The sequence below is a fragment of the Halorubrum sp. Atlit-26R genome (assembly GCF_003666015.1).
GTDB lineage: Archaea > Halobacteriota > Halobacteria > Halobacteriales > Haloferacaceae > Halorubrum.
In genome coordinates this window covers 1-55,543 of sequence record NZ_QPLT01000016.1, presented here as the reverse complement: position 1 = coordinate 55,543, position 55,543 = coordinate 1, and the positions used below count along the sequence as shown (strand labels likewise).

Annotated in this window: 52 protein-coding genes, 1 tRNA gene and 2 pseudogenes (1 of these 55 cut by a window edge); 31 read left to right on the top strand and 24 right to left on the bottom strand. The window is 69.7% G+C overall.

Annotation, left to right across the window (positions count from 1 at the left end; all coding sequences use genetic code 11):
• Positions 1–678 carry the 5' portion of a winged helix-turn-helix domain-containing protein gene (locus DVK07_RS15650; RefSeq protein ID WP_121597944.1) on the bottom strand. Its footprint begins 198 nt before the window's first position, so the window shows 678 of its 876 coding nt (coding positions 1–678); its start codon is at positions 676–678; its stop codon lies beyond the left edge, outside the window.
• 233 nt (positions 679–911) lie between these two features.
• Here DVK07_RS15650 and DVK07_RS15645 point away from each other — a divergent pair, with 233 nt between their 5' ends.
• From DVK07_RS15645 to DVK07_RS15625, 5 genes are all read left to right on the top strand, one after another.
• On the top strand, positions 912–1,784 hold the full coding sequence (locus DVK07_RS15645) for an ABC transporter permease (RefSeq protein WP_121597920.1): 873 nt from the start codon (positions 912–914) through the stop codon (positions 1,782–1,784).
• On the top strand, positions 1,781–2,662 hold the full coding sequence (locus DVK07_RS15640) for an ABC transporter ATP-binding protein (RefSeq protein ID WP_121597919.1): 882 nt from the start codon (positions 1,781–1,783) through the stop codon (positions 2,660–2,662). Before DVK07_RS15645 ends, DVK07_RS15640 begins: the two co-directional genes overlap by 4 nt.
• 515 nt (positions 2,663–3,177) lie before the next feature.
• Positions 3,178–5,883, top strand: a complete 2,706-nt coding sequence (locus DVK07_RS15635; RefSeq protein ID WP_121597943.1) for a hypothetical protein — start codon at positions 3,178–3,180, stop codon at positions 5,881–5,883.
• Between the two features lie 91 nt (positions 5,884–5,974).
• Positions 5,975–6,814 carry an SDR family NAD(P)-dependent oxidoreductase gene (locus tag DVK07_RS15630; protein ID WP_121597918.1) on the top strand — a complete coding sequence of 280 codons (840 nt, stop codon included), beginning with the start codon at positions 5,975–5,977 and terminating at the stop codon, positions 6,812–6,814.
• 104 nt (positions 6,815–6,918) lie between these two features.
• Entirely contained in the window at positions 6,919–7,638 is a 720-nt protein-coding gene (locus DVK07_RS15625; RefSeq protein WP_121597917.1) for an SDR family NAD(P)-dependent oxidoreductase, read from the top strand.
• Between the two features lie 111 nt (positions 7,639–7,749).
• Here the strand turns inward: DVK07_RS15625 and DVK07_RS15620 are convergent, their stop codons facing one another.
• Positions 7,750–8,106 (bottom strand): DsrE family protein, encoded by a 357-nt coding sequence (locus DVK07_RS15620; RefSeq protein WP_121597916.1) that lies wholly within the window; start codon positions 8,104–8,106, stop codon positions 7,750–7,752.
• Between the two features lie 116 nt (positions 8,107–8,222).
• A complete protein-coding gene (locus tag DVK07_RS15615) occupies positions 8,223–8,963 on the bottom strand; it encodes a molybdopterin-binding protein (RefSeq protein ID WP_121597915.1) in 741 nt (246 codons plus the stop codon).
• 91 nt (positions 8,964–9,054) lie between these two features.
• On the opposite strand from DVK07_RS15615, the gene DVK07_RS15610 reads away from it, so the two are divergent.
• Positions 9,055–11,484: a penicillin acylase family protein gene (locus DVK07_RS15610; RefSeq protein WP_121597942.1), complete on the top strand. Its 2,430-nt coding sequence runs from the start codon at positions 9,055–9,057 to the stop codon at positions 11,482–11,484.
• Positions 11,481–11,819 (top strand): hypothetical protein, encoded by a 339-nt coding sequence (locus tag DVK07_RS15605; protein WP_121597914.1) that lies wholly within the window; start codon positions 11,481–11,483, stop codon positions 11,817–11,819. The genes DVK07_RS15610 and DVK07_RS15605 overlap by 4 nt, the downstream gene beginning before the upstream one ends.
• A 3-nt stretch (positions 11,820–11,822) precedes the next feature.
• Here DVK07_RS15605 and DVK07_RS15600 read toward each other — a convergent pair whose 3' ends face one another.
• On the bottom strand, positions 11,823–12,188 hold the full coding sequence (locus tag DVK07_RS15600) for a cupin domain-containing protein (RefSeq protein WP_121597913.1): 366 nt from the start codon (positions 12,186–12,188) through the stop codon (positions 11,823–11,825).
• A gap of 182 nt (positions 12,189–12,370) precedes the next feature.
• On the opposite strand from DVK07_RS15600, the gene DVK07_RS15595 reads away from it, so the two are divergent.
• The 5 genes from DVK07_RS15595 to DVK07_RS15575 all read left to right on the top strand — a co-directional run bounded on the left by DVK07_RS15595 (position 12,371) and on the right by DVK07_RS15575 (position 17,082).
• Positions 12,371–13,237 (top strand): hypothetical protein, encoded by an 867-nt coding sequence (locus DVK07_RS15595; protein ID WP_121597912.1) that lies wholly within the window; start codon positions 12,371–12,373, stop codon positions 13,235–13,237.
• Between the two features lie 641 nt (positions 13,238–13,878).
• Entirely contained in the window at positions 13,879–14,931 is a 1,053-nt protein-coding gene (locus DVK07_RS15590) for a ring-cleaving dioxygenase (protein ID WP_121597911.1), read from the top strand.
• Positions 14,932–15,001: 70 nt separating this feature from the next.
• The gene (locus tag DVK07_RS15585) at positions 15,002–15,859 is read left to right on the top strand and encodes a TatD family hydrolase (RefSeq protein ID WP_121597910.1); all 858 of its coding nucleotides are present in this window, start codon (positions 15,002–15,004) and stop codon (positions 15,857–15,859) included.
• An 84-nt stretch (positions 15,860–15,943) separates the two neighbouring features.
• Positions 15,944–16,525 carry a DUF2150 family protein gene (locus DVK07_RS15580; protein WP_121597909.1) on the top strand — a complete coding sequence of 194 codons (582 nt, stop codon included), beginning with the start codon at positions 15,944–15,946 and terminating at the stop codon, positions 16,523–16,525.
• Positions 16,526–16,599: 74 nt separating this feature from the next.
• Entirely contained in the window at positions 16,600–17,082 is a 483-nt protein-coding gene (locus DVK07_RS15575; protein ID WP_121597908.1) for a DUF456 domain-containing protein, read from the top strand.
• Positions 17,083–17,115: 33 nt separating this feature from the next.
• Here the strand turns inward: DVK07_RS15575 and DVK07_RS15570 are convergent, their stop codons facing one another.
• The 5 genes from DVK07_RS15570 to DVK07_RS15550 all read right to left on the bottom strand — a co-directional run bounded on the left by DVK07_RS15570 (position 17,116) and on the right by DVK07_RS15550 (position 20,835).
• On the bottom strand, positions 17,116–17,943 hold the full coding sequence (locus tag DVK07_RS15570; RefSeq protein WP_121597907.1) for a DUF63 family protein: 828 nt from the start codon (positions 17,941–17,943) through the stop codon (positions 17,116–17,118).
• Positions 17,943–18,392 (bottom strand): universal stress protein, encoded by a 450-nt coding sequence (locus DVK07_RS15565; RefSeq protein ID WP_121597906.1) that lies wholly within the window; start codon positions 18,390–18,392, stop codon positions 17,943–17,945. Before DVK07_RS15565 ends, DVK07_RS15570 begins: the two co-directional genes overlap by 1 nt.
• Positions 18,393–18,656: 264 nt before the next feature.
• Positions 18,657–19,376 (bottom strand): GNAT family N-acetyltransferase, encoded by a 720-nt coding sequence (locus DVK07_RS15560; RefSeq protein ID WP_121597905.1) that lies wholly within the window; start codon positions 19,374–19,376, stop codon positions 18,657–18,659.
• Between the two features lie 97 nt (positions 19,377–19,473).
• Complete coding sequence (locus DVK07_RS15555) at positions 19,474–20,394, bottom strand: DNA adenine methylase (protein WP_121597904.1); 921 nt, start codon at positions 20,392–20,394, stop codon at positions 19,474–19,476.
• A 141-nt stretch (positions 20,395–20,535) separates the two neighbouring features.
• Positions 20,536–20,835 (bottom strand): hypothetical protein, encoded by a 300-nt coding sequence (locus tag DVK07_RS15550; RefSeq protein WP_121597903.1) that lies wholly within the window; start codon positions 20,833–20,835, stop codon positions 20,536–20,538.
• 337 nt (positions 20,836–21,172) lie between these two features.
• Here DVK07_RS15550 and DVK07_RS15545 point away from each other — a divergent pair, with 337 nt between their 5' ends.
• Complete coding sequence (locus DVK07_RS15545) at positions 21,173–21,460, top strand: hypothetical protein (RefSeq protein WP_017344441.1); 288 nt, start codon at positions 21,173–21,175, stop codon at positions 21,458–21,460.
• 122 nt (positions 21,461–21,582) lie between these two features.
• Here the strand turns inward: DVK07_RS15545 and DVK07_RS15540 are convergent, their stop codons facing one another.
• Together DVK07_RS15540 and DVK07_RS15535 are read right to left on the bottom strand one after the other, a co-directional pair.
• Complete coding sequence (locus DVK07_RS15540) at positions 21,583–22,644, bottom strand: NAD(P)/FAD-dependent oxidoreductase (protein WP_121597902.1); 1,062 nt, start codon at positions 22,642–22,644, stop codon at positions 21,583–21,585.
• Positions 22,645–22,708: 64 nt separating this feature from the next.
• Positions 22,709–23,218, bottom strand: coding sequence for a universal stress protein (locus tag DVK07_RS15535; RefSeq protein ID WP_121597901.1), 510 nt, complete (start codon positions 23,216–23,218; stop codon positions 22,709–22,711).
• Positions 23,219–23,729: 511 nt separating this feature from the next.
• Here DVK07_RS15535 and DVK07_RS15530 point away from each other — a divergent pair.
• From DVK07_RS15530 to DVK07_RS15520, 3 genes are all read left to right on the top strand, one after another.
• Complete coding sequence (locus tag DVK07_RS15530) at positions 23,730–25,433, top strand: L-lactate permease (RefSeq protein WP_233565456.1); 1,704 nt, start codon at positions 23,730–23,732, stop codon at positions 25,431–25,433.
• Between the two features lies 1 nt (position 25,434).
• On the top strand, positions 25,435–25,617 hold the full coding sequence (locus tag DVK07_RS15525) for a hypothetical protein (protein WP_121597900.1): 183 nt from the start codon (positions 25,435–25,437) through the stop codon (positions 25,615–25,617).
• A 185-nt stretch (positions 25,618–25,802) separates the two neighbouring features.
• Positions 25,803–27,176 (top strand): OFA family MFS transporter, encoded by a 1,374-nt coding sequence (locus DVK07_RS15520; RefSeq protein ID WP_121597899.1) that lies wholly within the window; start codon positions 25,803–25,805, stop codon positions 27,174–27,176.
• Positions 27,177–27,302: 126 nt separating this feature from the next.
• Here the strand turns inward: DVK07_RS15520 and DVK07_RS15515 are convergent, their stop codons facing one another.
• Positions 27,303–27,911, bottom strand: a complete 609-nt coding sequence (locus DVK07_RS15515) for a class I SAM-dependent methyltransferase (RefSeq protein WP_121597898.1) — start codon at positions 27,909–27,911, stop codon at positions 27,303–27,305.
• A gap of 84 nt (positions 27,912–27,995) precedes the next feature.
• Here DVK07_RS15515 and DVK07_RS15510 point away from each other — a divergent pair, with 84 nt between their 5' ends.
• A complete protein-coding gene (locus DVK07_RS15510; RefSeq protein WP_121597897.1) occupies positions 27,996–28,760 on the top strand; it encodes a pirin family protein in 765 nt (254 codons plus the stop codon).
• A gap of 481 nt (positions 28,761–29,241) precedes the next feature.
• Complete coding sequence (locus DVK07_RS15505; RefSeq protein WP_121597896.1) at positions 29,242–29,766, top strand: hypothetical protein; 525 nt, start codon at positions 29,242–29,244, stop codon at positions 29,764–29,766.
• A 9-nt stretch (positions 29,767–29,775) separates the two neighbouring features.
• Here the strand turns inward: DVK07_RS15505 and DVK07_RS15500 are convergent, their stop codons facing one another.
• Positions 29,776–30,819 carry a succinylglutamate desuccinylase/aspartoacylase family protein gene (locus tag DVK07_RS15500; RefSeq protein ID WP_121597895.1) on the bottom strand — a complete coding sequence of 348 codons (1,044 nt, stop codon included), beginning with the start codon at positions 30,817–30,819 and terminating at the stop codon, positions 29,776–29,778.
• A gap of 110 nt (positions 30,820–30,929) precedes the next feature.
• Between DVK07_RS15500 and DVK07_RS15495 the strand changes: the two genes are divergently transcribed.
• Positions 30,930–32,288 (top strand): RimK/LysX family protein, encoded by a 1,359-nt coding sequence (locus DVK07_RS15495; RefSeq protein WP_199719549.1) that lies wholly within the window; start codon positions 30,930–30,932, stop codon positions 32,286–32,288.
• A 970-nt stretch (positions 32,289–33,258) separates the two neighbouring features.
• Here the strand turns inward: DVK07_RS15495 and DVK07_RS15490 are convergent.
• Complete coding sequence (locus tag DVK07_RS15490) at positions 33,259–33,855, bottom strand: DNA-3-methyladenine glycosylase (RefSeq protein WP_121597894.1); 597 nt, start codon at positions 33,853–33,855, stop codon at positions 33,259–33,261.
• 168 nt (positions 33,856–34,023) lie between these two features.
• On the opposite strand from DVK07_RS15490, the gene DVK07_RS15485 reads away from it, so the two are divergent.
• Positions 34,024–36,018: a 3-hydroxyacyl-CoA dehydrogenase/enoyl-CoA hydratase family protein gene (locus DVK07_RS15485; RefSeq protein WP_121597893.1), complete on the top strand. Its 1,995-nt coding sequence runs from the start codon at positions 34,024–34,026 to the stop codon at positions 36,016–36,018.
• A gap of 484 nt (positions 36,019–36,502) precedes the next feature.
• Here the strand turns inward: DVK07_RS15485 and asd are convergent, their stop codons facing one another.
• A complete protein-coding gene (asd, locus tag DVK07_RS15475; protein WP_121597891.1) occupies positions 36,503–37,549 on the bottom strand; it encodes an aspartate-semialdehyde dehydrogenase in 1,047 nt (348 codons plus the stop codon).
• Between the two features lie 165 nt (positions 37,550–37,714).
• Between asd and DVK07_RS15470 the strand changes: the two genes are divergently transcribed.
• Together DVK07_RS15470 and DVK07_RS15465 are read left to right on the top strand one after the other, a co-directional pair.
• Positions 37,715–39,397, top strand: a complete 1,683-nt coding sequence (locus tag DVK07_RS15470) for a Na+/H+ antiporter NhaC family protein (protein ID WP_121597890.1) — start codon at positions 37,715–37,717, stop codon at positions 39,395–39,397.
• Positions 39,398–39,736: 339 nt separating this feature from the next.
• Positions 39,737–40,627 carry a mechanosensitive ion channel family protein gene (locus DVK07_RS15465; protein WP_121597889.1) on the top strand — a complete coding sequence of 297 codons (891 nt, stop codon included), beginning with the start codon at positions 39,737–39,739 and terminating at the stop codon, positions 40,625–40,627.
• A 61-nt stretch (positions 40,628–40,688) separates the two neighbouring features.
• Here DVK07_RS15465 and DVK07_RS15460 read toward each other — a convergent pair whose 3' ends face one another.
• Positions 40,689–41,774: a hypothetical protein gene (locus DVK07_RS15460; RefSeq protein WP_121597888.1), complete on the bottom strand. Its 1,086-nt coding sequence runs from the start codon at positions 41,772–41,774 to the stop codon at positions 40,689–40,691.
• Complete coding sequence (locus DVK07_RS15455) at positions 41,771–42,436, bottom strand: hypothetical protein (protein ID WP_121597887.1); 666 nt, start codon at positions 42,434–42,436, stop codon at positions 41,771–41,773. Before DVK07_RS15455 ends, DVK07_RS15460 begins: the two co-directional genes overlap by 4 nt.
• A 102-nt stretch (positions 42,437–42,538) precedes the next feature.
• Here DVK07_RS15455 and DVK07_RS15450 point away from each other — a divergent pair, with 102 nt between their 5' ends.
• The gene (locus DVK07_RS15450) at positions 42,539–43,273 is read left to right on the top strand and encodes an MBL fold metallo-hydrolase (protein WP_121597886.1); all 735 of its coding nucleotides are present in this window, start codon (positions 42,539–42,541) and stop codon (positions 43,271–43,273) included.
• A 245-nt stretch (positions 43,274–43,518) separates the two neighbouring features.
• On the opposite strand, the gene DVK07_RS15445 is transcribed toward DVK07_RS15450, so the two are convergent.
• Positions 43,519–43,591: transfer RNA gene (locus DVK07_RS15445), tRNA-His, on the bottom strand.
• Positions 43,592–43,751: 160 nt separating this feature from the next.
• On the opposite strand from DVK07_RS15445, the gene DVK07_RS15440 reads away from it, so the two are divergent.
• Positions 43,752–44,207, top strand: a complete 456-nt coding sequence (locus DVK07_RS15440) for a DUF5814 domain-containing protein (protein ID WP_004595233.1) — start codon at positions 43,752–43,754, stop codon at positions 44,205–44,207.
• 60 nt (positions 44,208–44,267) lie between these two features.
• Here the strand turns inward: DVK07_RS15440 and DVK07_RS15435 are convergent, their stop codons facing one another.
• Entirely contained in the window at positions 44,268–45,770 is a 1,503-nt protein-coding gene (locus tag DVK07_RS15435; protein WP_121597885.1) for an MATE family efflux transporter, read from the bottom strand.
• 217 nt (positions 45,771–45,987) lie between these two features.
• On the opposite strand from DVK07_RS15435, the gene DVK07_RS15430 reads away from it, so the two are divergent.
• The 5 genes from DVK07_RS15430 (at position 45,988) to DVK07_RS15410 (ending at position 50,311) form a co-directional block, all read left to right on the top strand.
• Positions 45,988–46,884 (top strand): COX15/CtaA family protein, encoded by an 897-nt coding sequence (locus tag DVK07_RS15430; protein ID WP_303646392.1) that lies wholly within the window; start codon positions 45,988–45,990, stop codon positions 46,882–46,884.
• A gap of 122 nt (positions 46,885–47,006) precedes the next feature.
• Positions 47,007–47,810 (top strand): basic amino acid ABC transporter substrate-binding protein, encoded by an 804-nt coding sequence (locus DVK07_RS15425; RefSeq protein WP_121597883.1) that lies wholly within the window; start codon positions 47,007–47,009, stop codon positions 47,808–47,810.
• A 1-nt stretch (position 47,811) separates the two neighbouring features.
• A complete protein-coding gene (locus DVK07_RS15420) occupies positions 47,812–48,642 on the top strand; it encodes an amino acid ABC transporter permease (protein ID WP_121597882.1) in 831 nt (276 codons plus the stop codon).
• The gene (locus DVK07_RS15415; protein WP_121597881.1) at positions 48,639–49,385 is read left to right on the top strand and encodes an amino acid ABC transporter ATP-binding protein; all 747 of its coding nucleotides are present in this window, start codon (positions 48,639–48,641) and stop codon (positions 49,383–49,385) included. Before DVK07_RS15420 ends, DVK07_RS15415 begins: the two co-directional genes overlap by 4 nt.
• Complete coding sequence (locus DVK07_RS15410) at positions 49,385–50,311, top strand: amino acid ABC transporter permease (RefSeq protein ID WP_121597880.1); 927 nt, start codon at positions 49,385–49,387, stop codon at positions 50,309–50,311. Before DVK07_RS15415 ends, DVK07_RS15410 begins: the two co-directional genes overlap by 1 nt.
• Positions 50,312–50,314: 3 nt before the next feature.
• Here DVK07_RS15410 and DVK07_RS15405 read toward each other — a convergent pair whose 3' ends face one another.
• Positions 50,315–51,394, bottom strand: a complete 1,080-nt coding sequence (locus tag DVK07_RS15405; RefSeq protein ID WP_121597879.1) for a zinc-binding dehydrogenase — start codon at positions 51,392–51,394, stop codon at positions 50,315–50,317.
• Positions 51,395–51,538: 144 nt separating this feature from the next.
• On the opposite strand from DVK07_RS15405, the gene DVK07_RS15400 reads away from it, so the two are divergent.
• Complete coding sequence (locus tag DVK07_RS15400) at positions 51,539–52,675, top strand: PAS domain-containing sensor histidine kinase (protein WP_121597878.1); 1,137 nt, start codon at positions 51,539–51,541, stop codon at positions 52,673–52,675.
• A gap of 142 nt (positions 52,676–52,817) precedes the next feature.
• On the opposite strand, the gene DVK07_RS15395 is transcribed toward DVK07_RS15400, so the two are convergent.
• The 3 genes from DVK07_RS15395 to DVK07_RS15385 are packed head-to-tail and all read right to left on the bottom strand — an operon-like array spanning position 52,818 to position 54,995.
• The gene (locus DVK07_RS15395; protein WP_121597877.1) at positions 52,818–54,347 is read right to left on the bottom strand and encodes a replication factor C large subunit; all 1,530 of its coding nucleotides are present in this window, start codon (positions 54,345–54,347) and stop codon (positions 52,818–52,820) included.
• A gap of 42 nt (positions 54,348–54,389) precedes the next feature.
• On the bottom strand, positions 54,390–54,764 hold the full coding sequence (locus tag DVK07_RS15390) for a PIN domain-containing protein (protein ID WP_121597876.1): 375 nt from the start codon (positions 54,762–54,764) through the stop codon (positions 54,390–54,392).
• Positions 54,765–54,995 (bottom strand): AbrB/MazE/SpoVT family DNA-binding domain-containing protein, encoded by a 231-nt coding sequence (locus tag DVK07_RS15385; RefSeq protein ID WP_121597875.1) that lies wholly within the window; start codon positions 54,993–54,995, stop codon positions 54,765–54,767.
• Between the two features lie 265 nt (positions 54,996–55,260).
• Between DVK07_RS15385 and DVK07_RS15380 the strand changes: the two are divergent.
• A pseudogene (locus DVK07_RS15380) lies at positions 55,261–55,380 on the top strand (archaellin/type IV pilin N-terminal domain-containing protein); the annotation flags it as partial.
• 8 nt (positions 55,381–55,388) lie between these two features.
• Here the strand turns inward: DVK07_RS15380 and DVK07_RS15375 are convergent.
• Positions 55,389–55,543, bottom strand: a pseudogene (locus DVK07_RS15375) (IS6 family transposase); the annotation flags it as partial.

Genomic DNA, 55,543 nt, shown 5'->3' with positions numbered 1-55,543 from the left:
CGGATGACCGAGGACCGTCTGGGCAATCGGGATGGGATACGAGACCCAACAGGTATCACACTTCGCCGTCGCGTACGCGACATCGTCGAGGAGGTACGAGTCCGGGACGGAGTCACGCGGGAACGAGAAACCGGCAGCGCCCCAACAGTGTGGACAGACGTCGTTGCGGAAGAGTCGCACGTCGCAGGCGTGTTTCCGAAACGAGAGGTCGATGACGTCTTCCAGCGTTCGGTCCGCTAACGCTCGTGGCGGGGTCGGGTACGCGATAGCGGCTCCGTGTGACGGACAGCCGACGTATAACTGGTGATGGCGGTACGATGCGACGAGCGCCTCCTCGCAGGAGGGACACTCGTAGTCGGTCTGTTGTTGGTCAACTGCGACCGTGTCACCGTCGTACGTTCCGGCACGGATCGTTGAGACGATCTCTAACGCAGCTACTCGCGGTCGATACGTCCCGTCCACCTTGCGAACGAAGTCGTCTTGGAGCTCGTCGAGGTGGTAACTGAACCGGCTTGTGTCATCGACGCCGACCCGTTCACGCAGTTCTGAAAAAGAGGGCCACTCGGCCGACCACGCGTCGCCGTACTGATCCGCGAGCGCGAAGAGGATACGAATCCGCGTTTTGTCGGTCAACGCCGCGTATGTGCTATCGTTCGCACCCGATCCTGTATCCGCCATGCTCGTGGTCCGAGTCGCTCTATTGTACGCATTCCGTTTAAACATATCAGATGTCGAACTTAAAAGCCATCCAGATTACACTTACAACCAACGCGGAATAGGCTGAACTGTGCCAATTCAGCGTCCCCGTTTACCGCCCCTATCCACGAGTGGCAGAGCGTATACGGTGTACGATTCCCCCTCCACAGCCGGAGGCGGGCTGTTACGGAGAACCGTATTCGAGGTGGTTGCGAATGGGCGATAGCGACGCGACAGCCACCCGTCTCGAAACAAGTTCAAGCGCGGTGGAGGTGGAAGACCGATCATCGGTCAAACAGCAGGGCCGTGTCTGGGTGGCTCAGGCATCGGGTTTCGCGTATCGCACGCTCCGAGACGTCTCTCGGAGTTGGTCAGTCCTGGCGGTTGCCGTCGGACTGCCACCGATCATGTACCTCCTCGTGACCGCGACGCGGTCCTTCGACCCGACCACGAAAGGACTGTTCGCGGTCGGTATTGCTGTCTTGGGCGCGATGATCGCGTCTCTCACCGTGTTCGGGAGCCAACTCGCCGTCGACTTGGAGGCCGACCGGTTCATCGCCTACCGGTCGATGGCGGTCCGTCCCTCGGCAGATTTCGCTGGACGAGTCGCGGCCGGTCTGGTCGTGGCAGCGCTGGCGCTCGGATTCGGTCTCGGTGTGGGCGTTCTCGACGGCGCGCCGGTCGGCGTCGCAGGCGTTCTTCCGGTCGCCGTCTCGTTCGCTGCGTTCCTCGGATTGAGCGTCGTGTTCATGGCCGTCGCTGTTCCCGTCGTCGTCGCGGCCAACAACGAACAGTACGCGCAGTTCGTGTTATCCCTAATCGCGGTGTTCGGATTTATGCTTACTGGGTATAACGGGATGCTCACGTCGGTCGCGGTTCTCGACGAATCGGTGGTCGGGCTTCTCCCGAACGTACTCGCGACGCGCACGATGGCGGCGCAGCTCGTCACGAGCGAAAACATCGCAAGCGTCGGCTTCGCCGCGGAACGCGGCCGTCTCGTACCACTATCTCTCTACAGTGTCGGGGCGGCAGTGTTTGGTGTGCTCCTCACGCGGTGGCAACTGTACGATCGGGGGCTCCGGCGATGAACGGGCCTGTCCTCGCCGCCGAAGGCCTCGGAAAGTCGTTCGGCGGGGACGTCGTGTTCGATGGGCTCGACCTGACCGTCGGGCCGGGTGAAGTCGTCGTCCTACTGGGACCGAACGGAACGGGAAAATCTGTGCTCGCCTCCTGTCTCGCCGGTGGGCTGTCCCCCTCTGAGGGGACCGTCGAAGTCCCGGGAGGCGTCCCAGCCACTACCCCCGGCGCGACGAGTTTCCTGCTACAGGATGCGCTGTGTCTCGACAGGCTGACCGGCCGAGAGAACGTCTCCTTTTACGACCGACTCAACCCGTCGTTCACCGACCGGTGGCGGACGCTGGTCGAAGCGTTCGGCATCGACGACCAACTCGACGACCGAGTGAGCCAGTACTCGGGCGGGATGCGTCGGAAACTCGAACTCGCGGTCTCCCTGAGCGTCGAGGCACCGTTGTACGTCCTCGATGAGCCCACGGCCGCCCTCGACCTCACGATGGTGCGCGAAGTGCATCACCAGCTGTCGAAGCTCCGCGACCGCGGAAAAGCGGTTCTCATGACGACGCACCTTCCGATGGACGCTGACGTGGCGGACCGGATCGCGTTCATGACCGACGCCGGTATCGTCGCGACGGGGACACCGGCGGAGATCAAGTCCTCAGTCCCGTCCGTCGTTGAAGCCTCGCTCGGGAACGCCGACGCCATCGCTGACGACGTGATCGACGAGCGGTTGTTCAGGGGTGACGGCGTCGTCCGGGGTCTCCTCACCTCGACGGCCGACCCGTCGGCGGTGGCCGACGGGGTGAGCGGTGTCCGCGTGACTGACCCGACGCACGCTGACGTGTTTAATTACTATACCCACCTCGACGGGCAAGCCGGGAACACCTCGTAACCGAGAGACGACAGTAGACCCGCGGCGGACAATCCGGTCGCATACTGAGTGAAGAGCCCTACCGACGAACATCGAAGGCGTCGCTCGTAGTACGGGCGGACGGTGAACGGCGATATTCTCTCCTCACAAAGTATAAAAATCCGGTACAAGCGCTACCGTCCCCGTCGCCGCTCGGGACGTCTCGACGCGACCCACGATCGGTACGTCGATAGCGGAGCCGACGGCCGACGAGGGCACAACAAGGACACCGGGCACCCGGAGACTACAACGACGATTTGTATTATCGACCGTTTTTACATGCGGGGTCGAGATCGATTTGTATGGTCCGACCCTCCCGTCGGCGCTTCCTCGGAGGAAGCGCTCTGACGCTCGCAGCGCTGACAGGTGTTCTCGCCCCCGAAACCGACGCGACTGTCACAGGCCGACCGAGAGACCTCGACGTCGATGTTTCGGCCCCGTTCGCCGACGCGTTCCTCCCGCTGCCGACGGGCGACGCCCTGTCAACGGCGTACGCGATGGTGATTGCGGACCGCGTCGACGCCGACGCGGAAGCGGATCTGAGCTACCGCGCCCGTTCCACGGCCGAGCGGCTCGACGTCGACGCCGAGGAGTTGGCTGCGACCGTCGCAGTCACTCCCTCCGAACGCGGGGTCCGGCTGGTGACGGCGGCCGGCGGTTTCGACCGCTCCGACCGCGGCGAGACGATCGCGGTCGGCGAGGGCGGCGATGAGTCGAACGACGACGTCCCCGCGGAAGCCGAGACGACGGACGATCTCCCTGCGGGCTGGCGGCTCGCCGACGACGGTGAGACCGCGCTCGTCACCGGCGACGGCGTGGCGGCCGCCGCGACCGGCGGTGGGTACTCGCCGAGCCCTCGCAGTGGTGCTGAGCCGTCGGAAGACGACCTGAGGGACCGGCGGATCGAAGCCGCTCGCGTTGCCGGCCACGCCGCCGCCGACGAGGCCGACCGTTTCGCGGAATCGCCGCTGAGCGAGGCCGCCCTCCCCGAGCTCGGTGGATTCGAAACGGTGCTTTTGGTTCCGGACGCCGCCGGCGGTCCGTTTCCGCTGTCGGTCCCCGACGAGGTGGACGCGTTCGCCGCCGGCTTCGAGACCGACCCGAACGACCTCCGAGACATCGACGGCACGGCGGAGAACGCGTACGTGGTCCGTCCGGCCGGGGCTCCCGACGAACTCGACGACGGGACCGTCAGGCGACTCGTGCGTACGGTCGACCCCGCAGACCCCGTCGAAATGGACATCACGCGTTCCGACGGCGTCGCGCTCGTCGACGCCGTCGTCGAGGCCCCGCCGGAACTCGACCGCGAGGCGTCGCCGGACGCCCGAGTCAGGTCGGAGTTCGACCGCGCCGCCGGAACCGTGACGTTCGAACACGTCGACGGCGAGGCCGTGCCGGCCGACGAGCTGGAGGTGTGGCACGACGGCGAGGAGGTGAGCGACACGGTCCTCGACGGGAAGGAGTTCGCCGCGGGCGACGAGATCACCGTCGAGACCGGACTGATCGCGACCGTCACGCTGCGGTGGTTCGACCCGGACGCGAACGTCTACGACACGTACGCCAGCGAACGGGTCGACCGCGAGGCGTTCGCCGTCGACTACGACATGAGCGACGAGACGTTGGAACTCGCCTACGAGGCCGAGCGTCCCGCCGACGCGAGCGGCCTTCGGCTGGTCCACCGCGGCGAGGAAGGGGTCCAAACAGCCGGCGAGGAGTTCACCGACGGAACGCTCACCCCCGGCGACGCGGTCACCGTCGAGGACGTGTCGATCGGCGACAGCGTACAGCTGGAGTTCGACGTCGAGCAACCGTCGGGCGGCGACGCGCTCATCTACTACCGCGCCAGCCCCCCGCGCGTTTGGGTCCACTCGCACGGCGAGGACGGGACCACGGTCAGGTACGACGGAGAGGAGCCCCGACCCGCTGAGGCGTTCGTGACTCTGCTCGACGGAGAGCCGACCGACGCGCAGTTCGCAGACGAGCACGACACCCTCTCGGGCGACGAGGAACTGGTTCTCGGCGAGCTCCCGCTGGGGAAGACCCTCACCGTCGAGTGGCGGGAGCCGGACGAGCCGGTCGTCATCGCCGACCACGAGGTCGTTCCGAACACGCGCGCGTCGATCGAGTACGACCCGGACGCCGGCGAGATCACGGTCCAGCACCGGAGCGGCCGGACGCTTCCCGCGTCGGAGTTGGAGCTCCAGGTCGGTCGCAGCCCGGCCGACGTCCAGCCCGGGGACGAGCTCGACGAGTTCGGTCCGGACGACTCCTTTGCCGCTCCGGTGCCGCCGCTGTCGCGGGTCCGACTCGTGTGGACCGGCGGCGACCGCGAACACCACCTCGGCGGCACGACCACGGCACGCGACGCGGTCGCGGCGACCTACGACGCCGACTCCGAGGCCATGACGGTCGAGTACGTCGGCGAACAGCCCGCCGACCCCGAGCGGCTGCGCGTGTCGGTGAACGGCGCTGGCGAACTGGGCGGGCGAGAGCGCGACCAGGAGTCGGCGTTCGCGGCCGAGTACGACGAACTCACGTCCGGAGACGCCGTCACGGTCGACGACGTCGGGCTCGACGACACCGTCGTCGTCAGCGTCCACACCGAGTTCGAGAACGGGTCGGCGACCAGTTCCGTCGGCCACTTCTCGGCGGCGCCCCGCCGCGGGTTCGTCGTTGACGACGGAGGCGGGGACGACGAGGGGTCGGGGGTCACGCTCCGCTACGTCGGCGAGGTTCGCCGCGACGCCGACGCCTTCCGAGTGCTGATCGACGGCGAGCCCGCGACGGATCAGCCCGCCGACGAGACGGACCGGCTGACCGGCGGCGAGACGCTGTCGCTCGGCGATCTCTCCGCCGGCACGACGGTCGCCGTCGAGTGGACCGCCGGCGACGAGACCCGAACCGTGACGGAACACGTTATCCCCCCGCAGGCGACGTTCGAGGTCGCGTACGAACCGGCCGACGACGGCGAGGGGGGCGTCGTGACGTTCTCTCACGTCGGCGGTGACGCGCTCGATGCCGACCGCCTCGACGTGGTCGTGGAACCCGCGACCGAGGGATTGCGCCCCTGGGACTCCGACGCCGACGAGGTGACCGCCGGCGACGAGACGAGCGTCGCGGTCGACTCGGAGCCGGGACTGGCCGCCGTCGTCTTCGCCGAGGGCGAGGTACTCCACCGGGAACGGCTCAACCGGGACGGGTAGCGGGGCCTTTCGCCGCTCTCCTCGGGTCGCCCGGCGAGGAGAGGGCCACCTGAAGAGTTTTGCGCCGCGGCGTCGAACGACGAGGGAAGCTATGAACGGAATCGCGGGGAAGACGGCGCTGGTCACGGGCGCGGGGTCGGGGATCGGTCGGGCCTCGGCGCGTCGCTTCGCGGCGGAGGGCGCGAACGTCGTCGCGGCGGACATCGCGACGGCCGAGGGGAGAGAGACCGTCGACCGGATTCGCGACGCCGGCGGCGACGCGACCTTCGTCGAGGTGGACGTCGCGGACACCGACTCGGTCGAGAACATGGTCGACGTGGCGGTCGAGACGTACGGGAGCCTGGAGTTCGCGCACAACAACGCCGGCATCCTGACCGACTTCGTCGACGTGACGGGGATATCTGAGGCGCGCTGGAACCGGATCATCGACGTCAACCTCAAAGGCGTCTGGGCCTGTCTGAAGGCCGAGCTTCCGGTCATGAAATCGCAGGGCGAGGGGGCGATCGTCAACACCGCGTCGGAGGCGGGGCTGGTCGGGATGCCCGGGCTCTCCAGCTACTCGGCGAGCAAACACGGCGTCGTCGGCCTGACGAAGTCGGTCGCGCTCGAACACGCCGAGCGCGGGATCCGGGTCAACGCGGTCGCCCCCGGGCCGACGAAGACGAACATCCAGTCTGGGCTGCTCGGTGACGGGCCCGGCGGCTCGACGCCGTCGCTCCGCGACCGTCTCCGAACCGCGCTGCGGCTGATCCGAACCGCGATTCGGACGGTCCGGGCCGACTACGACACCTCCGCGATGCGGGACGTACCGATGGGTCGGATCGCGGACCCCGAGGAGATCGCCGGCGCGGTCGCGTTCCTCTGCTCGTCGGACGCCTCGTACGTCACGGGCCACACGATCCCGGTCGACGGCGGGCAGGCGGCCGATTGAACCGCGCGTCCGGCGAATCGACTTCGAAACGGGCGAACCCCGACGCGGCCGGCGGGGACCGTCCGGGGCGTGACGGTTTTCACGTGACGGACCGTATCACGGTCATGACTCACACGGTAGTCGTCGCCGGCGTCGGTCCGGGACTCGGAGAGTCGCTCGCGCGGAAGTTCGCGGCGGAGGGGTGCCGGGTGGCCCTGTTCGCGCGCTCGACGGAGTACATCGAGGGGCTCGCGGGCGACCTCCCCGACCCGGGCGAGGGGCTCGCGGTCACGACGGACCTCACCGACGTCGACGCGATCCGGGAGGGGTTCGAGACCGTCCGCGAGGCGTTCGGACCGGTGGACGTGCTCGTCAACCACGCGAGCGCCGCGTCGTGGACCGGCCTCATGGACACGAGCGTCGAGGCGTTCGAGGAGGCGTGGGCGGTCAACGGCCGCGGCGCGTTCGTCTGCTCGCAGGAAGCCGTCGGCGACATGCTCGAAACCGGCGGCGGCACGGTGATCTTCACGGGCGCGACCTCGGCGGTGCGGAGCCGCGGCGGCGCGATCGGGTTCACGGCCGCGAAGTTCGCCGCCCGCGGGATGGCGATGGACATCGCGCAGGAGTTCGGCGGCGACGGCGTCCACGTCGCGCACGTCGTGATCGACGGCCAGATCGATTCGCCCGACGCCCGCGAGCGGCAGCCCGACCGCGAGGCCGAGACGTTCCTCGACCCCGACGAGATTGCCGAGACGTACTGGCACCTCGTCGAGCGGGACGACGTCGGCACGCAGCCGTTCGAGGTTCACGTCACGAACGGGCCGAACCCCTCGGAATTCATCTGACGACGCGGCCGGGTGCGGTGGGTCGGCTGAGTGCGGTGGGTCGGCTGAGTGCGGTGGGTCGGCCGAGTGTGATGGGTCGGCTGAGTGCGGTGGGTCGGCCGAAAACGCCGTTCAGAACGTGATGACTTCGTAGTCGTCGTCGACGAGCGACCGAATACTCGGGTGGCCGTCGTACTCGGCGAGGGTGGCCAGCCCGGCGTCGTCGACCGCGTCCGCGACGTCGAACGCGCTCGAACAGTAGTCACAGACCGCGGCGTCGTCGCGGACCGCCTGATACAGCTCGTGGTAGTCGCTCTCCTCGTCTTCGAGTTCCGGGATCCACTGCGTCCCGGCGCCGTCGAAGATCAGCTCCAGCTCGTCACCGTCGGTCTCCGCGAACTCCTTCGCCGCTTCGAGGGCGTTCGCGAGGCGCCCGTAGTCGGCGTGCGATTCGTTGCCGGCGAGGATCACGATTGCTGCTTTCGCCATCGTGCTCCGGCGTAGTTCGGGGACGGAAAAAACCCGTCCGCGGCTGTGTGTCGGGATCGTCGAACCGGTCACGACGGCGAGCGGACGGGCATCGCGCGGCGCCGGGCGGACCGCCCTCACCAGTCGCGCGACACCGTCGTCTCGCTGGCGTTCGCGTGGTCCAGCAGCCACGCCGCGGCGTCGTCGAGCGCGTCGTCGTCGGTCGCGGTCACCTTCAGCCGGTTGTGGTCCGCCTCGCGGTCGGGGTAACAGCCGACGGCCACGTCGAACCGGTCCGTCGCCTCCGCTAAGGCGTCGATGATGTTCGACTCCGGCTCGACGGTGTAGAGGAACCGCGAGCGGCGGTCGCCCCCGAACTCGTCGGCGACCGTCTCGAACGTAGCCTTCAGTTCGTCCGGAATGCCGGGCATGACGTACACGTTCTCGATCACGCAGCCCGGCGCCAGCCCGACCTCGGTCACCAGGGGGCGGCTCCCCTCGGGGACCGACGCCTCCGCCTCGACGTCGACGTCGAACTCGCGGTCGGGCACCCGCTCGCGGATCGCGGCCAGCCGGCGCTCGACCGATTCGCGCGTGAGCTCGGTCGGGGCCATCTCGCGGTCGAACGCGTCCGCGACCGCCTCCATCGTCACGTCGTCCGGGGTGCTGCCGATCCCGCCCGTGACGATCACGGCGTCGAAGTCGGCGGCGTACTCCCGGACGCGCGCCGCGATCTCGGCCCTGTCGTCCGGGATCGAGAGGATCCGCTCCACGGCGACGCCGCGCTCGCTCAGCGCCGCGGCGAGCCAGTTCGCGTTCGTGTTCACCGTGTCGCCCGAGAGCAGTTCGTCCCCGACCGTGATCAGCGCGACCTCCATCGGTCCGCGGTACGGTCGGCCGACGGATGTACGTTTCCCGGCGCCCGCCCGCACCCGAATAATAATGAGGGTCCGCGGCCTCGGTCGGGAGGTGACACGCGACACCACGCGCCGCGCGGTCCTCGCGAGCGTCCTCGCGGCCGGCAGCGCCGGGCTGGCGGCGAGCGACGCGGCGGACCTCCTCGACTCGTTCGCCCCGCCGTCGGGCGAGGCGTGGGACGCGGCCGACCGGTCGCTCCCCGAGACGGTCGAGAGTCCCCACGGCGCCGCGAGCGTCTCGCGCGACGAGTTCGGCGTCCCGCAGGTCGAGGCCGACGCGGAGCCCGCGGCGTACTTCGCCGTCGGCTACTGCCAGGCGTTCGACCGGCTGTTCGCGATGGACCTCCAGCGCCGGGTGATGCGCGGCCGGCTCTCCGAGGTGATCGGCGAGGCGACGCTCGACAGCGACGAGTTCAACGTCGCCATGGGCTTCGCCGACGCCGCCGCGGCCACCTGGGACGCGGTCGCCGAGACGCGCGCCGGCCCGCTCGTCGAGGCGTTCGCCGACGGCGTCAACGCGGCGATGGAGGACCTGCCGCTCCCGCTGGAGTTCGAGCTGATCGGCTACGAGCCCGAGCCGTGGACCCCGGTCGACTCGATGCTGATGGAGAAGCAGATCTCGTGGACGCTCACCGGGAGCTTCGGCGAACTGCGGCGCGCGCTCGTCGCCGACCGCCTCGGCGCGGAGCGCGCGGAAACGCTGTTCCCGAAGCGGTACGACCACGACGAGACGATCCTCGACGGGACCGAGACGCGGCTCGGCGGGACGCGGGAGTCCGTGCCGCGTGCGGACGAACGACGGTCCGGCGGACGACCGTCGGACTCCGCCGCCCCCGTCGACCCCGCGCTGACCGACTGGCTCTCCGGCTTCGAGTCGCCGACCGGCGTCGGCTCGAACAGCTGGGTCGTCTCCGGCGAGCACACCGAGAGCGGGACGCCGATACTCGCGTACGACCCGCACCTCTCCCTCCAGGCGCCGCCGCTGTGGTACGAGCAGTCGGTCGACACGCCCGAGCGCTCGGTGCGGGGGGCGACGTTCTCCGGCGTCCCGTTCGTCATCGCGGGCGCGAACGACCGGGGCGCGTGGTCGTTCACCAACCTCGGCGCCGACGTGCTCGACTGCTACCGGTACGACATCGACGACGCGGGCGACCGCTACCGGTACGACGGGGAGTGGCGCGACTTCGAGGTCGACCGCCGCGAAACGATTCCGGTGGCCGACGGCGAGGACCGCGAGCTCCGCGTGCGCCGCACCGTCCACGGCCCCCTGATCGAGCGCGAGGGGCGGACGGTCGGCGTCGCGTGGACCGGCCACACCGCGACGCGCACGACGACCGCCATCGAGGCGTACGGGCGCAGCGAAGGGCTCGACGACCTGCTGGAGGCGACGCGCGACTTCGACCTCCCGACGCAGAACCTCGTGTACGCGGACGCCGACGGCCGGACGCTCTACTACGCGACCGGGCGCCTGCCGATCCGTCGGACCGACGGCGAGGTCGTCGACGGCGACCGGATCTTCGACGGCTCCGCCGGTGAGGGGGAGTGGCGCGGGTTCGAGCCGTTCGGCGAGTCCTCGTGGGAGGGGTTCGTCCCCTTCGAGGAGAAGCCGCACGCGATCGACCCCGACGCGCTCTCGACGGCGAACCAGCGTCCGATCGACGACCCGGTCCACTACGTCGGCGTCGACTACGCGACGCCGTACCGCGGCGCGCGGATCGCGGACCGGCTGGCCGAGCGAGTCGATGAGGGCGAGCCGACCGACCCCGACTTCCACCGCGCGCTCCAGAGCAACGTGCGCGACGGGCGAGCGCCGGAGCTCGTCCCCGAACTGGTCGAGGCGGTCCGCGACCGGCCCGACCCCGCAACCTCGCTGGTCGACGCCGCCGACGCCCTCGACGAGTGGGACTACCGGATGCGGCGCGACTCCCGCGCCGCGCTGCTGTTCGCCCGGTACCTGCCGGCGTTCCGCGAGCGCGTCTTCGGTCCCGCGTTCTCCGACGCCGACCTCGGCGAGTCCTACTACCCGAGCGACTGGACGCTGGCGCGGCTCCCCGACGACGACCCGCTGTTCGACGGGCGCTCGCGGACCGATCTGGCGGTCGCGGCCCTCGGCGACGCGCTCGACGAGATAGACGAGGCCGGGTGGGAGCGGTACGGCGACTACAACACTACGCGGGCGATGAGCCACCCCGTCGGCGGCGAGGCGCCGTTCCTGAACTACGAGGAGCTGCCCGTGGACGGCTCGCCCGCGACGGTGAAGAACTACCGCGTCGAGTCGTCGGTCGGGTCGAGCTGGCGGATGGTGGTGCGCCCCGGGACCGACGCGACCGCGGTCCTGCCGGGCGGGAACTCCGGCGACTACTTCTCGGAGCACTACGACGACCAGCTCCGGCGCTGGCTCGACAACGACCAGCGCCCGATGCCGCTCGGCGCCGGCGGCGAGCCGGCGGTGCGGTTCGAGCCGACGGAGGAATCGGAATGAGCGACTCCACAGCCCTTCTGGACCGCGTCAGGACGGAGCCGCGACTTCACGTCGCCGCCCTCGTCGCCGCGCTCGCGGTCGGCGTCGCGCTCGTGTCGGTCCACTGGCTCGGGCTGATCGCGGCGGGCGCGCTCGCGTCGCTCGTGGCGCCGACAGTCCGTCGGGGCGCCGGCTACGCGCTCGGCGCGGGCGTCGTCTGTCTCGCCGCGTTCGCGGCCTCGCTCGGCCCGGCGGCCGGCGCGGCGTCGGACATGTTCCCGGTCGTCTACGTCACGGTCGGCGCGGCGCTGGGGCTGCCGCTGTTCGGGTCGCTCGCGCGGGCCGTGGTGACGTGAGAGTTAGTCGAGCCGCTCCAAGTCGGTCACCGTCTCGTCGGTCTCGACGTCGCCCGTGTTGCGCGTCTCGCTCGGCTCGAAGAGGACGATTTCCGCCTCGGGCTCGGCGACGGGCCGGTGTTCGGTCCCGCGCGGGACGATCGCGAACTCCCCCTCCTCTAACACGGCGTCCGCCTCCTCGCGGAACTCGATCCGGAGCCGCCCCGCGTTGACGAGGAACAGCTCGTCGGCGTCTTCGTGCCGATGCCAGACGAACTCGCCGTCCGCCTTCGCGAGCTTCACCGCCTGTCCGTTGAGCTCGCCGGCGAGCCGCGGCGACCACGTCTCGTCGAACGAGTCGAACGCCTCGCCGAGGGACACCTTCTCCATACCGACTGTCGGCGGCGGAGCGGTAAAATCGCTGCCCACCGGACCCGGTACGAGCGACCGCGGCCGCGGCCGACGGGGACGGCGACTGGAGTATATACCGCTCCGGAGCGGTCCGGACGTCTCTGCCGTCCGCGATACCACTCATATAAGCGCTTACGAGGGGTCTCGACGTGCCGCGACGTATGGCAGCGACTCACGCGGACGAGGAGAGCGACCCGATCCGGGCGGCGCGGGCGAAGCTCCGGGTCGAGCGGCGTCGAGTCGTCGACGAGCGGGAGGCGTTCCGAGCGTTTCGCGGCCGGGTCTCCTCGATCCCGAACGAGAGCGGGCGCGTCGACCCGACGGACCCGGGCGCGGGCGGAGGATTCGCCGGCGCGGGCGGACCGGCCGGCGTCCGCGGCGCGATCGGGGGAGCGACCGGGGGAGCCGACGGTGCGGCGCCGCCCGGCTCCCGGCTCGTCGCGGTCCGGGACGCGTACCGCGCCACGGTGATGTCGGTCCCGCACTACGAGGCGGAGTACGACGACACCTACGAGCGGAGCGTCGCCGAGGAGTTCGGTCCCGAGCTCGCCTACGTGCTCACCCGCACGGACTGCTTCCACGAGGAGTACAAGCGCTCGTTGCTGTGCGCGGTCGAGACCGCCGTTCAGGAGCGCGAGGCGTTCCTCGACGCCGTGGAGTCGGAGATCGAGTCGGTCGAGCGCGCTGGGTCCCGCCTCGAACCGATCCGGACGGAGATCGGGGCGATCGAAGCGGAGATCGGCGGTGAAGGAGACGACTCGGCGGCCGCCGGGTTCGGCGCGCTCGACGCCTGCCGGACCCGGATCGGGGCGCTCCGCGACGACTGCGACCGGATCGCGGCCCGCCGCCAGCGCGTGCTCGCAGACCACGAGCGCCGGCTCGCGCTCGGCGACGAGCTCGACCTGCCGGGGTACTGCTACCAGGACCTCGACGTCACGTATCCGGTTCTCGCGGCCGTTGGCGCGGTCGGCGACCAGCTGGAGATGCTCAGGGAGCGGATCGAACGGGCCATGTCGCGAGCTCGCTGATCAGTCGATTCGATCCGATGAAGTACCCGCGGGCGGCCGCATTCCGGTCGTATCGTGGAGGAACTCCGACGACATTTATAAAAGAGAGCGGGCCGGGAGTAGGCCTACACATCCCCGGTCGCTCGCTTATAAATAGTTGCTTGCGGAGCGGCGGCGAACACCGCCGAAGCCCCAGCCGCTCGTTTATAAATACTCGACCACGAACCGTTGGAACACACCTCCAAATCCCCAGCCGCTCGTTTATAAATACTCGACCACGAACCGTTGGAACACACCTCCAAATCCCCAGCCGCTCGTTTATAAATACTCGACCACGAACCGTTGGAACACACCTCCAAAGCCCCAGCCGCGAGGGCCCCTTTGAGCCCCACCCCGCCCCGCACAGCACCGCACCTCACGCCTCCCCAGCCTCGCGGTTCGCGCTCTTCGAGCGCTCACCGCGTCCCTCGCGCGTGCGACTCGCGCCCTGACGGGCGCTCGTCGGCACGCGCCACCGCACTTCGTTTATAAATGATGTCGCAGCCGATCGGGGTTCAGGTATCGATCGAATCCCGCCCTCGGCCATCGTCGTGGGCTCCTACCCGACCCGGTAACACCCGTGTCCGCGCCGATTCAAGTCCCTCCGGGGCGTATCTGGAAGTATGACAGACGAGTCCGACTCCGCAGGCGCCGGAACCGAGGACGGCCCGACTCCCACCCCCGGAATCCACCACGTGACCTGCGTCGCGGGCGACCCGCAGCGCAACCTCGACTTCTGGGTCGAGACGCTCGGGCTCCGGCTGGTGAAGCGCTCGATCAACCAGGACGACCCCGGGACGTACCACTTCTTCTACGGCGACGCCGAGGGGACGCCCGGCACGAGCATGACGTTCTTCCCGTGGACGGACCTGCCGGAGGGCGAGGTCGGCGCGGGGCAGGTCTCTCGCACCGCGTTCCGCGTGCCCGAGGGGAGCCTCGACTACTGGGAGGCGCGGTTCGACGAGCGCGGCGTCGACTACGACGCCCGCGAGGAGCGCTTCGGCGAGACGGTCCTCCCCTTCCGCGACCCCGACGGGCTCCCGGTCGAGCTGGTCGAAGTCGAGATCCCCGACGACGACCCGACGACGGCGTGGACCGCGTTCGTCCCCGAGTCGGCCGCGATCCGCGGCTTCCACTCCGTGACGCTGTGGCTCGACGACGCCGAGCGCACCGAGCGGCTCCTCGAAACGATGGGGCTGACGGAGGCCGACTCCGAGACGGACGTCGCGACGGGCGGCGAAGACGACGCCGCGACCGACCGCAACCGGACCCGCTTCGCCGCGGGCGGGGCCGTGGGCAGGTACGTCGACGTCGTCGAGACGGATCGGTCGGGCAGTTCGGGCCGCGGCACGGTCCACCACGTCGCGTTCCAGACGCCGACCGACGCCGACCAGTCCGCGATGCGCGACGCGGTCGCGTCGATGGGGCTCCGGCCGACCGAACAGATCGACCGCCACTGGTTCCGCTCGGTCTACTTCCGTGAGTTCGCGGGCGTCCTCTTCGAGCTCGCCACCGCGGACCCGGGCTACGCGAGCGACGAACCGCTCGACGCGCTCGGCGAGCGCTTAGTGTTGCCCGGGCGGTTCGAGGACCGCCGGGACGAGATCGAATCCGGCCTCGCCGACGTGACGGTCCCGCGGTCCGACGCGGCGTTCGCTGCGAACCGCGCGGATTGAGGGGTTCCCCGCCGAAACTCCGCCCGCCCGAGACCGATCCTTCTAATCCGCCGCCGCCGAACGCCCTCGCATGACCGAGGACCTCGGCACGCCGGTGCTGGACGATCACCTCCACCTCGACCCGCGCCACGGCCGCGGGATCGAGGCGGTCGAGGAGTTCGCGCGTCTCGGCGGGACCCACCTGCTCGTGGTGAACAAGCCCTCGTGGCTGCTCGGCGTCGAGCCCGACGAGCCCGACGACTTCCGGGCCGTCTTCGAGGAGACGCTGGAGACCGTCGCGTCGGCGACCGAGGCCCTCCCGGGGCGCGCGTGGCCCGTCCTCGGCGTCCACCCCGGCCTGATCAGCCGGCTCGTCGACGAGCGCGACTTCTCGCCCGAGGCCGCGCGCGACCTCATGGCCGGGGGGTTGGCGGTCGCGAGCGAGTACGTCGCCGACGGGGACGCGCTCGCGCTGAAGTCCGGGCGGCCCCACTACGACGTGAGCGACGCGGTGTGGGAGGCGTCGAACGCGGTCACGCGGCGCGCGTTCGAGCTGGGCGCCGACGTCGGCTGCGCGGTCCAGCTCCACACCGAGGCCACCGAGGACCTGACCGACCTCGCCGCGGTCGCCGAGGAAGTCGGCCTCGACCCCGCGAAGGTCGTCAAACACTACGCGGCCGGAGAGTTAGCGGGCGTCACGCCGAGCGTGATGAGCGACAAGGAGCGGCTGGAGCGCGCGGCCGAGGCCGGCGAGCCGTTCCTGATGGAGACGGACTTCGTGGACGACCCGGACCGCCCGGGGATGGTGCTCGGCCCGAAGACCGTCCCCAGGCGGGTGCGCTGGCTGTTGGAGGAGGGGTACGACGAGGCGGTCCGGCGGGCGCACGTCGAGACCCCCCGCGCGGTGTACGGGATCGACACCGAGGCGACGCTCGAACGAGAAGTCTGATTCCGGGATTCACGCGGGTGAGACACGGTCTCGGGCGGCGATCGATAGGAAAGGCATTTGAGTAGTCCGGGCGACGTACGGCACATGACCGACGACGACGCCGTTGAAACGTTCTATACCGACGAACGCTGGCAGAACTGGCTCGACAGGCTGGCCGAAGAGGACCTCGACCCCGAGAACGAGGACTCCGCGCGGCTCCTCTTGAACCTCCAGGACGACGCCGCCATCGCCGTGGTGAAGGTGCTGACCGCGTTCGACGACGACCGCATCGACGAGGACCGCGCCGTCGAGGAGGTCCGCGACATCCGCGAGATCGTCCTCGCCGACGTCGAGTTCGACGACGAGGACAAGGTGATGCTGATCGACGGCGTCCAGACCTCGCTCGTCCCCGTCTTCTACGCGGCCGAGGAGTACGTCGTCGGCGGCGTCGTCGAGGGCGACGTGAGCGAGTTCGTGCGCGCCGCGGCCGAGGCCGAGGAGGGAGACGACCTCGACGCCGCGCTGGGCTACGTCGTTCAGGCCGGCACGCGCGTCATCGACGGCGAGGCGCTCGACATCGAGCTCGTCGAGGACCTCGAATACGGGCTCGTCTCCGAGTGGGTCAACGGGCTCGACTCCCTCCAGTCGGCCATCGAGGACCCGGAAGTCGTCGAAGAAGAAGACTGAGCGGGGTCGGCGGACCCGCCCCCGTCGGGTCGACCGTGGTGAAGTGTTTTCAGCGCACGTAGCGTTCGGTCCGTATGGTCACTCTCGCGGCCGGACTGGCGATCGCGCTGCTCGTCGTCTGGACGGCCAGCTCGTTCGTCCCGCTGGTGCCGGGCGGCGTCCTCGCGGCGCTGACCGTCGTCGGCTACGCGTACACCACCGGGTTCGCGGAACCGGGCCTCGCCGTGGTGGTCGCGCTCGTCGTCGTCTCGCTGCTGGCCTCCGCCGCGGACCTCGCGTCGGGAATGGTCTCCGGGCGGCTCGGCGGCGCGTCGACCCGGACCGTCGTCCTCGGGACGCTGGTGGGAATCGCGCTCCTGATCCCGCTCGGGCCGATCGGGATCGTCGTCGGACTGGGCGGGACCGTCTTCCTCGCCGCCCTCGACGAGCACGACGGCGACACGCGCGAGGCCGCTCGGCAGGCGGCCTACGCGATGGTCGGCGCCCTCGCCAGCGCGTTCGTCCAGGCCGTCCTGCTCGCCGGCGTCACGGTCGCGTTCGCGCTGGCGGTCCTGTGAGGCGACCGGGAGCGCGCCGCGCCGGTCCCTTCCTCACGCCGCCACGGAGAACAGCAGCAGGTTGTGCGCCGCCGGGCCGAGCCCCATCGCGGCGACGAAGCCGAGGAGGAGGTACCCCTCCGCCGGTTCCTCGCGGACGTAGGCCGCGAACAGCCACACGACCGCGCTCGCGACCGCGAGCTTCACGAGGAGGAACAGCCACCCCTCGCCCAGCACCGGCACCGACGGGAGCCCGCCGATTTCGAGCAGGATCCGCGAGACGGGGGTGCGCTCGCCGAAGCCGAGCTGGGTCGTCCCCACCGCGGTCGAGACGCCGTCGAGCGCGTGCCCGAACACCGCGAGGGCGCCGACCCCGCCGGTGACCGCCGCCTCGGGTCGGAAACGTGTCAGTCCGGCCCAGACGGCGCCCGCGATCGGGAGGGTGAGCGCGAGCGCGAGCGCCGACCAGCGCGCGCCGGCGGGTGAGAGCCCGGTCCCGACCGCGACCGCGACGACGGGGACGAGGAGAAGGACGCCGGCGGCGGCGAGCGTCGCCGCGATCCTGTCCGGACGGTCGGCATCGACCGCGAGCCACGCGTCGGCGGCGAGCCACGCCGCGCCGGCGAACGTCCCGACCGTGAGGTAGACGGTCGGCGAGCCGGCGAACGGGGCGATCGAGGACGGGAGCGCGTCGACGACGTAGAGGACGTGGGCCGCGGAGCCGAGCGCCATCCACGGGGCGAGCGCGAGCACGCGCCGGGCGGTGACGGAGGGGCGCCGGCGCCGGAGCGCGGCGGCGACCCCGCCGGTCGCGAGCAGGACGACGAGGAGGTGGGGGAGGGGAGGAAGCGTCGTGCCCGCCGGGAGGAGGCCGCCGACCATCAGACGGACAGGACGGGCTGGCTCGCGTACAGGAGGACGTACTCCGCGGCCTTCCCCAGCACCTCGCCGGGGTCGCCGGAGACCGGCTCGCGCGGGACGACGATGAAGTCCGACTCCAGCTCCTCGGCCGTGTCGAGGACGACGCTCCCGGGATGGACGGTCTTCACCGAGGTGGAGAAGCCGTACGCGATGGAGTTGCTGTGGGGGACCCCGGCGGCCTCCGCGCGGCGCGCGACGGAGTCGGTGAACGCCTCGGAGTCGTCCGCAACCTCGCTCTCGTCGACGACGCCGTGGTCGATGGCGCGGACGACCTCCTCGTCGAGGACGTACAGCGCGTGGACGCTCGCGTCGTACTCCGCCGCGAGCGCGATCGCGTAGTCGACCGCCTCGTGTGACTCCTCGCTGCCGTCGACGGGCACGAGGACGAGGTCGATGTCGAGATCGGTCATACCCGACCCGTCGGCGGGGGAGGTCAAAAAGCCCGCCCCAACGCCGCGGTCGGGTGACCGCGCGGCTCCGGGGTCGACGCGGTACCTCGATCCGCGCGATTCCGCCGTGTCGATCCCGTTGAATCCGTTTTTCAGACGAATTCTCGCCTGAAACGGCTGGTCGCTGAAGGGTGCGTACTGACCGACGAGAATTCGACCGGTTCGAGATGGCGTTGTGAGCGCGACAGAAGATACGGAGCACGAATCGGCCGATCGTGAAGGGCGTTACCGCCGGTAGACGCCGAGATAAGCCGTGGCAAACCGGTGAAACCCGAGGTCCTGAGCAAGTGCGACGGACCATGGCCATGCGTCTGAGGTTCGGTACTGGGGGAGAAGTCCGTCAGCGAACGCCTTCTCCGTGGCTTGAGAGACGACGCTCCGACCGTATCCACGCCCGCGGTTGTCCGGGCGTGTCACGACTGCCAGATGGGCAAGTACGCCTTCCCAGACATCGAAGCCGGCGACCGCTACCAGCTCTTCATCAACAAAAAGTCCCACAGTCTCGCCGGGAGTGAACTGTGTTCCGCCTTGTTCCCACTCGGTATCCGGAATACTCCGTTGAAACGACCGATAGGCGGCGGCATCGGCAGCTGTGAGGGCTCGAGCGTCCGATTCGACGGGAGTGAACGTTTCTCGATCCGCGTATCCGTAGAACGTCGGGCCGATGGCCCGCTCGATACCGTCGAAGCGAGTGAGCCATCCGTGGACCGCGTCCTCGTCGTCGGCATCGAGTGGTATCCCGGTCTCACTCCGGTCTTCGGCTGCGTCTAAGAGCGGGCCCGGGACACCGACGATCAGGGAGTCGCCGTGAGAAAAAAGTTGGATACCGCCCTCCTCGGCGTCGCCAACGGTTCCTCCTGATTTCTCGAACGCCTCGGGAGGGACACCGAGGCGGTCAGCCCAATAGCGGCGGAGCGTCCACAGAGTACGTGAACTGAGACCCATGAACAGACATCGCTCCCGTGGGTTGGGAGGTACTTATTTCGATGGGGACCGAGGACGAGAAACATCGAACCCCGAGCATTTCAACGAAGCCGCGGGCTCAGAAGTCGGGGAGTTCCCGCTGCCCGGCCTCTCGGCGCTCGGCCGGCGGGACGTTCGTCGCCACGATCTCGTCGACCGCGTCGCGGTTGTCGGCGTCGGAGTTTATCGACCGGGTCGCGTCCTCGCGGTCGACGCGGAAGCCCGCGTCGGCGTACGCGTCGTACATCACGCCGCTGTTCGAGAGGACGACCCACACCCCAGAGTCGTCGAGCTCGCCGGCGACGTCGAGCAGGCGGCGCTGGTCCTCGCGGTCGAACCCCGACGCGCTGTACTCGTTGAAGCTCGCGGTCGCGCTCATCGGCTCGTAGGGCGGGTCGAAGTAGACGAGGTCGCCGGGCTCGGCGGCGTCGAGGACGTACGCGAAGTCCCCCTGTCGGATCTCGGCGTCGGCGAGCAGGTCGCTCGCCCGACGGACCCGGTCGCGTTGGATCCAGTCGGGGTCGGCGTACCGGCCGATCGGGACGTTGAACCCGCCGTCGGCGTTCTCGCGGTAGAGGCCGTTGTAACAGGTGCGGTTGAGGTACAGGAGGAGCGCGGCCTCCTCTATGGGGTCGAACTCCCCCTCGTACGGCCGGCGGTTGAACCGCGCGCGCTGCTGGTAGTAGTAGGCGTCCACGTCGCGGCCGCGCGCCGTCTCCTCGGCGTACGGGAGGGCCGGGTCGGGGCCGCTCTCGGGGTCGTCGAACGACGCGAGCCGGGCGATCAGCTCGTCGGGGCGGTCGCGGACCTGCTCGTAGAAGTTCACGAGCCGGGGGTTCGCGTCGTTGACCGTCGCGCGGGCGGGTTCGAGGTCGAAGAAGACGGCGCCGCCGCCGACGAACGGCTCGTGGTAGCGGCCGAACTCCGACGGGAACCGGGCGTACAGCTCGTCGAGCAGCTGCCGCTTCCCGCCGGCCCACTTCAGGATCGGCTCGGCCATGGCTGTCGGGTGTCGCCCGCGCCCGGGGATAAACGTCCCGGGCCGCGTCCGCGATGATCGGCCCCCGGGCCGCGTCCGCGATGATCGGCCCCCGGGCCGCCGCGCGCTCGGCCGGCCGCGACGGTCGGTCGACCGCGCCGGTCAGTCGTCAGAGGGCTCGACGTCCGGCATCGGGAGGTCGTCGACGTGGTCCGCGGCCTCCTCGAAGTTGGGGCCGGGCTCGATGGTCCCGGCCTCGCGGTCCCACTCGATGTAGCCGGCCTCCTCTAAGGCCGGCAGGTGCGTCTCGCGGAGCTCGGCGGCGATCTCGTCGGCCCGCCCGCGAACACGCAGATCCGCGACCGTCTCGACGGTGCCGTCGGCGAGGCCGGCGACCACGCGTCCGCGCTCCGGCGCCGAAACGACGACCGTTGGGTCGGTGGTGGGAGTGTCGAGTGTCATCGTGTGTATCTGTCCGTATCTACGAGAACAGTCGAAGCGAAATAAAAGCACCGCCGGGTCGCGTCTCGGGACCGTCCCCCTCCGCCCGGGTGAGCGGATTCGACTCCGGGGCCGTGAGCGCGATCCGCGGCGGGCGACTCCCTTCGACCGGGGCTTCGACGCCGTCACCGATACAAATTCACAGATTTTTGAGAGGTGTACTAATGAGTACCATGGTATGAGTTACACCGCATGAACAACCGTTTCAGTTGTTTTACGGACATGGTCCGTGGTACCGTTTCTCAAAACATATTTGGGAAGTGAAAGGTTTTAGTCGGCGGAGCGCGTACGGTGAGATATGTACCAAGGTTCCATCACCTCGGCGGAGGCGCACCGGCCGATCGGCTCCGAGTCGCCGCCGGGCAGTCGCTCGCCGCTGGGGACGCTCGCGTTCCTCGCGCTCGTCCTGGCACCGTTCGTCGCGCTCGCGTACCCCGTCGCGACCGTCGCGCTGCTGACCGGCACCGTCGCGCTCGCCGTCCTGTCGCGGTCCGTCCTGCGGACCCTGCGCCGGCGCAGCGGTCGCGTCCGGACGCTCACGCTCCCCGGTCTGGGGACCGTCGAGTACCGGATCACGACGAACTGACGCGACCGGACGACCGGACGATCGAAACGCCGGCGAACCGCTTTTCGAAAACAATCCGTCACCCCGCAGCGACGCCGCGGTCGACCGCGGTGCCGTCCTGATCCTCCCGGCTCCGATTCCGCTTAAATCCCGTACGCGACGCGCTCGCCGACGTCGAGCCCGTTCGCGATGGCGGCGTGGAGCCGCCCCTCGCCCGCGACCCAGTCGCCGAGCAGGTACAGCCCCGCGTCGCGCGCCGAGTCGACGGGCCCGCGGTCGACGCCGCCCTCCGGCTGGGCGTAGCGCCATCCCTGATGGTCGGTCCAGTCGGGCTCCGCCAGCCGTTCGTCGCCGACGACGTCGGCGGCGTGGTCGGCGAGCGCGGCGACGTTCTCGCCCGGGTCGTCGTCGTAATGCGCCGTCGACCACGCGTCGCTCGCCTGAACGACGAGCAGCGTCTCGCCGTCGGGGACGTGGCCCGCCTTGCACTCCTCGCGGGAGATCCAGCCGACCGCGTGTTCCTTGTCCGTGTTGACGAGCGCGTAGTAGGGGACGTCGAGCGCGAACGGGTAGCGGAGGACCGCGGTCCAGACGCTGCGGTACTCGACCCCGCCGACCGCCTCGACGAGCGTCTCGCGGAGCGGGTCGTCCCACTCGGCGGTCCGGAGCAGCTCGGCGGTCTGCGGCGCCGGGGGGTTTAAAAGTAGCACGTCGAACGGGCCGTGGGTCTCGTCGTCGGCGTCGTCGAGTTCCCAGCGAGCGTCGTCGCTCGCTCCGCCCGCGGCCTCGACTCTCCGCACCGTCTCGACCCGGGTCCGTCGGTGGACGGTCGCGTCGGTGCGGCCGAACAGCCGCTTCGCGATCTGGGTGAGCCCCTGCCGATAGCTCCACTTGTGTTCGTCGGCGTCGCGGCCGGGGGACACCGCCCCGTCGGCCTCGAAGGTGTACACCGGCTCGGTCACATCGACGAGGCCATCGTCGTCGAGCGTCTCGGTGATCAGTTCGACGACGCGGTCGTCGTCGCTCTTCAGGTAGTTCGCCCCGTAGTCGTACGTGAGGTCGTCATGGCGGCGGGTCGCCGCGCGCCCGCAGAGCCCGCCGGACTTCTCGAGGACCGTCACGTCCGCGTCCGGGACCGCGCCGTCGATGACGAACGCCGCCGCGGCCGCCCCCGCGCCCGCGCCGACGATGCCTACGTGAGTCACACCGATCGTTGGGACCGCGACCACTTAACCGGTCGCCGGGTCCGTCAGTCGTCGTCCGAACCGGTCAGTCGTCGTCCGGGCCGACGACCATGACCGGGACGTCGACCCCGCGCCGGACGCGGGTCGGGACCGGATCGGGGTGGAGCAGCCGGTCGAGCCCGCTCCGGTCGACGGATCCGACCACGACGAGGTCGGCGTCGTGCGCGGCGGCGAAGTCGACCGCCTCGCGGTGCGTCGTGCCGTACCGGAACCACTTCTCCACGTCGACGCCGGCCGCCTCGCCCGCGGCCTCGGCGGCCTCGACGAGCGCCTCGCCGGCCCGCTCGCGGCGCTCGACGACCACGTCCCAGCCCTCGGTCGTGTCGACGACGTACAGCGCGTCGACGCTCGCCCCGTGGGCCGCCGCGAGGTCGACGGCCGTCGAGGTCGCCGCCCGCCCGGCGGGGTCGTCGCGAGCGACGACCAGCACGCGCTCGAAGCGCCCCGTTCCGTGAGACCCCGCGGCGAGGTCGGCGTCGCGGGACGCGGTCGCGGTTCCGTCGTGCGGGTCGGCGGCGTCGATGTCGGTGGACATGGTGTGGGTTCGGGGCGTCGGCCAGGCGACGCCCTGTGTTCGAATACGGCTACGTGAGGGTCCATCTTAACAATTTTCGACAGGATAGACGATTATCATAATTTATGCTTCGACGTCCTATCGAGCGGGAAGGCCCAGCGAGGTCGGCCGGTCGCTTCCGGTCCCGGGTGCGGGGGCCGCTGGCCCTGCGCGGACGCTGAGGGGCTTCCGGATCCGGACTGAAGGCCTCGCACGTCTTTTTCGGAAGAACTTCGGGAGAAATCCGCCAGTGTGATCGATTCTGCGTCTGAATGCCCTCTAATAGCCTAATACAATCCCCGAAATTATGCCACTAGTTATTTCACCAACCAATATTATGAGTATTCTTTTATAAATCAATAAACCAGTCTGGGCCGTCGATCAATGACGAATTCGAACGAAAGGTGGGCGAACGAACGGAAACGTGTGGTTCGGAAACCGAGCGAGACTCGGTCTGCGAGCGGACCGGCACCGCGGAGCGGGGGTGACCGCCGTGCTGCCAGTTAACGCGACGTACGTCGGGCTGGCGCTGGTGCCGCTGGCGCTGCTCCTCTTCACGCTCGTCGTGTTGCGCTGGCGGGCGCACGAGGCGGCCTCGGTCGGCATGTTCTCCGCGGCCGCGGTCGCGCTGACGGCGTACGGGATGCCCGTCGAGGCGCTCTCGGTGGCGAGCGCGAAGGGGGTATGGGACGCGGTGTTCGTCCTCTACGTCATCCTCCCGGCGCTCGTATTCTATCACGTGATCGAGCGGGCGGACGGGTTCGAGGCGCTCCGCACGCGTATCACGTCGTTCACCGACAACGAGCTGTTCCTCGTGCTGGCGTTCGGCTGGGTGTTCGTCTCGTTCATGCAGTCAATCTCCGGGTTCGGGACGCCGATCGTCGTGGTGGCGCCGCTGCTGCTCGCGCTCGGCGTGAAGCCGGTGTACTCGGTCGCCATCCCGCTCATCGGGCACGCGTGGGCGAACACCTTCGGCACGCTCGGCGTGGCGTGGCTGGCGCTGGTCCAGGTCACCGAGATGCAAAGCGTCGCCGTGACGGCGCTCGCGCTCGCCGTCCTGCTGTGGATCCCGAACCTGATCGCCGGCTTCTCGATCGCGTGGATATACGGCCGGATGGACGCGGTGCGGTACGCCGCCCCGATGATTCTGGTCGTCTCGCTGATCCACGGCGGCGGCCAGCTGGCCGCGGTGACCGTCATCCCGCCGGAGTTCGCGAACTTCTTCGCGGCGACGGTCGGCCTGCTCGCGCTCGGCCCGCTCGCGATGTGGAGCCGGTACGCCAGCGCGACGGACGCGATCGGCGAGCGGCTCGTGATGACGGAGAACGTGAGCCCCGCCGCCGCCGAGGGCGACGGGACCGGGGCGGTCGCCGACGGCGGCGTGGCGACGCCCGCCGAGGCGGCCGAGCCCGACGAGGGGCTGATGGGTCTGCCGCTCGCGGCGCTGCCGTTCGCGGCCCTCGCCGCGATCGCGTTCGTCACCGCGGTCGTGACCCCGCTCGGCGACGCGCTCGGGAGCCTCCAAGTCGGCCTGAGATTCCCCGAGATATCGACGGGGCTCGGCGTCGTCACCGAGGCGACCGCGCCGTACTCGCCGTTCTCGCCGCTGTCGCACCCCGGGACGTTCCTGCTCGTCAGCGCGCTCGTCGCGTTCGTCGCGTACCGGCGCGGCGGGCACTACGAGGACGCCGCCGCACGGGCCGAGGCCGATCGGTCGGGCTTCACGCGGGCGGTGCTGGCGACCGCGATCCCGGCGTCGATCGCGGTGATCTCCTTCCTCGTCATGGCGAAGCTGATGGACCACAGCGGGCAGGTGCTCGTCCTCGCGGAGGGGACCGCGAGCGTGGCGACGCCGAACACCTACGGGTTCCTCTCGCCGCTCATCGGCTCGCTCGGAGCGTTCATGACGTCGAGCAACACGGCGTCGAACATCCTGTTCGGCGGGCTCCAACAGCAGACGGCCGCGCAGCTCGGCGGCATCTCCGAGGCGCTGATCCTCGGCGGACAGAGCGCCGGCGGCGCCATCGGGAACGCGATCTCGCCGGGCAACGTCATCCTCGGGACGACCGCGGCCGGGATCGTCGGCCGCGAGGGCGACGTCCTCCGGGTGACGATTCCGTGGGTCGCCGCCGTCGGCGCGCTGGTCGGGCTCGCGATCGTCCTGTTGAACGCCGCGGGGCTGCTGGGGGTGGCCTGAGATGGGCGTCCTCGACCGGTTCACCCTGGCGTTCGTCCTGATGGCGCTGTCCCTGCCCCTGATCAGCTACGGCGCGTCCGCCGGGGTCGCGGCGCTCTGGGCGGTCGGCCTCGCGATGCTTGCTATCGGGGGACTGATCCCCCCGGCGGTGCGGTTCACGGCCGCGGACCCAGACGCGCTCTGAGGACCCGCCGCCCGGGGTCGCCTCGCCCGCGGATCGTCGAGGCAAGTACGACCCCAACGACGCGTTTTAATCGATCAGTCCGAACAGTACCGGTACGAACGCGAGCGGTGCGGCGGACCGGCCCCGCACCCCGATCGAGGCACACGACATGACATCGAACACTACCACGCGGTCGACGAACGACGATGGGTAACGACGAACCGGGCGCCTCGACCGCCGAGACCGACGGGAAGAGCGACGACGGAGCGGTCGGTGGTACCGACGACGGGTCGGCCGGCGGGATCGACTACGCCGCGCGGGCGGCCGACGTCCTCGGCTTCTCGCGGTGGTGGCAGATCGCCGCCGCGGCCGGGATGATGGCCGCGGTGAGCCCGTACCAGTACGTCTGGTCGTCCATCTCGCCGTCGCTCTCGGAGGGCCTGGACATCGCGCTGCCGGCGCTGGGCGCGGTGTTCTCCTTTTACGTCGTGTTCCAGTCCCTCTCGCAGTTCCCCGCGGGCAAGTGGCGGGACAGCCGCGGCCCGGGCGCGCTCACGTTCCTCGCGGCGGTGCTGGCCGGCGGCGGGTACATCGGCCTCGCGTACGCGACGAGCCTCTGGCAGCTGTACCTCCTCTACTCGCTGGGCGCGGTCGGCGTCGGCATCGTCTACACCGTCGCGGTCAACACCGCCGTCAAGTGGTTCCCGGACCGAACCGGGCTGACGACCGGCGTCGGGACGATGGCGTTCGCCGCCGGGAGCGCCCTCGTCGTCCCGTACGTCCGCGCGAACGCGACCGTGGCGGCGTACAGTGACGTGCTCCGCAACATCGGGATCGGGATCTTGGTCGTCACGCTCGTCGGCTCGTTCCTCCTCCGCGACCCGCCGTCCGACTGGCTGGATCGGGGAGACGACGAGGACGACGGCGACGACGAGGGGCTCGCGGCGTCGATCCGGGGCCGCAACTACTCGACGCGCGAGATGCTCTCAACCTGGCAGTTCTGGCTGCTGTACGCGATGTTCATCGCGATGGCGAGCGCCGACCTCCTCGTCATCGCGAACGTGGTCCGGTTCGCGGAGAACTTCGGGCTCGCGGCGTTGATCGCCACGCTCTCCGCGACCCTGCTGCCCGTCGCCGCGGGCGTCTCGCGGCTGATCCTCGGCGAGGCGACCGACCGCTTCGACCGCAAGCGCGTGATGGCCGGGTCGTTCCTGCTGGCCGGGCTGTTCCGGATCGGACTCGTCGCCGCCGGCGAGGCGGGCAACGGGGCCGTCTTCGTCGCGTTCGTCCTCGGGGCGATGTTCTTCTCCTCGCCGCTGTACGTGTTCTTCCCGTCGATGCTGGCCGACTACTACGGCGCGGCCAACTCCTCCGGCAACTACGCGGTCCTGTACACCGCGAAGGTCGGCGGCGGCGTCTTCTCCGGCGTCGTCGCCGGCTACCTCGTCGCGTCGACGGGGTGGAACGCCACCTTCGTCCTCGGCGGCGCGCTCGCGGTCGCGGCGGGACTGGCGACCTTCGTCCTCCGCCCGCCGAGCGGGTCCGGGCTGGAATCGACCGAGCCGGCCGCCGCGGACTGAGCGAGACCGCCACCGAACGCCCACGACCTCGACGTCGCGCTCTCCGGCCGCGCCCCTACCGCGTCGCCCGACGGACCGCGAGCGACCAGAGCCCGACGGCGCCCCCGGCGGCGACGCGACGCGGCCTCACGGGAGCGTTCCCACCAGGGCGTGGAACGGGTCCTCGCCCGGACGCTCCGCGATCCGATCGGTGACCGCGAACCCGCCGGCGTCGAGGTACCGCTCGACGAGGTCGGCGCGCTCGGCCATCGCGGCGGCCCGCCACGCCCGGACGGCCTTCGTCGGGAACATGCGGTTCGAGAAGCTGACGACGACGGTGCCGCCGGGGGCCAGAACGCGGGCGAACTCGGCAAACACGGGCCCCGGGAACTGGAGGTACTGGACCGACAGCGCACAGCAGACGACGTCGAAGGAGCCGTCGGCGAACGGGAGCGACCGGTCGGCGTTGAGGTCGCTGACGACGAACTCGTCGAGCCGGTCGTTGGCGGCGAGTTCGGCCTCGTTAAGCCCGTGGCCGACGACGCGCTCGTACTCGGCGTCGGGCAGGTGCGACACCCAGCTGCTCATCGCGTCGAGGACGCGGTCGCCGGGCTCGGTCACCGAGGCGTACAGCTCGGTCAGCCGCGCGAGGAACGCGTCGTCCGCGTGGGTGACGAACCGCGGATCGGCGTAGAACGTCTCGTCGGGGCGGTCGTCGCGCTTGCGGCGGTCGCGGTCCGAGAGGACGGTCGGCACGATACCGGAATGAGGGGCGCGGGACAGAAGAGCGCGTCGCCCCCACCGGACGGCTTTTCACCGCGGAGATTTTACCAGTTGGTAATGGACTCCACCACCGCCGCCGACCGCGGCCTCCACCCGGCCCCGCGTTCCGAGGTGTTTCAGGATCAGGGGAAGTTCCGCACCCGATTCAACTTCCCCGGCCGCAACGCTCCGGACCACGACGACCACGGCTACGGCCCGCTCTCGACGGTCGTCGAGTCGTTCATGGACCCCGGCACGCTGATCCGGATGCACCAGCACCGCGACGAGGAGATCGTCTCGTGGGTGCCCGCGGGCGTGATGCGCCACGACGACCGCGAGGGCAACGAGCTGGTCACGGACTCGGAACACCTCCTCGTGATGAACGCCGGGTCCGGGTTCTGGCACGCCGAGGAGACGCTCGCGGACGACCCGCCGCTCCGGATGCTCCAGATATTCGTCCGCCCCCAAGAGATCGGCTTAGAACCCGGGATCCAGCACGGGCCGCTGCCGGACCCCGAGCCGAACGAGTGGCGCCGCGTGTTCGCGCCCGCAGGCGCCGACCACCCGTTCACTGTGCGCAACGCGGTCGACTGCTACGACGTGCGACTCGACGCCGAGGCGGGCGCGACGCTCCCCGAGATCGAGGGCCGCGACGCCTACGTGTACGTCTTCGAGGGCGCCGTCGACGTCGGTGACGCCGCGCTCGACGAGACGGAGAGCGCCCTGTGGACCGGCGACGGCGCCCCGCCGACCGTGACCGCGGGCGACGAGGGTGCGACCGTCGTCGCCTTCCTCATCGACCCCGACGCGCCCGTGACGCGGCAGGGGACGATCGGGCGGTAGGGTAGCGGGGGTACGTGCGCCACCGCGGGATGCGATACAGTATTTAAATGACCAGGAGCGACGGCGACGATTATTTATAAACGAACTGCGGTGGCGTGCGCCTCCGAGCGCCCGAAGGGCGCGAGGAGCGCCGCGCGAGGGAGTCGGTCGCCGAGCGAAGCGACGGCGACCGACGAGGCTGGGGAGGCGTGAGGTGCGGTTGCGGTGCTGTGCGGGGCGGGACTCAAAGGGGCAGCCGCGAAGACGCCGTAGGCGACGTAAGCACCGCAGGGAGCGAGCAACGCGAGCGACCGAGGAGCGCAACGAGCGTACGGCGTCTTCGCGGCTGGGGCTTTGGAGGTGTCCGCCGCCAACCGGTTATCACTCATTTATAAACGAGCGGCTGGGGATTTGGAGGTGTCCGGCGCCGATCCGCCAGCGACTATTTATAAACCCGAGTAAAGTCGGAAAAGCTCAACTCCCGGCCCGATAAATCCGAGCCATGCGCACCCCGCTCGCGGCCGTCGGGCTCGTCGCGCTCGGCGTCCTCCTGATGGCGAACCCCCTGTTCCTCCCCGTCTCGGTCGGCGAGCCGAACCCCGCCTACACGCACACGGTTCAGCCGGTGGGCGAGGGGTCGGTCGCCGGCATCGAGTCGCCGGCGCCCGACACCGCGAACGGCTCCAACGCCTCCGACGCGGTCGTCGCGTACGGCGACCTCGATCCGGCGGCCCGCGCGGCGTTCGACCGGGCCCGCGGCTCCCCCGAGGGCGGCTTCGGCGTCGAGGACCCCGACGAACGCGTCGACTCGCTGTCGTACCCGACGGAGCCGACGCTCGGGGACGGGCTCCTGATCGTCGAGCGCGACGGCGATCGGTACGAGTTCTGGACCCGGACCGTCGAGCGCGAGCCGGGGGCCGTCGTCGCGCAGCGCGTCTTCCTCCAGCCGGTCGCGTTCCTCGGCGGCTTCCTCGCGGTCGTCGCCGGCGCCGCGGTCGGGCTCCGGGAGCGGTTCGCCGGAGAGTAACGGGGAGTCCTATTCTCTGACCGTCGACGCCGGCTGGCCGACGGGCTTCGGCGCGTCGCCGGCCTCGATCGCCCGGCGGGTCGACTCGCCGATCTCGACGAGGTGACAGAGGGGGTTGCCGGGGTAGACGACGGGGTTCTCTAAGAGGCCGATCAGGAGGCCGGTGAAGGGGGCCTCGACCGCGACCGCGTCCTGCTTGAACGGGTTGGTGATCGTCGCGATGCGCTCGCCCTCGCGGACGAGCGACCCGCTCTCGAAGTGGGTGTCGACGATGCCGCCGGAGTCGGCGCGCAGCCACGTCTTCTCGCCCGCGCCGGCGACGACCGTGCGCCAGCCGGGCCAGCGCACCGTGTCCGTCTCCAAGAGATCGTACTCCGCGAAGACGGAGCGCACGCCGGCGAGCGCGTCGTCGATCAGCGGGCGCTGGAACCGGTGGGCCTCCCCCATCTCGATCGTGATCGTCGGGATGCCGTCGGCGGTGGCCTCGCCGCGGAGGGTACCGCTCGGCCCGTCGCTGTCGATGATCACCTTCGAGCCGAACGCCATCGCGAGCCGGTAGACTGCCTCGTCGGTCATGTCCGCGCGGACGTGGAGCATGTTCGTCCGGCCGCGGGTGGAGGTGTGGAAGTCGAGCCCGAAGTCGCAGGGCGCGATGAAGTTCTCGTAGATGCGGTGGGCCATCCGCTTCGAGCTGGTCGACCCCCGTTTCCCGGGGAACGACCGGTTCAGGTCGCGGTCGTAGACGGGGAGGTACCGCTGTTGCGCGAGGAAGCCGGGGACGTTGAGGACGGGGAGACAGACGAGGGTGCCCGCGAGCTCCGAGAGGTCCCACTCGTGGGCGACCTCGCGGACGACCTCGATCCCGTTGAGCTCGTCGCCGTGGGCGGCGGCGGTGAGGAAGGCGGTCGGCCCGTCGCGCTCGCCGTTGACGATGGTGACCGGGATCCGCACCGGGTCGCCGAGGTACGTCTCGCTGATTCCGTAGCGGATGTTCTGCGTGTCGCCGGGCGGCACCGCCCCGCCGTTGTACGTGAACGCCCGGTCGTCGCTCATGGGAAACCGGAGCACGGCGCCGGGTATATATATGGCGACCGGGCGATCGGACGTTTCGCCGGGCTGAATCGATCGGCGTTCCTTTTAGGGCGGCCCCCGCAGGGAGACGTATGAGTTCGGACTCGGTTCGGGTGGGAGTGCTGTCGCTGCACAACAGCAAGGAGACGAAGGCGATCTGTAACGCGGTCGAGGACCTCGGCCACGAGCCGGTGTGGCTCCGCGAGGAGAACGCCGCGGTCAGCGTCGAGGACGGCGACGTCTCCGTCGAGCCCGCGGTCGACGTGATTGCGAACCGCCTCCTCTTGTCGAACACCGACCAGCCCGCGGAGCTGTTGGGGCTGGCGACCACGTTCGAGCGTATCCGGCCGATGCTGAACGAGCCGGACGCCGTCCTCGCGTCGATCCACAAGTTCGCGACGGCCGCGACGCTCGCGGACTGGAACATCCGCGTGCCCGACGCGCTGTTGGCGCTGTCGAACGACCGCCTCAACGAGGGGCGCGAGCGGTTCGGCGACGTGGGGGTGTACAAGACCGCGATCGGCACCCACGGCGGCGGGACGTGGAAGGTGGACCTCACCGAGCGCGTGAATCCGAAGGTGGGCAACCGGCAGGCGTTCCTCCAGCGGCTGATCGACCGCGACGACGAGAAGCACCGCGACCTGCGGGTGTACGTCGTCGGCGACGAGATCGTCGGCTCGATGTACCGCTACGCGCCCGAGGGCGACTGGCGCACCAACGTCGCGCTCGGCGGCGCCGTCGAGGACGCCACCGACGACATGCCCGATGAGGCCGCCGACACCGCCCTCTACGCCGCCGAGGTGATGGGGCTCGACTACGCCGGCGTCGACCTCGTCGAGGGGTACGACGGCTGGTACGTCCTCGAAGTGAACCCCACGGCGGGGTTCAAGGGCCTCTTCGAGGCGACCGGGACGAGCCCGGCCCCGTTCATCGCGAAGCACGCGATCGAGACGGTCGGCGGCGAGGTGGACGACGAGGCGGTCGAGCGCGTCGCCGCGACGCTCGACGACTCGCGGCCCTCCTGCGCGCCAGCGCCGAAGCCGAGCTCGACCGAGCAGCCCGACATCGGCTACATCGAGGAGGTCGTCGTCACCGGCACCTCCGGCTCCACGCAGGCGCTCGCGAAGTCGGACACGGGCGCGACCCGGACGAGCATCGACACCCAGCTGGCGGCCGAGATCGGCGCCGGCCCTATCAAGAGCATGACGCGCGTCAAGTCGGGCAGCGTGAAGGGCGGAAAGGCCCGTCCCGTCGTCGACCTCGTGATCGGGATCGGCGGGAACCAGCACACCGTCACCGCGAGCGTCGAGGACCGCGGCCACATGGAGTACCCGCTCCTCCTCGGCCGCGACATCCTCACCGACTACCGGGTCGACGTGCGCCGGCGCGCCGACACCGACGAGGCGGAGCGCGACGAGGCGGGCGAGATCCTCGAAGAAGAGGAAGAGTAGACGGAGACGCGGTCGACGAGACGGGATCAGTTGCGGTGGCGCGTGCCTCCGAGCGCACACCGGGCGCGAGGAGCGCGCGCGAGGGAGTCAGTCGCCGGAGCGAAGCGGAGGCGACTGACGAGGCTGGGGAGGCGTGAGGCTGCGGTCGCTGTGCGGGGCGGGGTGGGAATCGAAGGGGCAGCCGCGAGGACGAAGCACGGCGACGTAAGCACCGCAGGAACGAGCGAAGCGAGTGACGAGGAGCGCAGCGAGCCGCGCGAGTCCTCGCGGCTGGGGCTTCGGTGGTGTTCGCCGTTGATCAGTTGGCTTTGTTGAAATCCTCGGAAACGGAGATATTGAATTGGGTTCTGGTCAGTACAGACGTAACGACGAGCGATTTCGGGAGTACGTGTAGTACGTCGTGAGTGAGGTCATTTATAAACCAGAGTGCGGTGTTGCTGTCGGCTGTTTATAAGTGACTGACGCCACCGCGGCGAGTGTCTCCAAAGCCCCAGCCGGGAGGGCGTCGTACGCTCGCTGCGCTCCTCGGTCGCTCACTCCGTTCGCCCCCTGCGGTGCTTACGTCGCCTACGACGCCCTCCCGGCTGCCCCTTTGAGTCCCACCCCATACAGCGACCGCACCTCACGCCTCCCCAGCCTCGCCGCTCGCTCCGCTCGCGGCGTCCCTCGCGGGCTGGCTCGCGGCCTCCGCTTCGCTCCGGCCGCTCGCAGGCGCGCCACCGCACCCCTTTTATAAGCGCTCGTCGCCGTCGCTCGTGGTTATTTAAACACCACATCGCGGCTACTGATCTGCGATACCTACTCCCGCTACCGATCAGGAAGCACCCTTCATTGACCAGCCGTTTCATCTGAGTATCTGTCTGAAGAATAGGATTTCAACAGAGCCGATCAGTTGTTTATAAATATCACCGTCGTCCGCCCGAACGACTGGCACTTGGACAACGTTCACGGGCGATCCAAACCCAACCGATTACGACTCGTACTCTGCCCAGATGTAGCGCGTGCCGTAGCTCCGGTAGGGGCGCCACGCCTCGCCGATCTCGCGAATCTCGGCGCGGCTCAGTCCCTCGCCGTCGTTGTACGCCTGTTCGATCCCCTTCCGCACCGCGAGGTCACCGAGCGGGAGCACGTCCTCACGGCCGAGCGCGAAGATGAGGTACATCCGCGCGGTCCACTCGCCCACTCCGTGAATCTCGGTGAGCCGGTCGACGACCGCCTCGTCGCTCACGCCCGCCAGCCCCTCCCGGGTGAAGTCGCGCTCGTCGTCGCGGAACGCGGCCGCGACGTTACGCAGGTACTCGACCTTCGTGCCGCTGAGCCCGGCCTCGCGAAGGGCCGACTCGTCGGCCGCGAGGACGCGGTCGGGCGTCGGGTCGCCGCCCAGCACGTCCAGGAACCGCTCGCGGATCGCGTCCGCGGAGGCGGTCGAGAGCTGCTGGTTCACGATGGAGGTACAGAGCCGACCGAACTCGTCGTCCGCGGGCTCGACCGAGAGCCGTCCGTGCCGGTCGACGAGCGCCGCCATCGTCGGGTCCTCGCGCAGCGTCGCCGCGACGTCGCCGTCCATGTCGGGGAGACGGGACCGCACGCAGGAGTACGTTCGGTTCCGCTCCGACACGCTTCGGTTCCGACTCGACGCGCGGGGATCCGGCGTAGCCTACCCGAATAAACTAACGGTGCGTTTCGCGTTTGGAAGATGAAAACGTTCAACCATGACGGTTCCGACCGTTCGGGTATGCAGCTCGAAGACGTTCAGCGCGTGGCAGTGCTCGGTGCCGGAAACATGGGGCACGGCATCGCGGAAGTGGCGGCGCTCGCCGGCTACGACGTGTCGCTCCGCGACATCAACGAGGAGCTCGTCGAGAAGGGGTACGACCAGATCGAGTGGTCGCTCGGCAAGCTCGCCGAGAAGGACCGGATCGGCGACGACGAGGCCGACGCCGCGCTCGACCGCGTCGAAGCGTTCGTGGACCTCGAGGACGCGCTCGACGGCGCCGACGTGGTCGTCGAGGTCGTCCCCGAGAAGATGGCGATCAAGAAGGACGTGTACGACGAGGTCGTCGAGCACGCGCCCGAGGAGGCCGTCTTCGTCACCAACACCTCCAGCCTCTCTATCACCGAACTCTCCGAGGTCACCGACCGGCCCGAGCGCTTCTGCGGCATGCACTTCTTCAACCCGCCGGTGCGGATGGACCTCGTCGAGGTCATCTCCGGGAAGCACACGAGCGAGGACACCCTCGAGCTGATCGAGGGGCTCGCCGAGTCGATGGGGAAGACCCCCGTCCGCGTCCGGAAGGACAGCCCCGGCTTCATCGTCAACCGGATCCTCGTCCCGCTGATGAACGAGGCGGCGTGGATCGTCGAGTCCGGCGACGCGACGATGGAGGCGGTCGACTCCACGACGAAGTTCGACATGGGCCTCCCGATGGGCTCGTTCGAGCTCGCCGACCAGGTCGGCATCGACGTGGGGTACCACGTGCTGGAGTACATGCACGAGGTCCTCGGCGACGCCTACCGCCCCTGCCCCCTGCTCGGCGAGAAGGTCGAGGCGGAAGACCTCGGCAAGAAGACTGGCAAGGGCTTCTACGACTACGAGGACGGCGAGGGCGCCCAGATCCCGACCGACGCGGTCGACGAGGACGTCCGCCGCCGCCTGCTCGCGGTGATGGCCAACGAGACGGCCGGCCTGATCGGCAACGACGTGGCCGACGCCGAAGATATCGACGAGGCGGTCAAGCTCGGCGCCGGCTTCCCCGACGGCCCGGCCAAGCTCGCGGACGAGGAGGGGCTCGACGCCTTGGTCGAGACGCTCGACGCGCTCGCGGAGGAGACCGGCGAGGCGCGCTACGAGGCGACCGACTACCTGCGCGAGGCCGCCGAGTCCGGCGGGTTCCGCGGCGGCGCGGGAGGCGGGAGCGGCGACGCGGACGGCACCGAGGGCGGCCCCGACTACGAGGTCCTGAACGTCGAGGTCGCGGACCGGGTCGGGCACGTCGAGATCGACCGCCCGCACCGGATGAACACGATCAGCGGCGAGGTGCTCGACGAGCTCGCGGACGCGGTCGACCGGCTCGACGCCGACGACGAGGTGCGGGCGATCCTCCTGTCCGGCGCGGGCGACCGCGCGTTCTCCGCGGGCGCGGACGTCCAGAGCATGGCCGCGGGCGGCGCCGACCCGATCCACGCCGTCGAGCTGTCGCGACAGGGCCAGCAGACGTTCGGGAAGCTCGAGGCGTCCGACAAGCCCGTGATCGCCGCCATCGACGGCTACTGCCTCGGCGGCGGGATGGAGCTCGCGACCGCGGCGGACATGCGGATCGCCTCCGAGCGCTCCGAGCTGGGCCAGCCCGAGCTCGACCTCGGCCTACTTCCGGGGTGGGGCGGCACGCAGCGGCTCGCCCGGATCGTCGGCGAGGGGCGCGCGAAGGAGATCATCCTCACCGCCGACCGCTACGACGCCGAGACGATGGCCGACTACGACTTCGTCAACGAGGTCGTGCCGGACGACGAGCTCGACGAGCGGGCCCGCGAGCTGGCCGAGCAGCTGGCCGGCGGCCCGCCGATCGCGCAGAAGTACACGAAGCGCGCGATCCACGCCGGCCGGACGGACAACGAGGCCGGGCTCGAAGTCGAGGCGATGGGCTTCGGCCACGTGATGAACACCGACGACCTCATGGAGGGGGTCACGGCGTTCATGGGCGACGGCGAGCCCGAGTTCGAAGGGAAGTAAGACGCGAACGGGTCGGCTGTGGTGGTGGGGACGGTCGCGTCTCCGACTGTTTATTTTTAAGTGAGTAATTGCGGAGTGGCAGAAGGCACCGCCGAAGCCCCAGCCGTGAGGCGGGCGCACACTCGCTGTGGTCCTCACTCGGTCGCTTCGCTCCCTCGTTGCGGTCCTTGCGTCGTCTGCGCCCGCCTCACGGCTGCCCCTTCGAGTCCCGCCCACACAGCGACCGCACCTCACGCCTCCCCAGCCTCGTCGGCCTCCCTCCGCTTCGCTCCGGTCGGCCGACTCCCTCGCGCGGCGCTCTCGCCGGCGGCTTCGCCGCCGGCTGTCAGAGAGACCTTCGGTCTCTCGCTACTCACGTCCTTCGGACGCTCGGAGGCACGCGCCACCGGGAAAATCGAGGTTCCGATCCGCGGTCCAGTCGCTGTCGGTTATTTTAAAAACAGTCGCGGTTGCTGGGCTCGATGGCCGCCGAGTAGTTCGACCCTTATACGTACCCCTCCTCGACGAGCAGCTCGCCGTTGAGCAGAGAGGCGCCCGCCGCGCCGCGGATCGTGTTGTGCGCGAGGCAGTTGTACTTCGCGCCGGCGTCCGTCGACTGGACGCCGCCGGCGACGATCCCCATCCCGTCCGCGTACGTGCGGTCGAGGCGGGGCTGCGGGCGCTCGGGCTCGTCGTCGCCGTACACCTTGATGAGCTGGTCGGGCGAGCTCGGGAGGTCGCCGGCGCCCTCGAACGAGCGCATCGCCTCGCGGAGCTCCTCCGGCGAGGGGTCGTCGGCGAACTCGGCGAAGACGTTCTCCAAGTGGCCGTCGAGCGTCGGGATCCGGTTACACGAGGCGGCCACGTCGGCGTCGTGAAGCGCGACCTCCGCGCCGTCGAACTCGCCGAGCAGCTTGCGCGACTCCGTCTCCATCTTGTTCTCCTCGCCGCCGATGTGCGGGATGGCGTTGTCGATGATCTCCATCGAGGTGACGCCGGAGTAGCCGGCGCCCGAGACGGCCTGAAGCGTCGAGACGCGGACGCTCTCCAGGCCGAACTCGTCGATCGCCGCGAGCGTCGGCACCATCGTGATCGTCGAGCAGTTCGGGTTCTTCACGAGGGCGCCGTCCCAGCCGCGCTCGTCGCGCTGGACCTCGATCAGGTCGAGGTGGTCGGGGTTGATCTCGGGGATCGTGAGCGGCACGTCCGCGGCCATGCGGTCGTTCGAAGAGTTCGAGGAGACGACGTAGCCCTCCTCCAAGAAGGCGGGCTCGACCTCGGCCGCGACGCCCGAGGGGAGCGAGGAGAAGAGGAGGTCGACGTCGTCGTCCGCGATGCCCGCGGGCGCCGTCTCCGCGACCTCCATCTCGGCGACGTCGTCCGGGATGGGCGTGTCGACGCGCCACTTGGCCGCCTCGCGGTAGGTCTTCCCCGCGCTCTCCTCGCTCGCGGTGACCGCGGCGAGGTCGAACGTCGGGTGGTCGTCGAGCAACTGGATGAATCGCTGGCCCACGGCGCCCGTCGCGCCGAGGATGCCGACTCGGACTGACATTGCGCGTGGGTCCGTGGCAGGGACGTAAGTGCGTTCGGATAGGCGTCGATACCGCCGGTCGGGGCCGGCGTCGCGATCGCGGGTCGGAGCGATCCCGCCACAGTCCCGCGATCGGTCCCCGTTAGGCAACGCATTATAAATAGGAGTGCGTGTCACCGACACGCCATGTCCGAGTTCGGAGCGCTCTCGATCGTCCCGCCGCTGCTCGCCATCGCGCTGGCGATCCTCACCCGCAAGGCGATCCTCTCGCTGTTCCTCGGCATCTGGTCGGGGGCCGTGATCTTCACGGGCGGGCTCGGGATCGTCCAGACGTTCGACTGGATCGTCGGGGCGATCATCGCCGACGACGGGTTCCAGGCGACGATCCTCGTGTTCACGCTGCTGCTCGGCTCCGGGGTGGCCATGGTGTGGAACCTCGGCGGGACCTACGCGATCCGCGACTGGGCGATCGAGCGCCTCGACACGCAGCGCAAGGCGGGGCTGGCGGCGTGGCTCCTCGGGATCGTCCTCTTCTTCGACGACTACGCCAACACCGCCATCGTCGGTTCGGCGATGAAAGACGTCTCGGACCAGCTCCGGATCTCCCGCGAGAAGCTCTCGTACGTCGTCGACTCCACGGCCGCGCCCGTCGCCACGCTCGGGATCTCCTCGTGGGTCGCGTTCCAGCTGTCGCTGATCGACGAGGGGTACTCGGCGGCGGGCGTCGCCGACGCGAACCGGCCCAGCACCTTCGAGGTGTTCCTCTCTTCGATCCCGTTCAACATGTACGCGATCCTCGCGGTCGCGATGGTCGCCATCGTCGTGCTGTGGGGCCGCGACTACGGCGAGATGCTGACGGCCGAACACCGCTCGTGGACGACCGGACGGGTCACCCGCGAGGGCGCGGAGCCGATGCAGGACGTGGCGGGCGAACTGGGGGAGCCGCCGGCGCCGACGCCGCGGCTGATCAACTTCTTCGCGCCGGTCGCGGTCCTGATCGTCGTCACGGTCGCGACCGCGTTCTGGTCCGGCGGCTTCGCGCCGACCGGCTTCCTCGCCGACCTCGTCGCGGCCGAGTTCGGGAGCGCGGGCGACCGCCTGTGGAACGCGGTCATCAACGCGGACTTCGCGACCGCGCTGATGATCGGCGCGTTCGGGATGGTGCTGTCCGGGTTCGTCCTCGGGAAGGTCTACCGGGTCTTCGGCTTCGGCGACGCGACGGAGTACACCGTCGACGGGTTCGGAATCATGCTCACCGCGGTGTCGATCCTCGTCTTAGCGTGGGGGATCGGCGAGGTCATCTCCGCGCTGGAGACGGGCCGGTACGTCGCCGAGGCGACGGTCGGGACGGTCCCACAGGCCGTCCTCCCGGCGCTCGTGATGGTCGTCGCCGGCTTCATCGCCTTCTCGACCGGGACCTCGTGGGGAACGATGGGGATCATGACGCCCATCGCGGTCCCCATCGCCTGGGAGGTCTCCGGGGGCGGCGCCGAGGGGCACACCCTCGTCGCGGTCATGGTCGGCGTCATCTTCTCCGGGGCGATCTTCGGCGACCACAGCTCGCCAATCTCCGACACGACGGTGCTGTCCGCGACGTTCACCGGCGCGGACCTCATCGACCACGTCCGCACGCAGATCTACTACGCGGTCACGGTCGGACTGGTCTCGGTGGCGCTGCTGCTCGTGTGGGGATTCTTCGGAGTCACGCCGTTCGTGCTGCTCCCCGTCGGCGTCCTGACGCTCGTCGCGCTCGTCTCCCTCCTCTCCGAGTTCGACGCCCGCCGTCGCGGGATCGACCCGGTCTCGGTCTCGGAGCCGCAGACCGACGACGGCGAGCGCGTGGTCGTCGCCGGCACCGAGGACGACTGAGCCCCATCCGACCTTTTAAACGCACTCGGCGGTTAGCCGGGGTCGCGCGCCATTAGTCCCCGCCCGAGTACTCCCCGATGGGAGCGATGACAGCGCGGAGAACCCAGGCGCGTCACACCGGTCGCTGACGCGACCGCGCCCGTCGCCGCGCAGGCGACCGCCCGCCACGAGGGTTTCCCGGTCGACGCGGCACGCAGCCGGAGATGAGACCGGTCGTTAGTGTCGCGGGCGACATTTCAAGCGTCCGAGAGCGACGGCGGTACGGAGAGTCCGCGAGCCGACGGCGTGTCGAGCGGACTGGTGTCGGGGTTTTACGCACTGCGTCACCCAGATCGGTGTATGATCGGCCAGACCACTCCCCCCGGGTGGATGACGGACCTCTTCTCGGCGTACGATCAGGTGCTGTCGGAGCTGTTCTGGTTCACGGTGGGGTTCGGCGTCATCTACCTCGTCAGCCGGACGGTTCTCATTCCGCTCGCGACGCGAGCCGTCCGCGCGCGCAACCGCAACAACCCCACGATCGAGACCGCGACGGAGACGTACCTCCGAGTGGCGATGATCGGGTTCGCGACCCTGACGGGCATTATCGCCGCCGGCTACGGACGGGTGCTCTCCGAGTCGGCGGTCATCATCGCGGCGCTCACGTTCGCCCTCGGTATCGCCGGACAGCAGGTGTTCGGATCGCTCGTCAGCGGGATGTTCCTCGTCGCCGACCCGGACTTCAACGTCGGCGACTGGATCGAGTGGCCGGGCGGGAGCGGGACGATCGAGGCGGTCGACTTCCGCGTCACCCGCGTCCGCACGCCGAACCACGAGACGGTCTCGGTGCCCAACACCGAGCTCACGGCCAACGCGATCACCCGCCCGTACGGCCGAGACCGGTTCCGACTCACCGAACAGGTGTACGTCGCTTACTACGAGGACACCGAGCGGGCCCTGTTGGAGCTCCAGCAGGTCGTCACGACCCTCGATCCGGTGCTCGACGAGCCGGCGCCGAACACGCGCATCGTCGAACTGGGCGAGAACGCGATCACGGTACAGGCGGAGTTCTGGACCGACGACCCGGGAAACAAGGACATCCAGACGATCCGCTCGGACTTCCGCAGACTGGCGAAACGGCGATTCGACGAGGAGGGAATTACCCTCGCTCCGCCGTCCGCGAACCTGCTCTCTGGTGAGCTGACCGTGACGGACCGGTCGACAGACGCCCCGAACGTAGCCGATCGCTGATCGTTGACGTTCGGCGACCGCCTCGCGGACGACGGGACGGCCCGCTGCGACACCGAGGCGGCTACTCGGAGTCCCGCAACACCAGCGGCCCGATCGCGAGCGTCCGCTTCGCGAGGGTGAGCACGCGGAGCAGGTAGGAGACGAAAAGCGAGAACGGGAGGAGCGCGACCGCGAACGCGCCCCCGACGACGACCGTCACGTGGTCGACCCCGAGGGTGCTCCCCGGGAACGTGCCGCCGTCGACGACCGCGACCATCGCGCCCGCAGCGACCAGCGCGGGCACCGCGGCGTAGAGGATGAGCCGCGAGAGGTCGATCAGCGCCCACTGGAAGTACAGCGTCTTGACGTGCTCGCGGGCGGGACCGAACAGCGACAGCGACTCCTTCAGTTCCCCGAGGAGGTCCCGCTCGTCGTCGGTGAGTTTCTCGCCGTGCTCGGCCATGAGACGTTCTATCCGGCCGATCTTCGGTCCGTAGTCGAAGTTGAGCGCGGCGAACACGACGTCGAAGGAGCCGAACTCGGCGCCGTCGAGCTGGCCGCGCACGACGTCGGCGTTCTCCGTGACCTCGGCGGCGAGGTCGTCGGCCTCCTCCCGGAGTGCGGCCCGGTCCGGTCCGTCTCCGTCGCTCCCCTGATCGGACACCGAGTCGCGGAGGTCCCGGGAGCGCTCCGCCGCGGCACCGAGGACCGCGTCGAGGAACGCGGCCGGGTCGGTCGGGGTCGGCGCACCGGTCAGGTCCGCGATGTCGTCTCTGACCGCGAGCGTGTCGTCCATTCGCTCCCGCTGGTCGCCGAGCGGGCCGTTCTCTTGGGTGAGCACGAGCTGTCCGATCGTGACGACGAGCGTCGCCCCGGTGACGATCGCGGTGATCATGGATGCGAACAGCGTCTCGATCGGGTCGCTCGCCCCGACCTTCTCCGCGAGCGACGGCGAGAGGGCGGCGGCGACGGCGACGAACGCGACGAAGACGGCGAGCGTCAGGACCGCCGCGACGACGAGCCGGTTCGCGCGCAAGAGGAGCCAGAGCTTCGCGCGGTTCTCGCCGGCGCGCTCGCGCATCGTGTCGGCGGTGTCCGTGTCGCTCTCGGCGTCGGGGCCGTCAGGGGCGTCGGAAGCGCTCGACGCCGGCTCCGAGTCCCCGCTCATCGCGGCTCGACGCGCACCGAGAGGTCGTCGACGTAGTGCGTCGCGTCCGCCTCCCAGATCACGGCGGTGCCGACGGCGAGGTACAGCGTCTCCGTCGACAGCTCCGGGGTCGTCCACTCGAAGGCGTACTCGCGCCAGCCGTCCGCGAGCCACAGCGCGTCGCGGAGCCCGCCGTACGGCGTCTCGCCGAGGTCAGTCGTGTTGAGCCCGGGCTTCGGGAACTCCTCCTCGGTCTCGGGGGGCTCCGGGCCCAGCCGCATCAGTGAGTGTCGGATCGTGTTGAACGACTCCGACTCGCTCCAGAACTGCCCGCTCACCTCGATCCGGTACGACCCCCCCGACTCGATCGGCACCGGGTGAACCGCCCACGTCACCCCGTCGTCGTAATCGCCCTGGTTCCAGATCCGGAGCGACCGCTCGCCGGAGGCCGCCTCCGCCTCCGAGACGCCGACCTCCCAGTCGAAGTCAGCGACGTCGACCTCGGGACCGATCGCGGCGCCGGCCTCCCAGTCGCCGAGCCCGTCCTCGAACCCCTCCTCGAAGGCCGGCCCATTGCCGGCGGCGGACCCCGAACATCCGGCGAGAGCCGCGGCGCCGGCGGCGCCGAGCCCGGCGCTCGTCCGGAGCAGCCCGCGTCGGGTCGTCGTCTCGCGTCCGTCCATGACTAGCGACACGACTCGCGAGCACCATATAAGTACGCGGGCGCTACGAGACCGCTCGGAGCGCGGCGCAAGGCACAACCCGCCGCCCGCCGAACCGAGGGTATGTCGACAGCCGCCGGCACTGACGTCACCCTCGTTCGCAACGCCACGGTCCTCGCGACCGTGGACGGGACAACATTTCTCGTGGACCCGCTGTTCGCCTCGCGGGGCGCACTGCCCCCGATCGATGACACCCCGAACGACCGCCGGAACCCCCTCGTCCCGATGCCCGACGTCGACCTCGCGCACGACGCGGTGATCGTCACCCACCGTCACCCCGACCACTTCGACGACGCCGCGAAAGCGGAGCTGGACCCCGACGTGCCCCTGTTCTGCCAGCCCGCCGAGGCGGACGCGTTCGCCGAGGACGGGTTCACCGACGTGCGACCGGTCGAGGATTCGGCGTCGTTCGACGGCGTCACGCTCTACCGGACGCCCGGCCGTCACGGTCACGGGGAACTGGCCGAGCGGATGGGCCCCGTCTCCGGGTTCGTCTTCGAGGGCGCCGAGACGCTGTACCTCGCCGGCGACACGGTCTGGTACGAGCCGGTCGCCGAGACGCTGAAGCGGTTCGACCCCGATGCGGTCGTCCTCAACGGGGGCGCGGCGCGGTTCAACGAGGGCGAGCCGATCACGATGGGCGTCGACGACGTGACCGCCGTGCGCGAGGCCACCGACGCCGCGGTCGCCGTGGTTCACATGGAAGCGATCAATCACTGCCTGCTCTCGCGCGAGGAGCTCCGGGCGGAGACGGAGGGCGTGTTAGTCCCCGAGGACGGCGAACGGATCGAGTTTTAGTCGTCTCGGTACTGCGTTCCGCGAGAAGGTCCGGGTGCGAGAATCGAACCTCAGTCGCTCCGCTCGCGTTCGCTCGCGCCGCTCCCTGCTTCGATTCTCTGCGGAGCCTCGCGGCTCGCGGAGTTGCTCGCCGCGAGAAGGTCCGGGTGCGAGAATCGAACCCGAGCGAGACTCGCTCCGCTCGTCTCGCGTGATTCAATCTCCCCGTCCGGACTTTCCGCTCCTCACTCCGTTCGTCGGAAAAGGTCCGGGTGCGAGAATCGAACCCGCGTCTCAGCCTCCACAAGGCTGAAGGATAGTCCACTACCCTAACCCGGACACGCGTCGCAAAGTACCCCGCTTCGGTAAATAACGGTTACGACTCCCGGACGGGCGTGGCACGGAATGGCGTCCGGGACGAAGCGCCCGGGCGAGCCGCTGCTCGCGTCTCCGTCCACCGCGTCGCTTTTGAGGGCCGCGGGCGTATCGACGGGCAACTGTGGCCTTCACCGACAAGATCTACGTGAAAAATCACCGGCAGCTCGCCTCCCAGCTGGAGGCGAACATCCCGAAGGGGGCGTTCGCCGGCGCCACCCTCGACCTGCTGTTCACCGGCGACGGCCTCTCGAAGCTCGACGAGACGACCCGCGACCGCGTCCTCGACTTCGCCGAGGACTTCCTCGACTGCGACTGCGACTCGAACCCCTACTGCGGCCATCCCGAGGAGAAGTTCATGCGCTACGTCCTCGAACTGCGCGCCGAGGGGCTCGGCCCGCAGGCCATCGTCGACGTGATGACCGACGACTACATGGTGTACGCGTACACCGGCGACGTGCTCTCCTTCCTCGACGACTCGGTCCGGAAGTTAGAGGCGATCGAGACGCTCGCGGACGTCGACGGCAACGGGGAGATGTCCGAGCGGGCCCGGAAAGCGAAGCGGGAGCTGTCGGGGTAGCGTCCGGAACGGAACCGGCCCGCCGACGCCGCCCCCGCTCGCAGACGCCGCGCCCCGGCGTCAGTCGTTGTCCGGCGAGGCGACGCCGGAGCCGATCTCTTCGACGGGTGCGTCCTCCTCGGTCAGGTTCCCCTCGCGCCAGGTGTCGCGGTTGAACCAGAGGTACGCGACGACGCCGCCGACGACGTTCGAGACGGGGAAGGCGATCCACAGCCCCATCGCGCCGAGCGAGCCGGCGGCGACCCACGCGACCGGCAGGCGGACGAAGCCGAGCGTGATCAGCGAGATGACGGCCGCGATCATCGTGTGGCCCGCGCCGCGGAACCCGCCGGTGTACGCGCGCATGACGCCGATGAATCCGAAGGAGAGGCCGCTCACGCGGAGGAACGTCGCCGCGTGGTCGACGACCGCCGGATCGGGGGAGAAGACGCCCGCGATCGGCCGCGCGCCGAGAACGATGAGGCCGCCCCCGACGGTGAGCAAGGCGAGCATGGCGCGCGCGCCGAAGTGGTTCGTCTCGGCGGCGCGGTCCAGCTCCCCGGCGCCGATGTTCTGTCCCGTCATCGTCTCGATCCCCTGCGAGACGGCGAGCGCCGGCAGGAAGATCACAGAGAAGATCCGTGTGCCGATGCCGTACGCCCCGCTGACCGCGTTCGGGAAGTTCGCGACCACGACGAGGAGCGCGGTGATCGACACCGACCGGGCCGCGCCCTCGGCGGAGGCGGGGAGGCCGATGCCGAGGACCGTCTTGCCGAACTCGGGATCGGGAAGCATCTCCGAGAGCCGGATCTGGACGCCCCGGTCGCCGCGGAACATGATCCGAAGCCCGACGAGGAGCGCGAGCGCCCGGGAGCCGACCGTCGCGATCGCGGCGCCGGCGATCCCCCAGCCGGTGAACCCCGTCGCGTCGAGCGCGGCGGCCTCCAGCCAGCCGAGTCCGAGCGCGCCGAACAGCGGGTTCGCGTCGAACCCGAAGATGAAAATCGGGTCGAGGAGGATGTTGAGGACCACCGAGCCGGCCATGACGTACATCGGGGTCACCGTGTCGCCGTAGCCGCGCATCAGCGCCATGAACACCGCGAATCCGAAGACGGCGAACAGGCCGACCGCGTACACGCGCATGTACTCGACGACGAGCGGGGCCACCGTCTCGTTCACGCCGAGGAGCGCGGTGACGTCGTCGACGAGGACGTAGCCCAGCACGCCCAACAGGACGGAGATGACGGCCGCGTACGCCATCGTCTGGGAGGCGGCGTAGGCGGCGCGCTCCTCGTTGCCGGCGCCGGTGTGTTGCGCGACGAGGACGCTCCCCGCGACGGAGACGCCGAGCGCCAGCGAGATCATCAGGAAGACGATGGGGAACGCGAACGTGATCGCGGACAGCGCCTCGGTGCTGTACCGGCCGAGCCAGAAGGTGTCGGCCAAGTTGTACAGCACCTGAAAGAGGTTCTGGACGACGATCGGTAAAGAGAGGAAAAACAGCGGCCACCCGATGTCGCCCGAGGTGAGGTCCAGCTCGTCGGCCCCCTTGAACAGCGAGCCGATCGAGTCGCGGAGGCCCATCAGCGGATCGCCTCTTGGAGGCTCGCGGCGTCGCTTTCGGGGAGGGAACTGTGCGCGGCGTCGGGGATCGGTCGTTCCGTGTCGGCCATTCGGTACCTACCAATACTGACTGACTGGTCAGTCAAAAACGTTCGGAAGGCGGAGAGGCCCGGTGCGCGCTTCCCGGACGCGGAGAGCGGCCGAACGGTCTAAGTGCGCGCGCGCCCGAAATCGGCCAATGAGTCTTCGGCCCGCGTGGCTAACGTTCAGGCGATACGCGGCGGCGACGACGGGGATGACGCTCGTCCTCTTCTCGCTCGGCGTCTACACCGCGGCGACCGGTTCCGGGCTCGCGTGTCAGGCCCAGTGGCCGCTGTGTTCCGACCAGCTGATCCCGGCACTCACGATCAACCCGGACTTCATCGAGTGGTTCCACCGCGTGTGGGCGATGGTCACCGGCTTCCTCATCGTCGGGGTCGCCGGGTGGACGTGGTTCGGCTCCGGCTTCGAGCGTCGGACGAAACTGGCGGCGACGCTGGCGGTCGCGATCCTCCCGCTTCAGATCACCGTCGGCGCGATCACCGTTACCCTCGGTGGACTCGTCCCCGGCGGGTACACGGTGTCGACGCACGCCGCACACCTGATCGTGGCGCTGGCGATTTTCACCCTGCTCGGGCTGGCGACCATCTGGGGCGGCGGTCGGGGGAACGCGCGGCTGCTCCGCGCGGCCGCAGGGGTCGCCGTCGCGGGCATCGTCGCCAGCGCGGTCTTCTCGCGGGCGGTGCCGTTCCTCACCTACGCGCCGCCCGCGCAGGCCGCCTTCTATATCACCGGGCTCGCCGGGCACCTCGGGCTCGTCGCGACCGTCGCGTACGCGACGGAGGCGGTCCGAGGCGGGCACGACGGGCTCGACGCCGGCACCGCCGCCACCGTCCGCGCGCTCGCCGCCGGGTCGATGGCCGCGCTCGTCGGGACGCTGCTTCTCGGTCGCGACCTCGTGTTGTACACCGCCACGTGGCAGGGGATCAACCTCGCCGCGCTGGGCGTCGCGGTCGCGCTCGCCGCGGGCGCGGCGTGGACCCTCCGCGGGACAGAGGCGATGCGCGACGGTTCAGTCCCCATCGGCGGCGACTGACCGGCGCCGCACGGCCGAACTTTCGTTAGCCGCCCTGGCAAAGGCGGTGTCGGACCCCCAGAGACGGGTTGACCCTGTCCGAGGGAGGAAAGGTTGAAATCGCTCGCCGTACTCGCACGGGTATGACACGCCGCACGCACGCCGACGTGAGTCGTCGGACCTACCTGAAACTGACCGGCGGAACGGCCGCCGTTGGAGCCACCGGCCTCGCCGGCTGTCTCGGCGAGAGCGGGGGCAGCATGACGATCACGCCCGGAACCGCGCCCGGATTCCCGCCGTTCGAAATGCGGGAGGACGGCGAGCTAGTCGGGTTCGACGTCGACCTGCTCGAAGCCGTCGTCGCCGAGACCGACTACGAGCTCGGCGAGTGGGCCACCTTCGACTTCGACGGGCTCATCCCCGCGCTCACGCAGAACGAGGAGATCGACGTGATCGCCGCCGCGCTGACGATCAGCGAAGACCGCCGGGAGACGATCGCCTTCTCCGACCCCTACTGGGAGGCCAACCAGGCCGTTCTCGTCCGCGAGGGCGGCGACTTCCAGCCGTCCGGGTGGGCGGACTTCGAGGGGACCCGGGTCGGCGCGCAGTCCGGGACCACCGGCGCCGCCGAGGTCGAGTCGAACCTCGTCGGCGAGGATGTCATCCCGGATGACAACTTCTCGACGTACGACAGCTACGTCCTCGCGGTCGAGGACCTCTCGAACGGGAACATCGACGCGGTCGTCGTCGACACCCCCGTCGCGGACACGTTCACCGCGAGCCGTGACGTGACGGTCGCGTTCGTCGAGGAGACCGGCGAGCAGTATGGCTTCGGGATCCGTCAGAACGAGTCGGAGCTCCAGTCTGCGCTCAACAGCGGGCTCCAGACCGTCCAAGACGACGGGACGTTCGGAGAGCTCAGAGACACTTGGTTCGGGCAGGAGTAGGATGTCGGTCGCGGGGCCCCTCGCGCTCGCCGCGTCCGATAGCCTCGGCGCTCTCGCCCCGGGTACCGCCTCCGGTGAGACGCCGCTGACGGCCGCCGCCGTCGGGTCCGTGAGCGAGTCGATCGACTGGTGGCTGGTCGGCGAGCCCGCCGACTGGTGGTTCGTCGTCCGGAACGTCGACTACCTGGCCGGCGGCGTCCTGCTGACGGTCGGGCTCACCGTCGCGTCGATCCTGCTCGGGTTCCTCGCCGGCTTCCCCGCCGGCGCGGTGGAGGTGTACGGCGAGGGGCTCCCGAAGCGGCTCGTGAGCACCGCCGGCGTCGTCCTCCGCGGGACGCCGATCGTCGTCATCCTCCTCGTGATGTACTTCGTGATCGGCGTCCCGCAGGTGAACCTCGGCGTCGGGTCGATCTCACCGGCGGTCTCGGCGAGTATCTTGGGATTGGGGCTGCGGAGCGCGGCGTACCAGTCGCAGATATTCCGAGCGTCCCTGTCGAGCGTCGACGACGGCCAGCTGGAGGCGGGGCGGTCGGTGGGGCTCTCGCGATTCGAGGCGATCCGCTACGTCGTCGTGCCGCAGGCGCTCCGGCGGTCGATCCCGGGGTTCCAAAACGAGTTCACCATCGTGTTGAAGGACACGAGCATCGTCTTCGCGATCGGGCTCGCCGAGCTCCTGACCCGCGGGTACGACCTGTTCACCCAGGAGACGACGGCAGTCCTCGAAGTGATCCTGTTCATCAGTGGCATCTACTTCGTCCTCACGTTCACGACGAACCGCGCGCTCGATTACCTCGGTACCCGCTACGCGATCCCGGAGGGGGAGTCGGCGTGACTGACGGCGACTTCCTCCGGGTGAGCGACGTCTCGAAGTGGTACGGCGACGAGCAGGTGCTCGACGAGGTCTCCTTCGGGATGGACCGGGGCGACGTGACCGTGCTGATCGGCCCGTCCGGCTCCGGGAAGTCGACGATGCTGCGCTGCGTCAACCGGCTCGCGGAGGCCCAGGAGGGCTCGATCACCCTCGACGGCGAGGAGGTGCTCTCGCCCGACACCGACGTCGACGAGCTCCGCCGGGAGGTCGGCATGGTGTTCCAGAGCTTCAACCTGTTCGCGCACCTGAGCGCGGTCGGAAACGTCGCGCTCGGCCCCCGTCGCGTCCTGGGACTCTCCGAGGACGAGGCCCGCGAGCGCGCGGCGGACCAGCTGGAGCGCGTCGGCCTCGCCGACCAGCTCGACTCGTACCCCGCGGAGCTGTCCGGCGGCCAACAGCAGCGGGTGGGGATCGCCCGCGCCCTGGCGATGGAGCCGAAGCTCATGCTGTTCGACGAGCCGACGAGCGCGCTCGACCCCGAGCTCATCGGCGAGGTGTTGGAGGTGATGCGCGCCCTGGTCGACGAGGGGATGACGATGCTCGTCGTCACCCACGAGATGAGCTTCGCCCGGGCGGTCGCCGACGAGGTCGTGTTCCTCGACGACGGCCGGGTCGTCGAGCGCGGCCCGCCCGAGCAGCTGTTCGAACGGCCCGAGAAAGAGCGGACCGGCCGCTTCCTCGAACGCATCGCGAGCCACGACTGATGGCGGGGGCGACGCGACCGCGGACGGTGGGCGAGCGCGTGGCCGACGCGGACCCGTCCGCGGGGAGGCTCCTCCTCGTCGCCGCCGGCGCACTGTTCTGGGGCTGGCTCGTCGTCAGCTGGGTCAACCGATGGCTCGGCGGCCCCATCGCCCCGGTCGGCGAGCCGTTCGTCGCGCCGGACGCCGTCGAGAGCGCGTTCGCCGCGGTGCCGGGGCTCGCCGCGGTGGCGGCCGACGCCGCGTTCGTGGTCGAGCTCACGCCCGTCCTCGCGCAGGGGACGTGGCTCACCGTGGTCATCACCGGCGTGAGCCTCGTCTGCGGCTTCTTCATCGCCGTGCCGCTGGCGGTCGCGCGGGTGTACGGTCGGTTCTCGGCGTGGCTCTCGCTTGGATACACCGAGCTGTTGCGCGGCACGCCCCTCCTCGCGCAGCTGTTCGTGCTCTACTACGGCCTGAACCTCGCGGCGTCGGTGCCCGCGGCGCTGTCCGGGGTGTTCCCGCGCGACGTGGTGTGGGTCGCAATCTTAGGGTTCACGCTCAACGGGGCCGCCTACCAGGCCGAGTACATCCGGGGCGCGGTCGAGAGCGTCGACGAGGGGCAGATCACGGCCGGACGGGCGATCGGGCTCTCGAAGATCGAGTCGATCTACTACGTGGTGCTCCCGCAGGCGCTCCGCTACGCGATCCCCTCGTGGACGAACGAGTTCGTCTACCTGATCAAGTACTCGTCGCTCGCGGGCTTCATCACGGTCCCGGAGCTGTACTACCGGGCCAACCAGGTCGCGACCGACACGTTCCGGTACACGGCCGTCTTCCTCATACTCGGGGCGATGTACCTCGCGCTGGTGCTCACGGCGTCGAAGTTCATGGAGCGCGTGGACGACCGCGTCGCGATCCCGGGGCTCGGCGCGAACCGAGACCGGTGACGGTCACCCCCCGAACTCGGTGACGACCTCGACGCCCGTCGCCTCGTACTCGTCCATGGCCGCGAGCCGGTCGGAGACATCCGACAGCGACAGCTCGCGGGCGACCAGCTCTCCGGGATCGATCCCCGTCGCCTCGATCAGCGCGAACAGGTCCGGGTAGCTCGTCGGCGGCATCCCGCGCGAGCCGACGAAGGATATCTCCCACCGCGTCATCCAGTCGGTCGGCAGCGACACCTCGCCGCGCTCGGCGTCCGTCGTGAGCCCGACCTGGACGTGCGTGCCCCGCGGCCGCAGCGACCGGACGGAGTTGCGGCAGGTCTCCGCGATCCCCAGCGCGTCGAGCGAGACGTCCGCGCCGCCGTCGGTGAGCGCGCGGATCCGTTCGGGTACGGAGCCTGCCCCGTCCGACATCGACTCCGGGTTCACGGTCTCGGCCGCGCCGAACTCGGCAGCCAGCGCGAGGGCGTCGTCGTCGACGTCGACCGCGACCACGCGCGCGCCGAGCGCCGCCGCGATCTGGACCGCGGAGAGCCCGACGCCGCCGCAGCCGTGGACGGCGACGGCGTCGCCGCCGCCGACGGTCGTCCGCTCCGCGAGCGCGTGATACGCGGTCATGTACCGACAGCCGAGCGCCGCGGCCGCGGTCGCGCCGAGCCACTCCGGGCGCTCGACGAGGTTGTAGTCGGCCGCCGGCACCGGCACGCGCTCCGCGAACGCGCCCGGCGCGGCGGCCTCGAACCCCAGCGCACGCCCGTCCTCGCAGACGTTGCCGGCCCCGCGGCGGCAGTGCGGGCAGGTGCCGTCGCCGAGCGAGAACGGGACGACCACGCGGTCGCCCGGGCGGAACCGGTCGACCTCGTCGCCGACCGCGACGACCTCCCCGGCCGGCTCGTGGCCGAGGACCTGGCCGCGCGGGACGCGGTCGTCCGCCCACTCGCCGTGGCCGGCCCACGCGTGCCAGTCGCTGCGGCAGACGCCGCAGGCGTCGACGCGGACGACGGCGCCGTCGGTGTCGATGTCGGGGTCTGGGAGTTCGCGGACCGCCAGCGGCTCGCCGTACTCCCGGAGGATCGCTGCGCGCATACGCCGATCCATCGGCGGCCGCGACAAAGTATCCCCGGCGTTCCCCCGCTCCGCCGATTATTTCACGTGATATTCAGTTGTTCTCAGCGCACGATAAGTGATATCCGAGTAAGGTTTATGACGGCCGAGTAACCTCGTTGACACGTGTCGCGTTCGACGAAACGACGGCCCGGTATCGCGTACCGTCGCCCGGAGGGCGACCCTTCCCGGTTCGTGATCGAGGCGTCCGGTGAGCCGCGGCCCGAGGTCGCGGAACGACCGGACGGCGGTTGGCTCGACCGCGTCGTCGGCGACGACCGAGAGCGGCTCCGCGAGGCGCTCGACTCGGACCCCGTCGACGTGGTGTATCGAGTCGCGTCTGATGGCGAGCCGCGGTGGGTACACGAGCGAGGGCGGGCGACGGACGACGGCGACGTCGTGGGGTACCTCTTTCTGGCGGACGAACGCGTTCAGCGCCGACGGCGGCTGGAGCGACAGCGAGAACGGTTAGAGGAGTTCGCGAGCGTCGTCTCACACGACCTTCGGAACCCCCTCTCCGTTGCTGTCGGGAACATCGAACTGGCCGCCGAACTCGACGAGGACGCGTCGGCCGAGCGGTTGGACCGGGCCCTCGACGCGCTCGACCGGATGGACGACCTCATCGGCGAACTTCTGACGCTGGCGCGGGAGGGAGAGATGGTCCAGTCCCCCGAGCCGACGAAACTGCGGCCGGTCGTCGAGAGCGGGTGGGAGACCGTCGGTGAACGCGCAGACGCCGCCCTCGTCGTCGACGGCCCGCTCGGGACGGTCCCGTGCGACGCCGACAGGTTCCGGCAGGCCCTAGAGAACCTCTTCCGGAACGCCCTCGAACACGGGACGCCCGAGGACGTCGACGCGCTGCCCGGCTCGGACCCGGCCGGGAGCGGGTCCGGGGACCGGGTCGCGTCCGGCACGTTCTCGCCGGGCGAGGAGTTGCCGGGAGAGCGCGCCGCGAGAAACGTCGAGGACGCCGCGGTCCGCGTTCGCGTCGGGCGGACGGACGACGGATTCTACGTCGCGGACGACGGCCCGGGGATCGACCCGGACCAGCGGGAGGCCGTCTTCGAGCCGGGGCACACGACCGCCCCGGGCGGGACCGGCTTCGGACTGGCGATAGTCGAGCGGATCGCGGAGGCTCACGGATGGACGGTCTCGGCGACCCGGAGCCGGGAGGGCGGCGCTCGGTTCGAGTTCGTCTGCGACGAGCCGATCGAGACCGCGGAGCCGTCCGAGGGCGAGGCGAGTCGAACTCGCGGCGTCTGACCGGCTCTGCCGGAACGCTCGTCCGGTACCGCGTCGCAGCCCGACGGACACGGTGCCGGACGGAAAGCGGGTCGAAGAAAGGCCACCTGCGAACTCTGGAGCCGCTCAGGAGGCACTCCGCGGTGCGCGGCCGGGGAGCGGCTCACATGAAATCGTTCAGCCCTGCCTGATCGTCGTCCGCGTCGTCGTCGTCCGCGCGCCCTGCCGCGTCGTCGGAACTTCCTCCCTCCGCGGGGTCGTCGCGATCGGCACCGGCAGCGTCCGCTTCGGAGCCGCCCGTGGCGGACCCGTCGTCGCCGTCGCCCACCGCGTCGTCGCCCACCGCGTCGTCGTCCGCGCGCCCTGCCGCGTCGAACGCGAAGGCGCCGTCGGCGTGCTCCTCGATCAGCTCATCGCGGCGGGCCTGCGCGTCCTCGACGATCGAGGCAACCTTGTTCGTCGACTCGCCGGAGCCGGTGACGAAGGCGACCCCTTCCTCGTCGAGGTCGTACGCCGCCGCCATCGCGACGGTCAGCTCGCGAGGCTTACAGTGGTGGGTGACGGCCTGGAGGAACGGCAACACCTCGCGTCGGGCCGTCGCGACGCTACAGCCGCTCGCGGCCGCGATCTTGCCGACGACCTCGTCGGCGGTCGCGTCCGACGACGACCAGAACTGCGGGCGGCCGTACCGCGTCCACCCGCCCTTCTCGCCGTCGCGGGCGGCCGCGACGCCCGCGGCCGCGTTGTCGGTCGCGTAGCGCCAGTAGGAGTAGTTCTGCGTGGCGCGCACGCGGCCCAGCCACACGTCCGCGTTCGCGAGGAAGTCGTAGGCGCGGACCGCCTCCGCGGGCTCGTACACGTCGAGGAGGTTGTTCTCGATCCAGCGCGTCAGGTCGTCCGGCGTCTCGTCGACGGCGTACGCGGACTGGAGCGCCTCCTCGGCGGACTCCTCCTTGAGGACCGCGTCGAGGAACGGGAACAGCCCCAGCGCCTTGTCGCGGTCGCCGGTGACGACGTCCTCGACCGTAATCGAGTCGCGCCCCTGCGTCGCGGCCTGGAGGTCGTTGATCGCGCCCCGGAGGTCGCCGCGGTTCCCCTCCGCGATCCGCTGGAGCGCGTCCGACTCGAACTCGATCCCCTCCTTGCGGCAGACGTCGCGGAGGACGGGGACGATGGAGCGCGCGGAGACGTCGCGGAACTCGATCTCCTGGGTCGCGTTCCGGAGCCCCCGCGACATGTCGTAGAAGTCGTTTGCGATGAGCACGATGGGCTGGCCCGACTCCTTGACCAGCTTCGTGATCGCCGAGGCGCCGCCGCGGTCGTAGTTGCCGTGGATGTTGTCGGCCTCGTCAAGGATGACGAGCTGCCGGGAGGCGGTGTCGCCGCCGGCCGCGCCGCCGCCCGCCGCGCTCCCGCCGAGGGTGGCGTTGCGCGCGGCCCGCCCCGCGAACCGCTCGATGACGTCGGCGGTGCGCTGGTCGGAGGCGTTGAGCTCGACGGTCTCCCACCCCATGTCGTTCGCGAGCGCGTGCGCCGCGCTCGTCTTCCCGACGCCCGGGCTCCCGTGGAGGACGACCGCCTCGCGGTGGTCGTCCCACGAGCGGGCCCACTCCGCGAACGCGTCGCGGGCCTTGTCGTTGCCGCGCACCTCCGAGAGCGTGCTCGGGCGGTACTTCTCCGTCCAGTCGGCCATTACCGGGACAAGGAGCGAGCCGCGTTTAGTGGTTGCGGAGCGTCAGTCCTCGCTCGGCTCCGTCAGGTCGATTCGCGGCGCGAAGCCGTCGTACGCCCTGTCGCTGGAGACGATCGGGTCCCCGTCCGACTCGACGAGATGGAGGGCGTCGAACGGCGTGAATCCGTGTTCCTCGACGTACGTCGCCGCCGCGACGACCGCGTCGACGTCGCCGCGGACCTCGACGAGACTCGCGGCGTTCGCGACGACTCGTTCCGTGTCTCGGTCCTCGCGGTAGGCAACCAGTAGGAGTTCGATGAGCGTGAACTGCGACGTCCACAGCTCGCTTCGACGGTCGCGGTACACCTCTTCGGCCGCCTCACCGAGCCAGTCCTCGTCCTTGATGAGCGCGAGGAGGAAGTCGGTCTCCGCGTACATTCAGCGCCCGGCCTCGTCGAACGCCGCCTCGCGTGCCTCCTCGCGAAGTTCGTCGGCCGTCTTCTCGACCTCCGCGAACTCGTCTCGAAGGGCGTCGAGGGGATCCTCCGCGACCGGGATCAGCTTGATCCCGTCGTGGACCTCGACGATGCGGTAGCGATCGCCGTAGCGCTCCCGCAACTCCTTCGGAAGCGTCATCCGGCCCCGATCGTCGAGCGTCGTCTCGGACATGCCCGAGTATAGTGTGGGTAGAAATAAAAACACACCCATTTTTCACGCCAGTGCCCATCGGTGGATATCAGCGGTCGTTCATCCGTCAGGTGTGTGGCCCCTACCGTTCAATTTTCGGCGCTGATATTCATGCCATTAAGTACATAAGCGCGGTCCTCATCTCTTTAGTTAGCCAGCAACCGATCGGAACGGAGCTGAGAGTCACTTCGACCATGGCACACGAGGCTCTCATTCCCGTTTCTCGGTGAACCGCTGGGTTCAAACAATGAAACCACAGAACCAATCCAAATCGGACGACCGCGCGGTGAGCCCCGTTATCGGGGTCATCCTGATGGTCGCGATCACAGTCATCCTGGCGGCCGTCATCGGGACGTTCGTCCTCGGGCGGTCGCGTTAAGTTTGGCGTGAATTGTGGTAGACTGCGAAGGCTTCGAGCCAGTTTTGAGCTGTCTCTAACGCGACATTGCTAAAACTATTCGCAAACGATGATGTTCGGCGTTCTATTTCCCAAAAGACACGTTCGATAGCATTCCGATTTCCATGTTGAA

What these genes read in the sequence shown, in the direction of transcription:
- DVK07_RS15470 (WP_121597890.1), top strand. Translation starts at nt 37,715, where the DNA reads ATGTCCGAGTTCGGAGCGCTCTCGATCGTCCCGCCGCTGCTCGCCATC.
- DVK07_RS15385 (WP_121597875.1), bottom strand. Translation starts at nt 54,995, where the DNA reads ATGTCCGAGACGACGCTCGACGATCGGGGCCGGATGACGCTTCCGAAG.
- DVK07_RS15630 (WP_121597918.1), top strand. Translation starts at nt 5,975, where the DNA reads ATGAACGGAATCGCGGGGAAGACGGCGCTGGTCACGGGCGCGGGGTCG.
- DVK07_RS15570 (WP_121597907.1), bottom strand. Translation starts at nt 17,943, where the DNA reads ATGGTCGGCGGCCTCCTCCCGGCGGGCACGACGCTTCCTCCCCTCCCC.
- DVK07_RS15635 (WP_121597943.1), top strand. Translation starts at nt 3,178, where the DNA reads ATGGTGATTGCGGACCGCGTCGACGCCGACGCGGAAGCGGATCTGAGC.
- DVK07_RS15595 (WP_121597912.1), top strand. Translation starts at nt 12,371, where the DNA reads ATGGCAGCGACTCACGCGGACGAGGAGAGCGACCCGATCCGGGCGGCG.
- DVK07_RS15620 (WP_121597916.1), bottom strand. Translation starts at nt 8,106, where the DNA reads ATGGCGAAAGCAGCAATCGTGATCCTCGCCGGCAACGAATCGCACGCC.
- DVK07_RS15465 (WP_121597889.1), top strand. Translation starts at nt 39,737, where the DNA reads ATGATCGGCCAGACCACTCCCCCCGGGTGGATGACGGACCTCTTCTCG.
- DVK07_RS15625 (WP_121597917.1), top strand. Translation starts at nt 6,919, where the DNA reads ATGACTCACACGGTAGTCGTCGCCGGCGTCGGTCCGGGACTCGGAGAG.
- DVK07_RS15420 (WP_121597882.1), top strand. Translation starts at nt 47,812, where the DNA reads ATGTCGGTCGCGGGGCCCCTCGCGCTCGCCGCGTCCGATAGCCTCGGC.
- DVK07_RS15605 (WP_121597914.1), top strand. Translation starts at nt 11,481, where the DNA reads ATGAGCGACTCCACAGCCCTTCTGGACCGCGTCAGGACGGAGCCGCGA.
- DVK07_RS15560 (WP_121597905.1), bottom strand. Translation starts at nt 19,376, where the DNA reads ATGGGTCTCAGTTCACGTACTCTGTGGACGCTCCGCCGCTATTGGGCT.
- DVK07_RS15640 (WP_121597919.1), top strand. Translation starts at nt 1,781, where the DNA reads ATGAACGGGCCTGTCCTCGCCGCCGAAGGCCTCGGAAAGTCGTTCGGC.
- DVK07_RS15615 (WP_121597915.1), bottom strand. Translation starts at nt 8,963, where the DNA reads ATGGAGGTCGCGCTGATCACGGTCGGGGACGAACTGCTCTCGGGCGAC.
- DVK07_RS15405 (WP_121597879.1), bottom strand. Translation starts at nt 51,394, where the DNA reads ATGCGCGCAGCGATCCTCCGGGAGTACGGCGAGCCGCTGGCGGTCCGC.
- DVK07_RS15535 (WP_121597901.1), bottom strand. Translation starts at nt 23,218, where the DNA reads ATGTCCACCGACATCGACGCCGCCGACCCGCACGACGGAACCGCGACC.
- DVK07_RS15430 (WP_303646392.1), top strand. Translation starts at nt 45,988, where the DNA reads ATGAGTCTTCGGCCCGCGTGGCTAACGTTCAGGCGATACGCGGCGGCG.
- DVK07_RS15565 (WP_121597906.1), bottom strand. Translation starts at nt 18,392, where the DNA reads ATGACCGATCTCGACATCGACCTCGTCCTCGTGCCCGTCGACGGCAGC.
- DVK07_RS15410 (WP_121597880.1), top strand. Translation starts at nt 49,385, where the DNA reads ATGGCGGGGGCGACGCGACCGCGGACGGTGGGCGAGCGCGTGGCCGAC.
- DVK07_RS15550 (WP_121597903.1), bottom strand. Translation starts at nt 20,835, where the DNA reads ATGACACTCGACACTCCCACCACCGACCCAACGGTCGTCGTTTCGGCG.
- asd (WP_121597891.1), bottom strand. Translation starts at nt 37,549, where the DNA reads ATGTCAGTCCGAGTCGGCATCCTCGGCGCGACGGGCGCCGTGGGCCAG.
- DVK07_RS15575 (WP_121597908.1), top strand. Translation starts at nt 16,600, where the DNA reads ATGGTCACTCTCGCGGCCGGACTGGCGATCGCGCTGCTCGTCGTCTGG.
- DVK07_RS15460 (WP_121597888.1), bottom strand. Translation starts at nt 41,774, where the DNA reads ATGAGCGGGGACTCGGAGCCGGCGTCGAGCGCTTCCGACGCCCCTGAC.
- DVK07_RS15505 (WP_121597896.1), top strand. Translation starts at nt 29,242, where the DNA reads ATGCGCACCCCGCTCGCGGCCGTCGGGCTCGTCGCGCTCGGCGTCCTC.
- DVK07_RS15520 (WP_121597899.1), top strand. Translation starts at nt 25,803, where the DNA reads ATGGGTAACGACGAACCGGGCGCCTCGACCGCCGAGACCGACGGGAAG.
- DVK07_RS15395 (WP_121597877.1), bottom strand. Translation starts at nt 54,347, where the DNA reads ATGGCCGACTGGACGGAGAAGTACCGCCCGAGCACGCTCTCGGAGGTG.
- DVK07_RS15580 (WP_121597909.1), top strand. Translation starts at nt 15,944, where the DNA reads ATGACCGACGACGACGCCGTTGAAACGTTCTATACCGACGAACGCTGG.
- DVK07_RS15495 (WP_199719549.1), top strand. Translation starts at nt 30,930, where the DNA reads ATGAGTTCGGACTCGGTTCGGGTGGGAGTGCTGTCGCTGCACAACAGC.
- DVK07_RS15645 (WP_121597920.1), top strand. Translation starts at nt 912, where the DNA reads ATGGGCGATAGCGACGCGACAGCCACCCGTCTCGAAACAAGTTCAAGC.
- DVK07_RS15490 (WP_121597894.1), bottom strand. Translation starts at nt 33,855, where the DNA reads ATGGACGGCGACGTCGCGGCGACGCTGCGCGAGGACCCGACGATGGCG.
- DVK07_RS15510 (WP_121597897.1), top strand. Translation starts at nt 27,996, where the DNA reads ATGGACTCCACCACCGCCGCCGACCGCGGCCTCCACCCGGCCCCGCGT.
- DVK07_RS15545 (WP_017344441.1), top strand. Translation starts at nt 21,173, where the DNA reads ATGTACCAAGGTTCCATCACCTCGGCGGAGGCGCACCGGCCGATCGGC.
- DVK07_RS15600 (WP_121597913.1), bottom strand. Translation starts at nt 12,188, where the DNA reads ATGGAGAAGGTGTCCCTCGGCGAGGCGTTCGACTCGTTCGACGAGACG.
- DVK07_RS15435 (WP_121597885.1), bottom strand. Translation starts at nt 45,770, where the DNA reads ATGGGCCTCCGCGACTCGATCGGCTCGCTGTTCAAGGGGGCCGACGAG.
- DVK07_RS15590 (WP_121597911.1), top strand. Translation starts at nt 13,879, where the DNA reads ATGACAGACGAGTCCGACTCCGCAGGCGCCGGAACCGAGGACGGCCCG.
- DVK07_RS15485 (WP_121597893.1), top strand. Translation starts at nt 34,024, where the DNA reads ATGCAGCTCGAAGACGTTCAGCGCGTGGCAGTGCTCGGTGCCGGAAAC.
- DVK07_RS15390 (WP_121597876.1), bottom strand. Translation starts at nt 54,764, where the DNA reads ATGTACGCGGAGACCGACTTCCTCCTCGCGCTCATCAAGGACGAGGAC.
- DVK07_RS15585 (WP_121597910.1), top strand. Translation starts at nt 15,002, where the DNA reads ATGACCGAGGACCTCGGCACGCCGGTGCTGGACGATCACCTCCACCTC.
- DVK07_RS15500 (WP_121597895.1), bottom strand. Translation starts at nt 30,819, where the DNA reads ATGAGCGACGACCGGGCGTTCACGTACAACGGCGGGGCGGTGCCGCCC.
- DVK07_RS15450 (WP_121597886.1), top strand. Translation starts at nt 42,539, where the DNA reads ATGTCGACAGCCGCCGGCACTGACGTCACCCTCGTTCGCAACGCCACG.
- DVK07_RS15555 (WP_121597904.1), bottom strand. Translation starts at nt 20,394, where the DNA reads ATGGCCGAGCCGATCCTGAAGTGGGCCGGCGGGAAGCGGCAGCTGCTC.
- DVK07_RS15425 (WP_121597883.1), top strand. Translation starts at nt 47,007, where the DNA reads ATGACACGCCGCACGCACGCCGACGTGAGTCGTCGGACCTACCTGAAA.
- DVK07_RS15455 (WP_121597887.1), bottom strand. Translation starts at nt 42,436, where the DNA reads ATGGACGGACGCGAGACGACGACCCGACGCGGGCTGCTCCGGACGAGC.
- DVK07_RS15525 (WP_121597900.1), top strand. Translation starts at nt 25,435, where the DNA reads ATGGGCGTCCTCGACCGGTTCACCCTGGCGTTCGTCCTGATGGCGCTG.